Below are 56444 nucleotides of genomic sequence, written 5' to 3' on the forward strand. Positions count from 1 at the left end.
TTCCGCCCGCCGTCGAACCCGAGCAACCGCCGATGAACCCCAGATAGAAGAACAGCATCAGCGAAAAGTTGCCCCACAGGCTGTAATCGCCCAAGGCAAAGCCGGTGGTGGTCACGACCGAGGTGACGTTCAGCGCCACATGGCGGAAGGCGTCCCAGTACGGCATGTTAGTGGTCCACCACAGCCAGGTGCCGAGTACAAACCAGGTTACTACCAGCAGGCCGAGCAGCCCTTGTACCTGTTGATCCTTGATCAATGCCCGGCGATGGCCACGCAGTGTTGCGACATACAGGGTAAAGGGCAGGCTGCCCGATATCATCACCACGATGGCGACCCAGTGCACGGCGGGTTGTGACCACTTGGCCAACGACAGGTCCGAGGTCGAAAAGCCGCCGGTGGAGATCGCGGACATGGCGTGGTTGATCGCGTCGAACACGCTCATGCCGGCCCACCAGAACGCCAGACTGCCCATAATGGTGATGCCGACATACGTGGCCACAATCAGGCGAGCCACCATGTGCGAACGGGGCATGACTTTTTCGGAACGGTCAGACGATTCGGTCTGGAACAGACGCATGCCGCCGATTCGCAGCAGCGGCAAAATGGCCACGGCCATGCCGATAAAGCCGATGCCTCCCAGCCAGTGCAACATTGAGCGCCACATCAAAATGCCGGGGGACATGGTGTCCAGACCGCTGAGTACGGTGGAACCGGTGGCGGTGATGCCGGACATGCTTTCGAAAAATGAGTCGGTGTAGCTGATGTGCTGAGTCAACAAAAACGGCAGCGCGGCAAAAATGCCCACCACCACCCAGCTTGTCACCGTTAACAGGTACATGTCCCGCGGGCGCAGGTGAACCTGTTCAGGACGACCGGGGAGTACCAGGGCCAGACCGGCGAGAAAAGTAATCAGGCTGGCCCACAGAAAAGAGGGCAGGTCGCCCATGCGGTCGAAAATGACCAGCGTCAGCATTGGCACTGACATGCTGACGGCGAGCGTAATCAGGAAGATGCCGATGATAAAACCGATGATGCGTAAGGTCGGCAACGCCATGAATTCAGCTCGGGATTGAAGTGGGGCGCCATTCTACCTGTGAGGTGGGCTATGTAAACCGCCTGCCTGTGAGGAGTTACCGTTAGAATAGCTGCACATTTTCTTCAGGAGGTAGCCCATGGAGGCTCTCGACGCTTTGCTCAACCGTGTTTCTGCCCCGCGCCTGCTCGATCCAGCGCCCACCGCTGAGCAACGTGAAGTGCTGTTTGCGGCTGCCTTGCGCGCTCCGGACCATGGTCAATTGCGGCCTTACCGGTTTTTGACGGTAGAAGGCGATGCGCGTCATCAGTTAGGTGAAATCCTTGCGCAAGCGGTGCAGGCGCAAGCGGGGGAGGTGACTCAGGCCGCGCTGGACAAGGCCCGTGCCATGCCATTGCGTGCGCCGTTGGTGATCGTAGTGGTCGCGCGCTTGCAGGATCATTTCAAGGTGCCAAAGTCGGAGCAATTGATCACGGCGGGCTGTGCCGCCCATGCCATTGAACTGGCCGCATATGCTCAGGGCATTGGTGCGGTATGGCGTACGGGCGAGTTGTCGTATGCACCGTTGGTGGCTAAAGGTCTGGGCTTGACCGAAGGAGAGGAAGTGGTCGCGTTCTTGTACCTGGGCACACCGCAGAATGAACTGCGCACGGCGCCGAAGGTTGAAATCGCTGAGTTTGTGCAGGCGTGGTCGGTGTAAGCCTTGATTCCCTCACCCTAACCCTCTCCCAGAGGGAGAGGGGACTAAAGCAAAAGCAGATAGGTGTAACGGCACACAAATAAGCTCCCTCTCCCTCTGGGAGAGGGCTGGGGTGAGGGTTTTGACCTCAAACGCTACCGTTAGGCTCCAGCGGCAGTTCCAGCGTAGCCACAAAGCCGCCCTCTGGATGATTGCCCAGCACCAGTCGCCCGCCATGACGTTCGGCAGCCCGGCGTGCAATTGCCAGCCCCAGGCCATGTCCCGCAGCCGTCTGGCCGGGAGCACGGAAGAACGGCTCACCCAGTTGCGTCAGATACTCCTCAGCCACCCCCGGCCCATGATCGCGCACACGGATCTCAATGTGCTCGCCTTCACGCAATGCCGTTAACTCAATCGGCTCGCCTGGCGGGTTGAAGCGTTGCGCGTTGCGCAGCAGGTTATCGACCGCGCGTTCAATCATGGTCGGCCAGCCTGTGAGGCTTAAGCCGGGTTCGGCGTTTAGTTCAACACGTTGTTCAGGCGCAGCCAGCGAGGCGTCTTTTTGCACGGTATTGAGCAGCCCGTTGAGGTCAATAGCTTCAGCACTCGCTTGATCAGCATCGACCCGCGCCAGCGTCAAAATCTCACTGATCAATGACTCCAGGCGGTCGCACTCGCGGGTCAGTCGCGGCCACAGCTTTTCGCGCTCCTCAGGGCTGGCGCGCTCGGCCAGGGCCAGCGCGATGCGTAAACGGGCCAAAGGCGAGCGCAACTCATGGGACACGTCACGCAGTAGCTGGCGCTGGCTGCCGATAAGACTTTGCAGGCGTGCGCCCATGCGGTTGAAGTCGGTGGCCAGTACGCCAAACTCATCGCGCCGCGACGCCAATTGCGCCAGGCTGTTTTGTTGGTAGGTGGTTTGCCCCAGATCATGCACGGCTACCCGCAGGCGGCTCAGCGGACGGGTGATCGACAGTGTGACCAACAAGCTGAACAGCGTCAGCACCACCAACGCAATACCCAGCGCACTCAGTGGCCAGATCAGGCTTTGCCGATGCCAGGCGTCCAGTTCGGGGTTTGGGATACGGTAAATCAGCAAATAGGTTTCTGACGTTTTCGGGCTGGTGTATTCAACGGTCAGACGGCGCCAGGGTAATTGCTGCTCGCCCGGCTGCTGGCGGGCTTCCCATGCGGCCGCACGGCGCGGGAAGGTGCCACGCACCACCGGATCGCCACTTTCGTTCAGTACTTGTACGTCGATGTGGTAGTGATGCTTGCGCCGCTCGAGAAATGCTTGCGCCGCATCGGCGCCTTGGGTTTCGTAGCGTTCAGTCCATTGTTGCGCCAGATTGGCGATGCCAGGGTGGCGGCTGAGAATCCAGGTGTCCTGGTTCAGCATGTGCCCCAACAGGATCGAAAGCCCTGCGACCAAGGCTATTGCCAGCCAAAAGCTGGCCAGAATGCGCCAGAACAGTGATCGCACGGTAATTCCTCTCAGGTCATGGGCGTAAACGAGTAAAGCCCAACGACCGGAGGCCGTTGGGCTTTGTCAGCGCAGGGGTTATTGCGCTTTAGGGGCTTTTGATGCTTTCCAGTCTTTAAACTCTTTCCACTCGGCTTGACGCTCAGCGCGGTGCTTTTGCATCTCGTCGAACTGTTTTTGCTGTTCAGGCTTGAGCAAGGCACGGATCTCGCTCTGAGTTTTGTCGTGCTTGGCCTTCATTTCATCTTTCAGGGCTTTCTGGTCTGCCGCTGGCAGTTTTTCCAGGTACTTCTCGACCAGTTGTTTACGGTCGTGCATTTGTTCGCCCATCAGCTTGCGAATTTCCTGACGCTGTTCGCTGGTCAGGTCAAGCTGGCTGTAAGGGGCGTCACCGCGACCGTGGTGGTCACCGCCGTGACGTGGACCCATTGGGCAATCACCACCTGGTGCGGCCATTGCGACGGTTGGCAGTGCTGCAGCAAACATCAGAGCAATTAGAGTCTTACGCATGGTGTGTCTCCTTTCGTACGGTTCCGGTGAATCCAGATGTGCTCAGTGTAGAGCGCGCAAGGTCAACCGCTGTCAATCATGCGTAAAGGTTGTGTAAAGAGGATTTTTTCTGAATTTACAATGCGTTGCGCTGGCGTCTCAGACCCTTTGTTACCACCCCGGGCTTTACACCGGTTACGCACTGTAGAAATAGCCACGGCCACGCAGCGCCACAATGCGCGGGCTGCCATCGGCGTGGGGGCCGATCTTTTTGCGCAAGTTGCTGACATGCATGTCCAGACTGCGGTCATACAGGGTCAGTTTGCGGCCCAAGGCGATTTGTGCCAGCTCCTGTTTATCGAGTGGCTCGCCGGGTTGACGCAGCAACGCCTCAAGCAAGCGGCTTTCGGAAACCGTCAGGGTAATGTCGTGATTGTTGATCGTGACCACGCCACGCATCGGGCTGAAACACAGGTCGCCCAACTCCAGTTGGCTGGACACGGCGGGCGGGTGACTGCGGCGCAGTACGGCGCGCAGGCGGGCGGTCAACTCGCGGGGGTCACAGGGCTTGGCCAGATAGTCATCGGCCCCCAGTTCCAGCCCCAGAATACGGTCCAGCGGTTCGCCACGGGCTGACAACATCAGCACGGGCAAGTCGGGGTGATCACTGCGCAGCTGTTTGAGCAGCTCAAGACCGCTGCCGTCCGGCAGCATCACATCCAATACCACTGCGTCCGGGCTGGTTTCAGCCAACGCCTTGCGTGCACTCTGGCCATCGTAGCAAGCACGGACCTGGAAGCCTTCCTGGCTCAACCAGCTGCTCAGAAGCTCACACAGCTCCTGGTCATCATCTATCAGTAACAGGTCGCTCATGGCGTACTCAATTCAGCCGGCGCCGCGTTCATTACGCAGACGCCGTCAGGGAGGCCGCGGACTACGGCAGGACTTGCTTGAAAGGCTTGACGCTGACAGAAGCGTAAACGCCCGCGGCAACGTAAGGATCAGCATCTGCCCACGCTTGGGCTGCATTCAGGGACTCGAATTCGGCCACAATCAGGCTGCCGCTGAAACCGGCTGCACCTGGATCATTGCTGTCGATGGCTGGGTTCGGGCCCGCCAGCACGATGCGGCCTTCAGCTTTAAGCTGTTGCAAACGCTCAAGGTGGGCCGGGCGCGCAGCCATACGGGCTTCGAGCGAGTTGGCGACGTCAGTGGCAACGATTGCGTAGAGCATGTCAATCCTCGGATTTTGAGTTGGTCGGTGCAGAGTCGGCGTCATGCAGGTGACGAGACAAGTAGATACCCTGAGCGACCAGGAATAGCACGGTCATGCCCAGACTGCCGAATACCTTGAAGTCGACCCAGATGCTCTGATAAGTGAAGGCCACAAACAGGTTGGCCGCGCCACAGAACAGAAAAAAACCGATCCAGGCAAGGTTCAGGCGAGTCCAGATGGCATCGGGCAGGGTCAATGCATGGCCCATGATGCGTTTGATCAGCAATTTGTCGCCGATAAAGTGGCTACCGGCAAACGCCAGTGCAAACAGCCAGTTCACCACCGGAGCTTTCCACTTGAGGAAGGTTTCGCTGTGGAAAGCCAGCGTCAGGCTGCCGAACACGAGGCAGGCAATCAGCGTCAACCATTGGCTTTTTTCCAGCTTGCGCTGTTTGAAAAACAAAAAGCCGTAAACCACCACGGAACTGATGATCAGCATGGCCGTGGCACTGTAAATGCCCCCGATTGACAGGTTGTGGCCTGCAATATCGACGATGCGTGGTTCGATTTTGTAAACGATGAAAAACAGTAGCAGCGGGATGAAGTCGATGAATTGTTTCACAGTGGCAGCCAGAAGCAGGATGTGGCGGCATAATAACAAACATCAATGACAACGAAAGTGTCAGCTAGAGGTTATTAAATTCCCGTGGAAATTGACTTGCATTGCCATAGCACAGCGTCTGATGGCGCGTTGGCGCCCGCCGTACTGGTTGCGCGTGCGTTCGAGAAAGGTGTGCGAGTCCTGGCCCTGACCGATCACGACACACTTGAAGGTCTGGACGAGGCCCGCGAAGCCGCTCTGGCGTTGAACATGACATTGGTCAATGGCGTTGAATTGTCCTGCACCTGGGGCGGTGCAACGATTCATGTGCTCGGTTACGGCTTTGACGTGAATGCGCCGGCGCTGGTCGAGGCTATTGCCAAGCTTCATGACGGCCGTTGGCTGCGGGCTGAAGAAATCAGCCGCAAGCTGGCGCTCAAAGGCATGCCCGGCGCACTGGAAGGCGCGCGCGCCATCCAGCAAACCTTGGGTGACAGCGGCAATGCGCCGGCCCGCCCGCACTTCGCGGACTTTCTGGTCGAGGCTGGTTACGTCAAGGACCGCGCCGAAGCGTTTCGCAAGTGGCTGGGCGCGGGCAAGCTGGGCGACGTCAAATTACACTGGCCGACTCTTGAAGACACCGTTGCCACCTTGCGTGCGGCGGGCGCGTGGATCAGCCTGGCGCACCCGTCGCACTACGATTTCACCCGCAGCAAGCGTCGTCGCCTGATTGGCGACTATATTCAAGCTGGGGGTCACGCGATTGAAGTGGTCAACGGGCACCAGCCGGCAGAACAAGTCGGTGGTCTGGCGATCCTGGCGCGTGAGTTCGGTCTGCTGGTCAGTGCCGGCAGTGACTTTCATGGCCCGGGTGGATGGTCCGAGATCGGCGAGTACCGCCCCATTCCGGAAGATTTGCCGCCCTTGTGGCGTCGATTCAAATTAGAACCGCCCGTGGCCAACGTCTGAACAGGGAAACACTGTGAGCCAATTTTTCCAGATTCATCCGGAAAATCCGCAACCGCGGTTGATCAAACAAGCCGTTGATATTATCAAAAAGGGTGGGGTAGTGGTTTATCCCACCGATTCGTCTTATGCCGTGGGCTGCCAGATCGGTGACAAGCACGCCATCGACCGCATCAAACGCCTGCGTAATCTGGACGACAAGCATAACTTCACCCTGATGTGCTGCGACCTGTCGCAACTGGGGTTGTTTGCCAAGGTCGAAACCGGCGTGTTCCGCTTGCTCAAAGCCCATACGCCAGGGCCTTACACTTTTATCCTCAACGCTACCCGCGAAGTACCCCGCTTGCTGCTGCATCCCAAGCGCCGCACCATCGGTATGCGGGTGCCGCATCACCCGATTGCCTTGGCGTTGCTGGAGGAGCTGGGCGAGCCGCTGATGAGTGTCACGCTGATTCTGCCGGGCGAAACGGAGCCCCTGGAAGACCCGGATCTGATTCGTGAAAAGCTGGACAAGCAGGTCGACCTGATCATTGATGGTGGCTTTGGTGGTCATAAGGCCTCCACGGTCATCAACCTGGTGGATGCGGATGATCCCTATGTCGTGCGTGTCGGGTGCGGTGATCCAACGCCGTTTATGGTTGAGGCCTGATGTCTGACGTAGAAACCGTTGAGCAAGATCAAGCGGGCGCCCAGCAAGAACTGCCGTTTGCAATGGTGTACGGCCAGGCCGTTATCGAGATGCCGCTGGACCTGTACATCCCGCCGGATGCGCTGGAGGTGTTTCTCGATGCGTTCGAAGGCCCGCTTGATTTGCTGCTGTACCTGATTCGCAAGCAGAACATCAACATCCTCGATATTCCGGTGGCAGAAATTACCCGTCAGTACATGGGTTATGTCGAGCTGATGAAAACCGTGCGTCTGGAACTGGCGGCCGAATATCTGGTGATGGCCGCCATGCTGGCGGAAATCAAGTCGCGCATGCTGTTGCCGCGTTCAGCCGAAGTCGAAGAAGACGAAGGCGACCCGCGTGCTGAATTGATCCGGCGTTTGCAGCAGTACGAGCGATTCAAGGCCGCGGCAGAAGGTCTGGACGGGTTAAGCCGGGTAGGGCGCGATGTTATTGTGCCCAAACTGGATGCGCCCGAAGCGCGAGCGCGCAAGCTGGTACCGGATGTGGCGCTCGAAGAGTTGCTGATGTCCATGGCTGACGTGTTGCGCCGCAGTGACATGTTTGAGAGCCACCAGGTCAGCCGAGAGGCATTGTCGACCCGTGAGCGGATGAGTGATGTGCTGGAACGCCTCAAAGGCGGCGGTTTTGTGCCGTTTGTTGAGCTGTTCACGGCCGAAGAAGGCAAGCTGGGCGTCGTTGTGACCTTTATGGCCATTCTGGAACTGGTCAAAGAGCAACTGATTGAACTGGTGCAGAACGAGCCCTATGCGGCGATCCATGTGCGGGCGAAAGCCGAATAAAGAGCTGAAACCATGAATTTGACTGAATCCCGCGAGCTGGCCCCCTTGCTTGAGGCCTTTTTGTTGGCCTCGGGAAAGCCGCAAAGCCTTGAGCGCCTGTTTGAGTTGTTTGAAGAGGGCGAGCGCCCTGAGCCGCCCGTGTTCAGGAAAGCCCTCGAATTACTGCGTAAATCCTGTGAGGGGCGTGCGTTTGAGCTTAAAGAAGTTGCGTCGGGCTATCGCCTGCAAATCCGCGAAAAGTATTCGCCGTGGGTAGGCCGTCTGTGGGAAGAGCGCCCGCAGCGTTACTCGCGCGCGATGCTCGAAACCATGGCCCTGATTGCTTACCGTCAGCCCATCACCCGTGGCGAGATTGAAGATGTGCGAGGCGTGGCGGTTAACAGTCACATCGTCAAAACCCTGCTGGAGCGAGAATGGATTCGTGTGGTGGGTTACCGCGAAGTTCCGGGGCGACCGGCGATGTTTGCCACCACCAAGGGCTTTCTGGATCACTTCAACCTGAAAAACCTCGACGACTTGCCGCCTCTGGCAGAGCTGCGCGAATTGGAACCGGACCCCATTCTCGACTTCGACGATGCCCCGGTACCGGCCCATTTGCAGGCGTTGGCCGACGAAAGTGCGGAGCCGGAAGAGCCGAAAGACGAGACCAGTTTCCGTACGTTGCTGACGGAACTGGACTCCATGGAAGAAGGTCTTAAAACCGACTTTGATGACCTGCTGCGCGATCCAGTTGCCAGTGATGAGCCGCAAGTGGCAAGTGATGAGCCAATGCCTGTGCCAGAGGCTCAATCACTACCAGAGGCACAGCCACAACCGCAGCAACCGTCTGCGGCCGAGCTGGCCCGCGAGCGGTTGCGCGCAGCCGTGGATGCCCTTGAGCAGCGAGCCGCTTTGAGTGACGAAGAGCTTGAAGCGCAAGCATTGGCCGACGCCATTGAGCAGGAGCGCCGCGAGCTGGAAGATTGACCGCCGTAGTTCGTAGCAGCTGCCGAAGGCTGCGTCCGGCGGCGCAGCCGTCGTAAATTCAAGCGCTGGCGTATGACAGGTCATTTTGGGGGGGCGAAGTTACGATCGCTTCGCAATCGGACGCAGCCTGCGGCAGCTGCTACGAAGTTTGCGATCCTGGCATCTGGGAGGTTAACCATGAGTTCAATCAAAGACCCCTGTATCGGCGTCTGCAAATTCGCCGACGATATTTGTCTGGGGTGCGGGCGGACCAAGCGTGAAGTCAAAGCCTGGAAGTCGCTCGACAAGGATGAGAAGCGAACTGTAGTGGCGGAATCGGCCTTGCGCTTGCTCGCGCTGCAAGCCACCGGCCGGCGGAAAAAGAAGTAAGCGTTGATGCGCAAAGCGCTACATCAGCGTATGATTCGCGACCCTTCGGCGCTCGTTCGAGCGCCAGGACCCTTTTTAAGACCTCAGGCTTATGCCTGAATCGACACACCGGGAGGTGCCCAGATGAAAGATCTAGACCCTAAAGACAGCCAGGAAATTGGCCCAGCAGGCGAAAAACTGCAAAAAGTTCTCGCCCGTATTGGCGTGGGTTCGCGTCGCGACGTTGAGAGTTGGATCAGCCAGGGCCGCATCAAGGTCAATGGCAAAGATGCAACTCTGGGTCTGCGTGTTGACCTGCATGACGCCATTTCCATCGATGGCAAAGTGATCAAGCGTGAAGAGGCCGCCGAGTCGGTTCGCCGCGTGATCATGTACAACAAGCCTGACGGCGAAATCTGCACCCGTGACGACCCTGAAGGCCGTCCGACCGTATTTGACAAGCTGCCGCGTCCAAAAGAAGGCCGCTGGATCAACATCGGTCGTCTGGACATCAACACCACTGGCTTGCTGATGTTCACCACTGACGGTGAGCTGGCTAACCGCCTGATGCACCCTTCCTACGAAATGGACCGTGAATACGCGGTGCGTGTGCGTGGCGAAGTGGATGACGAGATGATCGAGCGCCTCAAGGCGGGCGTAGTGCTGGAAGACGGCCCTGCGCGCTTCACCGACATCAAACAAGCACCGGGCGGCGAAGGTTTCAACCACTGGTACCACTGCGTGGTGATGGAAGGCCGTAACCGTGAAGTGCGTCGTTTGTGGGAATCCCAGGGGCTGGTGGTTAGCCGCCTGAAGCGCGTGCGTTTCGGCCCGGTATTCCTTAACTCCGACCTGCCGATGGGTCGCTGGCGCGAAATGAGCCAGTACGAAGTCGACATTCTCAGTGCTGAAGTTGGCTTGACGCCAGTTGCCATGCCGGAGATGAATGCCAAGAGCAAAGACAAGCTTGAGCGTATGCAGCGCAAGTCGTCGCGTCCGGTGGCTCGCGTTGATCGCGTTGCACGCACCCTGCGTCCGGCCGAAGGTGCTCCGTTGGCTCCGCGTCCAGCGCGTCAGCCACACATCGAAGGCGAGCGCCCTGGTCGTCCGGCCCGTGATGAAGCTGCACGTCCTGCGCGCAAACCGTCGGGTCGTACCGACCGTGTGCCTGCGGGTCGCGGTGCACCTGTGGCCGAGCGTCCGAGCGAAATCAACAAGCGTCCAACCAAGCCGAGCCGTTCAGGCCCCAAGCTGGTTGACGATGCACCGTCGGGCAAGCGTCGTGGCGCACCGACCGGTTCCGGCCAGCGTCCGGGCTTCGGTCGTCGCAAGCCATAACAGGCTTTAGCGTCACCCAAAAAACGCCAACCCCCAGGGGTTGGCGTTTTTTTTTGCCTGCGGTGTAGCCGCGGCCGAAGGCTGCGTTCGGTTGCGAAGCAATCGTGAAATCATTTATCGCGGTGAATCAGAAAGACCTCGCACTGAGGATTTGCGCTTGCTGCGCAACCGGGCGCAGCCTGCGGCGCGGCTACAAGTTAGCGCTTAAATAAGCGGAAAGTTTTCTTTACGGTTCGTAAATAATTTTATACAAATTCAAGCACTTATCGGCTAAATACGATCTATATCTGTCATCTGTAATGAAATACTTCCGCTTATTCGGCTTTTTGGACGCGTCCTACGGATTTCTTGGCTTGTTTCGTCTTGCCAGCAGCGGTGTGATGGGATCTTGCTTGCGTGCGGGTGTACAATGCGCCGCGTTTTAACTGTGACTCATTGGCGTACCCGCGCCTTCTGCGCCGCTCATGCTGCGTTGATCGGCCAGAACTCGAAGGCATATCCGCCTTGCCAATTCCGTGATGCCACAAGCATTGCGGGTTCGATTCCGTCACAGATAAAAACAAACAGGTGACGCATGACTCGTGAAACAACCTTGGATTCCTGGCGTCTGCGCTGGGGTTTGATTTGTGTTGTAGACCCTTCGATCACTGCCTCTGGTGCTCAAGCTACATCGCACTGAACGCCATCAAACCTTGTGTGGGACCTTTTTCAATGAGTGCAAATTCCTCGCATTCGGGCGAGCTTAAACGCGGCCTGAAAAATCGTCATATTCAACTGATCGCCCTGGGTGGCGCGATTGGTACTGGCTTGTTCCTCGGCTCGGCCGGGGTGCTTAAGTCCGCTGGCCCGTCGATGATTCTGGGCTATGCCATTTGCGGCTTTATCGCGTTCATGATCATGCGCCAGCTTGGCGAAATGATCGTCGAAGAGCCTGTGGCTGGCTCTTTCAGCCATTTTGCGCACAAGTATTGGGGCGGTTTCGCCGGGTTCATGTCGGGCTGGAACTGCTGGGTGCTGTACATTCTGGTGGGCATGTCAGAGCTGACGGCCGTCGGTAAATACGTGCACTACTGGTGGCCCGAGATCCCGACCTGGGCATCGGCCGCCGCCTTCTTCGTCTTGATCAACGTGATCAATCTGACCAATGTCAAAGTGTTCGGCGAGGCTGAGTTCTGGTTCGCTATCATCAAGGTCGTTGCCATTGTTGGCATGATCGCACTGGGCAGCTATTTGCTGGTCAGCGGCAGCGGCGGCCCTCAGGCTTCAGTCAGTAACCTGTGGGAGCACGGCGGTTTCTTCCCTCACGGCATCACCGGGCTGGTGATGGCGATGGCCTTTATCATGTTTTCCTTTGGTGGTCTGGAAATGCTCGGCTTCACAGCTGCCGAGGCGGACCAGCCGCGCACCGTGATCCCCAAGGCGATCAACCAGGTGATCTACCGGATCCTGATTTTCTACATCGGCGCACTGGTGGTGCTGTTGTCTCTGACCCCGTGGGATGCGCTGCTTGAAACCCTTAATGCCGGTGGCGACAGCTACAGCAGCAGCCCGTTTGTTCAAGTGTTCTCGATGCTGGGCAGCAATACCGCGGCACACATCCTCAACTTTGTGGTGTTGACTGCCGCGTTGTCGGTGTACAACAGCGGCACTTACTGCAACAGCCGCATGCTGCTGGGCATGGCTCAACAGGGCGATGCGCCGAAAGTGTTGGCCAAAATCGACAAGCGTGGCGTGCCGGTCAACTCGATTCTGGCGTCGGCTGCGGTGACGGTGATTGCCGTGTTGCTCAACTACCTGATGCCCCACGATGCCCTGGAGCTGTTGATGTCGCTGGTTGTGGCGACTCTGGTTATCAATTGGGCGATGATCAGCTTTTCACACTTCAAGTTCCGCCAGCACATGGATAAAACCGGGCAAACCTCGCTGTTCAAGGCGCTGTGGTATCCGTACGGCAACTACATTTGCCTGGCGTTCGTGGTGTTTATCCTGATCATCATGCTGATGATTCCGGGTATTCGTGTGTCGGTGTACGCGATTCCGGTTTGGGTGGTGTTTATGTGGGTGTGTTATCTGATCAAAAACAAGCGCGCCGGGCAGGCTTCGGTAGCGAGCTATAGTTCAGCGACCAAGTAAGCGCAGCGAAAGACCCACAAACCCGGCCATTGCGCCGGGTTTGTTGTTTGTGGGGTATCCTGCACGCCTTGAAGAGGACTGATTTTCAATGCTGGTGATTTCCAATAACGTGCACATTCCCGATGCCGAGATCGAGCTGACAGCGATTCGGGCGCAAGGTGCGGGCGGGCAGAACGTTAACAAGGTCTCGAGTGCCATGCACTTGCGCTTCGACATTCCTAATTCGTCGTTGCCGCCTTTTTATAAGGAGCGCTTGCTGGCGCTGCGTGACAGTCGCATCACCAGTGAGGGGGTGCTGATCATCAAAGCCCAGCAGTACCGTACACAGGAGCAGAATCGGGCCGATGCGCTGGAGCGGCTGACCGAGTTGATTGTCAGCGCCACCAAGGTTGAAAAGAAGCGCCGTGCGACGAAACCGACGCTGGGCTCAAAAAAACGTCGACTGGAATCCAAGACCAAGCGCGGCAGTATTAAGGCCGGGCGTGGGAAAGTGGATTTTTAATTGTCAAAGCACCCTCACCCTAACCCTCTCCCAGAGGGAGAGGGGACTTGATCGAGTTGGCCAGACGCTATTCAGTGCCCTCTCCCTCGGAGTGAGGGCTGAGCCTTGCGTGGTTGGCTTGCCGATACAGATACACGCTCAACAGCAGCCCGCTAAACGCAGCCAGAGCCGCGAACAGAAAGATCGAGGCAAAGCCAAAGCCCGCTGCAACCGCGCCCACTAAAGGCCCGGTAATCCCCAGGGACAGGTCGATAAACAGCGAATACGCGCCAACGGCCGCCCCCCGGCTTGAGGCGGGCACCAGATTGACGGCTTCCACGCCCAATGCCGGAAATACCAGTGAGAAACCAAAGCCGCTCAGTGCCGCACCGGCCAGTGCCAATTGCGGGTTGGGTGCCAACCAGAGCAGCAGCAGGCCGAGGGTTTCGACACTCAAGCAAGCAATGGCGACCCGAAAGCCGCCAATGCGGTTGATCAAGTTACCAAACAGTAAGCGCGCGCTGATAAAGCTGGCACCAAACACGCTCAGGCACAGGGCGGCGTTTTCCCATTGGTTGGTCGCGTAGTAAAGCGTGATAAAGGTCGCGATGGTGCCAAAGCCAATTGAGCCCAGCGCCAGCCCTGTGCCGTGGGGCAGGACGCGGCCCAGTACGTGCAGAAACGGTAAGCGTACGCCGCTGACGATCGGTGCCGCCAGCTTGGGCCATGCCAGCAATAAACCCAGTGTTGCAAGGGCGATGATGCTTACGCCCAAGCTCCACATGCCCAGATGGGCGACCATCACCACGCCCAGTGGCGCGCCAACGGCAATTGCCCCGTAACTGGCGATACCGTTCCAGGAAATGACCTTGGCGGTGTTGGCGGCGCCCACCCGACCAATGCCCCAGCCGATGGAGCCCGAGCCCACCAGGCTTTCCGCGCTGCCCAATACCAGGCGACCGATCAACAGGCTGGCAAGACTCAGTGCAGGGACGGCGGTCAGCCAGCTGGAGGCAAGCATGAACACGCCGCTCAAGCCGCAGCCGGCCAGTCCGATCATTACGGCCCGCTTGCTGCCTTGGGTGTCAATGATGCGACTGGCGTAAGGACGACTCAGCAATGTCGCGAGGTACTGGACGCTGATCACCAGACCTGCGATGACCGTGCCGTAACCCAGATGGTTATGTACATAACCGGGCAGTACAGCCAGCGGGATGCCGATATTCAGATAGCCGATAAAGGTAAACAGAACGATGGACACCACTTGCAGTGTGACCGCCAGTGGACGTTGTGTTTCAGGCATGGGGCGAAGGTCCTGCGGGTGCGAGGTTAAAGCGGGGCAACCAGGCGGGTTGCGATCAAGGCCGCCAGAGCATTCTCTTGGGTGCCAAAACGTTTTAGCAGAGTAGCCTGTTTCTCGGGGGTTAGACGCTCCCAGAGCTCGATCATTTGTTCGGCTGTGCCAATCAGAACGCTGGCCTGGGTTTCACTGAAAGTATCGGTCACGCTTAAATCCTGGAGGGAACGGGCAGCAATTGTGTCAGACGGTGTGAAAAACCGGTGGCTTTTCGCACCGCCTGATAGGCAAGCGTTCAGTCTTCGCTGTCGGCTTTGAGGCTGTCTTGAGCCTCATCCAGTGCGGGGTTTTCGCCACTGGTGTGTTGCGGGGTTGGCTGCTCGGGTTCGTGCAGGCTTGGGAAGGGGAGGTTTGGGATTTCGTGCATCGTCGCGCTCCTCGCTGGTTGTGCATTAAGTAGCTGGCTAAGGATACAGGAGGGAGTGTGACAATTTGTCTTTTTCTTGCGTCTGGCAGGAATTATGTCGAACTTTTCATTTTTATGTTGTCCGCCTGAATGTCATCGCTGTTGCAGGCAGCGATGACGGGTTATGCCTTTAGCGGGTACACACCTGCGCAATCGCCTTGGCCAGTTGATTCAGGCGCGTGCCGTCCACGCCGGCCATATTGGCTCGACCAGAGCCGACCATGTACACGCTGTGTTTCTCACGCAGTAGTTTGACCTGATCGGCGGTAAGGCCGGTGTAAGAAAACATTCCGCGCTGCTCATTGATATGGGCAAAGTGCTCGGCCAGCCCGAATGAGGCGAGGGCTTCTACCAAACCGCTGCGCAGTTGCGCAATACGAGTGCGCATGGCCTCGACTTCTTGCGTCCACTGATATTTCAATTCGGCGTCGCCCAGGATGGTGGCGACGACAGCAGCGCCGTGGTCGGGCGGGTTGGACCACAGATTGCGAGCCAGAAAGGCCAATTGGCTGCGCACGTCCGTCAGTTTTTCGGCGTCGCCCGCGCACACAATCAATGCACCCACGCGTTCACGGTACAGGCCAAAGTTTTTCGAGCAGGAACTGGTGATCAACACTTCTGGCAGTTCGCGTACGAACAGGCGTGTGGACCATGCATCTTCTTGCAGGCCGTCACCGAAACCCTGATAGGCAAAGTCGATCAACGGCAGCAATTGACGCCGACGTACCACTTCCAGCACCTGTAGCCAGTCAGCCTGAGCCAAGTCAAAACCGGTCGGGTTGTGGCAGCAGGCATGCAGCAGCACCACGTCGCCTTCGGGGGCTGCTTCCAGCGCTTGCAGCATGCCCGCGACATTGAGCTTGTTGTCATTGCCGACATACGGGTAGTGACTGACTTTAAGGCCGGCCTCGGCAAAAATGGTTTCATGAATCGGCCAGGTCGGATCGCTCAACCAGATACCGCGCCCCGGCAAGCAGTGGCCGATAAAGTCCGCGGCCAGACGCAGCGCACCGGTGCCGCCGGGTGTTTGGGTGGCGCCTGCGCGTTTGCTGGCCAGCAGAGGCGAGTGGCTGCCGAGCACCAGCTCACTGATCAGTTGACCGAAATGGCTGTCGCCATGGCCGCCGATGTAGGTTTTGGTTTGTTGGTGATCGACCAGGCGTTGCTCGGCTCGCTTGACTGACGGCAGAATCGGCGTCTGACCTTTCGCGTCCTTGTACACGCCCACACCCAAATCGAACTTGTCCGGATTCGGGTCCTGATTGTAAGCGTCGATCAACCCCAGAATCGGATCGCCCGGTACACGGCCAATCGCTGCAAAGTGCATTACTTGCGGCCTTCGGCTGTTTTGGCGACTTCATCGGTGCGTGCGGCCATGATGAAGTCGTTGCGGTGCAGGCCTTTGATTGAATGGCTCCACCAGGTCACGGTGACTTTGCCCCATTCGGTCAACAGGCCCGGGTGATGGCCTTCAGCCTCGGCGATCTCGCCCACCGCATTGGTAAAGGCCAGTGCGAACTTGAAGTTTTTGAATGCAAATACCTTTTCCAATTGCATCACACCGTCGCGAACTTCGATGTTCCAGTCTGGTATTTGCTTGAGCAGGACAGGCAGCTCTTCATCGCTGACCTGTGGAGCATCAGCGCGGCAGGCTTCGCAGTGGGCTTGGTTCAGTGCGTTCATGATGTATTCCTGAAATCGTTTTTTATTGATGAGTTGAAAGCGTTTCAAGCGGCTTTGGGTTTAGGGGGGAACTTGGGGGCGTGCAGCCCCAGGGTCATCCCTTTCTCGACCATGCCCATGATGTCTTCGTGAGCCAGATCAAACAGCCGCTTCAAGTCAGGGAGGACAAAATACAGCGGCTGCAAAATATCGATGCGGTAAGGCGTGCGCATGGCCTCGAGCGGGTCGAAGGCTTGATGTTCGGGTTCATCGGACAAGCTGTAAATGGTTTCTTTGGGCGACGAAAGAATACCGCCACCGTAGATGCGTTTGCCTGCGGGGGTGTCGACCAGACCAAACTCAATGGTCATCCAGTATAGGCGGGCGAGGTACACGCGCTGCTCCTTGCTCGCTTGCAGGCCCAACTTGCCATAGGTGTGGGTGAACTCGGCAAACCATGGGTTGGTCAGCAATGGGCAGTGGCCGAAAATCTCGTGAAAAATATCGGGCTCTTGCAGGTAATCCAGTTCTTCGGGGGTACGAATAAAGGTTGCCACCGGAAATTGCTTATTGGCCAGCAATTCAAAAAAGGTCTGGAAAGGGATCAGCGCGGGCACACGGGCCACTTGCCAGCCAGTGGTAGCGGCCAGCACCTCATTGATTTCGCTGAGCTGGGGAATGCGATCGTGGGGCAGGGCGAGTTTTTCGATGCCTTCCAGGTATTCCGGACAAGCGCGACCGTTCAGCAGCTTCAACTGGCGAGTGATCAAGGTATTCCACACCGCGTGTTCAGCGGCGGGGTAGTCGATAAAGCCATTGGCATCCGGCTCGCGAGCGACGTATTTCGTTTGCTTCATGGGGCTCTCCGCAAGGCATTCGTTCTTATTATTCGGTGGTGTGCGATGCTTTATTGATACCTCAGGTCTTGGTGACGTGCAGCTGGCCTAAAGCCACGAATGCTGGGATGATGCGGTTATCGCGTAAAGTTTTCGTTACGAATGCGCCGTTATGTTGGTGTGCTTGCGAATTCAGCCACACTTACTGTCAAAAAATCGTGCCGCTTAAAAACAATGTGCAACAGATTCACGCTGTAATTAATGCCCGACCCTTTATCTATTCACCCGAGCCATGCCCCATGCGTATCAAAGTCCACTGCCAAAACCGGATTGGCATTCTTCGCGACATTCTTAACTTGTTGGTTGCCTATGGCATCAACGTCAAGCGCGGGGAGGTGGGCGGTGATCAAGGCAATGCGATTTACCTGTTCTGCCCTAACCTGATCAATCTGCAATTTCAGGCATTGCGTCCCAAATTCGAAACCATTGCCGGTGTGTTTGGGGTCAAGCGGGTCGGTTTGATGCCCAGCGAACGCAGGCATATGGAGCTTAATGCGCTGCTTGGTGCGCTGGAGTTTCCGGTGTTGTCCATCGATATGGGCGGCTCCATCGTCGCGGCCAATCGGGCAGCTGCGCAGTTGCTCGGGGTGCGCGTGGATGAAGTGCCGGGCATTGCCCTGTCGCGCTATGCCGAAGACTTTGATTTGCCCGAGCTGGTGCGCGCCAATAAATCGCGGATTAACGGCTTGCGCGTCAAAATCAAAGGGCAGGTATTTCTGGCCGACATTGCCCCCTTGCAGCTGGAGCACGACGAAAGCGAGGCGATGGCGGGTGCGGTGTTGACGTTGCACCGCGCTGACCGCGTCGGTGAGCAGATCTATAACGTGCGCAAGCAGGAATTGCGCGGGTTCGACAGTATTTTCCAAAGCTCGAAAGTCATGGCGGCGGTGGTGCGTGAAGCCCGGCGCATGGCACCCCTGGATGCGCCGCTGTTAATAGAAGGCGAAACCGGCACCGGCAAAGAGCTGTTGGCCCGGGCCTGTCATTTGGCCAGCCCGCGCGGGCAATCGCCGCTGATGGCGCTTAATTGCGCAGGGTTGCCGGAGTCGATGGCCGAAACCGAGCTGTTCGGCTACGGGCCGGGCGCCTTTGAAGGTGCGCGGGCAGAAGGCAAGTTGGGGCTGCTGGAATTGACAGCGGGCGGTACGCTGTTTCTGGATGGTGTGGGGGAAATGAGCCCGCGGTTGCAGGTCAAACTCTTGCGGTTCTTGCAGGATGGTTGCTTTCGCCGGGTCGGCAGCGACGAAGAGGTTTACCTCGATGTGCGGGTGATGTGCGCCACGCAGGTTGATTTGTCGGAGCTGTGTGCGCGCGGTGAATTTCGTCAGGATCTTTACCATCGGCTTAATGTGTTGTCGCTGCACATTCCGCCGTTGCGTGATTGCCTGGACGGGCTGGAGCCTTTGGTCGAGCACTTTCTGGATCAGGCCAGTCGCCAGATTGGTTGCCCGTTGCCGCGTCTGGCGCCTGCCGCGATGGAACGCCTGAGTCATTACCATTGGCCGGGCAATGTCCGCCAACTGGAAAACGTGCTGTTTCAGGCGGTGTCATTGTGCGACGGCGGGGTGGTCAAGGCTGAGCATATACGCCTGCCTGATTACGGTGTGCAGCAGCCGTTGGGTGAGTTTTCGCTGCACGGCGGGTTGGACCAGATAGTCGGGCGATTTGAAAAAGCGGTACTTGAGCAGTTGTATCTCGAGCACCCGAGCAGTCGCCTGCTGGGCAAGCGGCTGGGGGTGTCGCATACGACCATCGCCAATAAATTGCGCGAGCACGAGATTATCAAGCCGGGCAGGGAGTGATGACCCGAGACCCTCACCCCAGCCCTCTCCCAGAGGGAGAGGGGGCTTGATCGAGGCGAGTCGCTAATCGTGACCACACCACAATTCAGTCCCCTCTCCCTCTGGGAGAGGGTTAGGGTGAGGGTTTAGCGGTCTCCACCAGGACATCCCTTGCCGCAACCGGCATAACCCCGCCGTTTTTCTGTCTTTGACCTGCCTTCCGTGCCTCGCACAATCCGCCATAACCCCGCCACACAAGCCTTTACTACCGTCAAAAAAAAGTTGGTGCGCAAATTGCTAGACGCTCTGTAGTACAGCGGTGGGCGGCAAGCGTCCGTCAGACAGAGGAAAGACTGTGGACAAGTACCTTTATGTGGCAATGACCGGCGCCAGTCAGAACGCACTGGCGCAAAAGGCGCATGCCAACAATCTGGCGAACATCTCGACCAACGGTTTTCAACGCGACCTTGAGCAAGCGCGCTCCATGCCGGTGTTTGGCGACAGCTTCCCGGCACGTGCCTTCGCCTTGAGCGAACGGCCGGCCACCGATTTCAGCCCCGGTGCAATGGTCGAAACCGGTCGTGATCTGGATGTGGCGGTCTCTGGCGACGGTTGGCTGGCGGTACAGGCGCCCGATGGCAGTGAAGCCTATGTGCGAACGGCCAGCATGAATGTCGATGCATTGGGCATTCTGCGTGCGGGCAATGGCATGCCGGTCATGGGCAATGGCGGGCCTATTGCCGTGCCGCCCCAGCAGCAAATCGAAGTCGGCGAAGACGGCACCATTTCGATCCGTGCCCAGGGTGAAGGCCCGCAGGTCATGGCTCAGGTCGACCGTATCAAGCTGGTTCAACCCGACCTCAAGACCATGAGCAAAGGCCTTGATGGTCTGATCCATACCAACAACGGTCAACCGGCGGTGGCCGATGCCAATGTGAAGGTGGTGTCGGGCTTTCTGGAGGCCAGCAACGTCAATGCCGTCGATGAGATGACCTCGGTGCTGGCCTTGTCCAAGCAGTTTGAACTGCACATCAAAATGATGAACACCGCCAAAGAAGACGATCAAGCCATGACCCGCGTCCTGGCAATGAGCTAATAACTTAAACGCTGCGCCGAAAAACTGGCGCGCGAGGAGAGCACGATGCTTCCAGCACTGTGGGTTGCAAAAACCGGTTTGGCTGCACAAGACACCAACCTGACGACAATTTCCAACAACCTGGCCAACGTATCGACCACGGGTTTCAAACGTGATCGCGCCGAGTTTCAGGACTTGTTGTATCAGATCAAACGCCAGCCGGGTGCTCAGTCCACCCAGGACAGCGAACTGCCGTCCGGCCTGCAAGTGGGCACCGGGGTGCGGATTGTCGGTACCCAGAAGAACTTCTCGACGGGCAGCCTGCAAACCACCGACCAGCCCCTGGACATGGCGATCAATGGCCGGGGCTTTTTCCAGATCATGCAGCCTGACGGTACAACCTCTTACACGCGCGACGGCACCTTCCATCTGGACTCCAATGGCCAGATCGTGACTGCCAACGGTTTTGCCCTTGAGCCGGCGATTGTGGTGCCGGCAGATGCCCAGACCTTTACGGTCGGTCAGGACGGCACGGTATCCGTCACCATTGCCGGCAACCCGGCAGCACAGGTGATTGGCAACTTGCAGACCGCCGACTTTATCAACCCGGCCGGTTTGCAGGCTCAGGGCGGCAATCTGTTCCTTGAAACCGCGTCCAGCGGCGCGCCGCAAATCGGCACGCCAGGCCTCAACGGTTTTGGCTTGACCATGCAGAGCACCCTTGAGACCTCGAACGTCAGCACCGTGGAAGAGATGGTCAACATGATCACCACGCAGCGTGCTTACGAGATGAACTCCAAAGTGATTTCCACCGCCGATCAAATGTTGTCGTTTGTTACGCAAAATCTGTAATTACGTAAAAGCGGGAGAGGTCATGAAGCGCTTGTATTCTGTTCTGGCACTGGGTGCGGTCACATTTCTGGCAGGCTGTGTCAGCCCGCCGCCACGCCCTAACGATCCGTACTATGCCCCTGTACTGCCGCGCACGCCGCTGCCGGCAGCGGCTAACAACGGCTCGATTTACCAGGCAGGCTTTGAACAGAACCTGTACAGCGACCGCAAGGCGTTTCGCATCGGTGACATCATCACCATTACCCTGAACGAGAAAACTCAGGCGAGCAAAAACGCCAACTCGGCCATTGGTAAAAACAGCAACACCAGCATCGGCCTGACGTCTTTGTTTGGTGGCGGTCTGACCACTAACAACCCGCTGGGCGGAGGTGACTTGAGCCTGGATGCCGGTTACAGCGGCAGCCGTGCGACCAAGGGCGACAGCAAGGCCGGGCAGGGCAATAGCCTGACGGGCTCAATCACCGTGACCGTGGCCGATGTGTTGCCTAACGGCATCATCGCGGTACGGGGTGAGAAGTGGATGACCCTCAACACCGGTGACGAGCTGGTGCGTATTGCCGGGCTGGTGCGCGCCGATGACATCGCCACCGACAACACGGTGTCTTCGACCCGGGTGGCCGATGCACGCATTACCTATTCGGGCACCGGTTCATTTGCCGATGCGAGCCAGCCGGGCTGGTTCGACCGTTTCTTCCTTAGCCCACTGTTCCCGTTCTAGGTGATGGCCTCCATGTCCAACCTCAAGCATTTGCTGGCAGCGCTCTTGCTGTTATCGACCTCACTGGGTGTTCACGCCGAGCGGTTGAAAGACATTGCCAGCATTTCCGGCGTGCGTTCCAACCAATTGATTGGTTATGGCCTGGTGGTCGGACTTAACGGTACAGGCGACCAGACCACGCAAACCCCGTTCACCTTGCAGACGTTCAACAACATGCTGTCGCAGTTCGGCATCAAGGTGCCCGCAGGCACCGGTACTGTGCAGTTGAAAAACGTCGCGGCGGTGTCCATCAGCGCCGACTTGCCCGCTTTCGCCAAGCCGGGTCAGGTGATCGACATCACCGTGTCCTCCATCGGCAACTCCAAAAGCCTGCGCGGCGGCACGCTGTTGCTGACGCCGCTCAAGGGCATTGACGGCAATGTTTACGCCGTGGCGCAAGGCAATCTGGTGGTGGGCGGGTTTGATGCCGAAGGTCGCGACGGCTCGAAAATCACCGTTAACGTGCCGTCAGCCGGGCGTATTCCGGGCGGTGCATCGGTTGAGCGGGCCGTGCCCAGTGGTTTCAATCAGGGCAATAGCCTGACGTTGAACCTTAACCGCTCCGACTTCACCACGGCCAAGCGCGTTGTCGACAAGATCAACGACTTGCTCGGCCCCGGTGTGGCGCAGGCGATTGATGGAGGCTCGGTGCGCGTGACCGCACCGCTGGACCCAAGCCAGCGGGTCGACTACCTGTCGATTCTGGAAAATCTTGAGGTCGATCCGGGGCAGGCGGTGGCCAAGGTCATCATCAACTCACGCACCGGCACTATCGTGATTGGCCAGAACGTCAAAGTGTCGCCGGCCGCCGTGACGCACGGCAGCCTGACCGTCACCATTACCGAAGATCCGATTGTCAGCCAGCCCGGCCCGCTGTCCAACGGCGAGACGGCGGTGGTGCCGCGTTCACGCATCAACGCTCAGCAAGAAGCCAAGCCGATGTTCAAGTTCGGCCCGGGCACCACCCTGGATGAAATTGTCCGGGCGGTAAATCAGGTGGGTGCGGCGCCAGGAGATTTGATGGCGATTCTCGAAGCGCTTAAACAGGCCGGTGCGTTGCAAGCCGACCTGATCGTGATTTGAGGCTGACGTTATGGACTTGAGCAAGCGCGGCGTCAGTAGCAGCGATTCGGGGGCGTTTACCGACCTGAACCGGCTCAACAGCCTGAAAGTGGGTGATCGCGAAAGCGACAGCAATATGCGCAAGGTGGCGCAGGAGTTCGAGTCCCTGTTCCTCAATGAAATGCTCAAGTCCATGCGCTCGGCCAACGAGGTGCTGGGCAAGGACAACCCGCTCAATACCCCGGCCGCCAAGCAGTATCAAGAGATGTACGACCAGCAATTGTCGGTGACGTTATCCCGGCAGGGCGGCGGCATTGGTCTGGCCGACGTCTTGATGCGCCAGATGTCGAAGAACAAGCCCACTGCGCCGGGCGATGCCGTGGTGACCACGGCGCTGACAAACGAAGCCAAAACACCTGCGCCAACGACGGTGGCGGCGACCACCACCACCAGCCCGTTCGTTCGCGCCTCGGGGCAGCGTGCCTTGTGGAGTGCGCGGGTAGCCGCGCCTGCTGCGGCCGAAGGGGGTCATCAAAATGACATGGCCAAGATCAATCAGCGCCGCCTGGCCTTGCCGAGCAAGCTGACCGATCGTCTGCTGGCGGGCATCGTGCCTTCTGCCGACCCGGCGCGCTCGACCCTCAATACCGGCACGGTGCCGGGGCGTACCTCGCCGGGTCTGGACGCCGTGCTCAAAGGCAGTCGCCAGCCCATGCTGAGTGCCAACGGCGTGCAAGGGCGTATGCAGATTTATGGGCGTGCCGTGGCGCAGCCCCCGCTGGCGCCGGCCAAGCAAGCGTTCGAGTCGCCGGATGCCTTTGTCGCCACGATGCTGCCGATGGCGCAACAGGCGGCCGACCGTATCGGCGTGGACCCGCTGTACCTGGTGGCCCAGGCCGCGCTCGAAACCGGGTGGGGCAAATCGGTGATGCGCCAGCAAAACGGCAGCAGCAGCCACAACCTGTTCGGCATCAAAGCCACGGGCAACTGGCAAGGCGCACAGGCGCGAGCCATCACCAGCGAATTCAAGGGTGGGCAGATGGTCAAGGAAACGGCGGACTTCCGTTCCTACGACTCGTATCAAGACAGCTTCCACGATCTGGTCACGCTGTTACAAAGCAACAATCGTTATAAAGAAGTGCTGAACGCGGCCGATAAACCAGAGCAGTTTGTTCGAGAGTTGCAAAAGGCCGGTTACGCGACCGACCCCGAGTATGCGAGCAAGATTTCGCAGATAGCCAAGCAAATGAAGACCTACCAGAGCTACGTCTCGACGGGTTCTTTAACGAATTTATAAGGTTTGAACCATGGCGAGTTTGATCAACATCGGGATGTCGGGGCTCAATGCCAGCCAGGGGGCTTTGGCGACGGTGGGCAACAACATTGCCAACGCGAATACCTCGGGCTACTCGCGTCAGCAGATCGTGCAGGGCACGGCGGCCTCTCAGCAAGTGGGCGGGGTGTTTATCGGCACCGGTACCACCCTGGCCGATGTGCGCCGTGTGTACAACGCCTACCTCGACGCCCAGTTGCAAACCACCACCTCGCTCAACGGCGACGCTCAGGCCTATCTCGATCAGATTGGCTCGGTCGACAAGTTGCTGTCTGACTCCAGCACCGGCGTATCGGCCGCGTTGAGCAGCTTTTTTACCGCCCTGCAAACCTCGGCCGCGGCGCCCGGCAATACCTCGTCACGCCAGTTGCTGCTAACCAGTGCGCAGACGTTGAGCAACCGCTTCAACTCGATTTCGTCCCAGCTCAACCAGCAGAACGAGGGCATCAACAGCCAGCTCGATACGTTGAGCTCTCTGGTTAACCAGCACACGGCGACCCTTGCCTCGTTGAACAAGCAGATTGCTCAGTCGACCACCGCCGGCAATACACCGAACGACCTGCTGGATGCGCGCAACGAAACCGTTCGCAGCCTCAATGAGCTGGTCGGGGTGACAGTTCAGGAGCACGACAACGTTTACGACGTGACGCTGGGGACGGGCCAGTCGCTGGTGCAGGGCAGCACCTCCAACACGATTTCGGCGGTACCGGGCAAAGTCGACAAGAGCCAGTTCACCATTCAGATCAACTACCCGCAGTCCACCTCCGATGTGACCTCGGTGATCAGTGGCGGCAAGATCGGCGGTCTGTTGCGCTATCGCGAAGACGTGCTGGCGCCGGCCATGAATGATCTGGGGCGCACCGCGATGGTGGTGGCCGACGCGATCAACACGCAGTTGGGTCAGGGGCTGGATGCCAATGGCGAGTTTGGCTCGTCATTGTTCAATAAAATCAACAGCGCGCAGGCCATCAGCCAGCGCAGCCTGGCTTCGTCCAGCAACAATGTGAACTCTGGCAACCTGGACGTGAGCATTACCGACAGCGGTGCGCTGACCACCTACGATTATCAAGTCACGTTCAGCAGCGACAACGACTACACCGTCAAGCGCTCGGACGGCACCAGCATGGGCTCGTTCAAGCTGGATCAAAAACCGGCCGCCGTGATCGACGGTTTTACGATGACCCTCAATGGCGGGGATTTGAGCAAGGGCGATACGTTCAAAGTCAGCCCCACCCGTAATGGCGCCAGCGCCATCGGCGTGCAAATGACCGATTCGAGTCAGTTGGCCTTTGCTGCGCCATTGGTGGCCAGTGTAGGCAGCTCGAACACCGGCACCGGCGCTGTGAGCACGCCGAGCCTGTCTGCGGCGCTGGATATCTACGGCGGGGCAGCTTTGGGGCTGAAGCAGTCGCAGATTGAAAGCGCAATGCCGGTTCGCATTGCCTTTGACGAAGCGGTCAATGGCACGCAGGGCTACCGCGTACTGAATGAAAAAGGCGATGAGATCGGCACGGGCACCATCGTGCCGGGCCAGGGCAACAAGGTAACGATCAATGTGCCCGTCACCAACGCTGACGGCACTACGACCCAGATCGCCTTTGACACCACCTTCAGCGGCTCGCCGGGCAAGGGCGACAGCTTTGACATCAAGTTCAACAAAGACGCCAAGGCCGACAACACCAACGCCAATTTGCTGCTGGACCTGCAAACCAAAGCCACCGTTGGGGTGACTGCCGGGGGCGGCGGGGTGAGCATGACGGGGGCTTACACCCAACTGGTTTCATCGGTGGGCGGCAAGGCCAGCCAGGCGAAAGTGGATGCCACGGCCAACACGGCGGCGCTGTCCTATGCCAAGGAAGTGCGCAACTCGGTGTCTCAGGTCAACCTGGATGAAGAAGCGTCCAATCTGGTCAAGTTTCAGCAGTACTACACCGCCTCGTCGCAGATCATTAAAGCGGCGCAAGAAACCTTCACCACGCTGATCAACAGCCTTTAAGGGAGCCTTCGACGATGCGCATTTCCACATCCCAGTTTTATGAGTCGACCAGCGCGACCTATCAGAACAATTTTTCGTCGGTGGTGAAAACCCAGACCCAGATTGACTCGGGTGTGCGCATCCAGTCCGCAGGTGATGACCCGGCCGGTGCTGCGCAGTTGTTATTGTTGCAGCAGCAAAAAGACATGCTGGGGCAGTACAGCACCAACATGAATACCATCAAGGCTTCCCTGAACAATCAGGAAAGCATTCTGGACAGCATCAATACGGCGCTGCAAAAGGCTAAAAACCTGACCATTCAGGCGGGTGGCATTATCAGTGATGCCGACCGTTCTTCTATAGCCAATGAAATTGGCGGCATCGAAGAACAAGTCTTCAGCTTGCTTAACAGCAAGGATGCCGACGGCAACTACATGTTTTCGGGTTCCAAAACCTCAACGCCGCCGTATGCGCGCAACAATGACGGCACCTATACCTACCAGGGCGATGACATTCAGCTGAACCTGAAAGTCTCGGACACCATCACGATGGCCGGCAGTGACACTGCCCGCAGTTTTCTGGAAGGCTCCCCGAATACCGGGCGCACTCAAGCAACGCTGCTGCCTCCGGCGGTCAATGATGGCAAGGTGTCTATTACCGCGGGCACGGTGACATCAACGGCGGTGTATGACCAAGGGTTTACGGCTGGTCAGCCCTACACCTTGACGTTCACCAGCAGCACTCAGTTCACCTTGACTGATGGCGCGGGTAAGGACATTACCTCTGAAATAGCCGGTAACGGGACGTTCGATTCAACCAAAGAAGGCGCTCACAGCGTCAACTTGCGCGGCGTTCAGTTTGATATCGGCATGGATTTCAGCGGCGCTGAGGACACTGTGGCTCAGGATGCACTGGCCAAGAACAAGGCCTTTACGCTTGAAGCCAAGCCCGACAGCTTCAATGTGTCACGCACCCCGAGCAATACCTCTACGGCGCAATTGACCAGTGCGAGTATCGCTGACACGAAAAAGTACAGTGACAGCTTCCCCAGCAGCGGGGCGGTGATCAAATTCACTAGCGACACCGAATATCAAGTGTTTGCGCAGCCATTGAGCGCCAACAGCAAGCCGCTGGCCGAAGGCACCATGACCGGTACTTCGGTGACGGCGGCCGGGGTTAAATTTGATTTCTCAGATGCGCCCAAGGCGGGCGACCAATTTGTGGTGAGTGCTGATAACCACAAAAACCAGAGTGCTCTGGACACACTCAGCGAGATTCGCAAGGCGCTATTGGTACCCACCGATAATGATCCGGTGGCCAAGCTCAAGCAGCGCGATGTGCTCAGCGCTACCATCGGTAATTTGAGCAATGCCAGCGAGCACGTGGACATAGCGCGTGGTTCCATTGGCTCGCGCCTTAACGCCATTGATATTCAGGCGGACGCCAACACCAGCATGGGCCTGGCCAATGACACCACCATGTCGGCCATTGGCAATACCGATATGGCCAGTGCGTCGGTTGATCTGGCGTTCCAGAAAGCCATGTTGGAAGCCTCGCAACTGGCGTTCGTCAAAATCGCCCAGTTGAGCCTGTTTAACCAGCTCTGACGCACTCAAATACGTAGCAGCTGCCGCAGGCTGCGTCCGGCGGCGAAGCCGTCGTAAATTCAGCGATTTGAAGGGGGCGTCGCACACATCTGGCAGGTTTTGCGATCGCTTCGCAATCGGACGCAGCCTGCGGCAGCTGCTACGAATCGCCAGGTATCGCGCGAAATGTTTTGAAAAACCATACAAAATAGCGTGACCTGTGAGTCACAACGCGCATCTCACTGTATCGTGTGCAGCATACGGGCGGGTGCCGAGCCATTTACGGGCTTTTTTTTGTATTTTCAGGCGCCCATTCAAGCCCTTTTATTGTTAACGCCCCTCGATTGTTCGAGCGGTGATCTCCAGCTATTCAGTATTGGGAAGCCACAATGATTGGCATTAAAAGCATCGCCAGTTACGTGCCTGCAGACGGCGTAGACAACTACGCCCAAGGCGCGAAATTCTCCAAGGACGAAGAATTCATTCTGGGCAAGATTGGCTCGGCCTTCCTGCCGCGCAAAGGTGCTGACCAGGAAACCTCGGATCTGTGTGTCGAAGCTGTCAATGCGCTGTTCGCCAACAATCCGCAGCTCAAGCGCGAATCCATCGACGCGCTGATCGTCGTAACCCAAAACGGTGATGCAGAAGGCTTGCCACACACCGCTGCCATCGTTCAAGACAAGCTGGGTCTGCCGACCCACGTCGCCGCCTTTGATATTTCCCTGGGGTGCTCGGGGTATGTCTACGGCATTTACGCGATGAAAGGCTTCATGGAAGCCACAGGCCTGAAAAACGGCCTGCTGATCACTGCCGACCCGTATTCGAAAATCGTCGACCCTGAAGACCGCAACACCACCATGCTGTTTGGCGACGCTGCCACGGCTACCTGGATGGGTGAAGACGCTCCCTGGCAGCTGGGCAAGGCCAAGTTCGGCACCGACGGCTCCGGGGCGCCGCACTTGAAGGTCAGCGATGGCGTGTTCTTTATGAACGGTCGTCAGGTGTTCAACTTTGCGCTGCTTAAAGTGCCTGCGCACTTGCATGAGCTGATGGAAGAGTCGAACTTGACCTCTCAAGACATCGACGCGTTCTGCATCCATCAGGGCAGTGCGGCGATTGTCGATGCGGTCGCCCGTCGTTTTGAGGGTGAGCCTGAGAAGTTCATCAAGGATATGGTCGAGACCGGCAATACCGTGTCTTCGAGCATTCCGCTGCTGCTGGAAAAACACGTGATGGACGCCACCTGGAAGCGCGTTGCGCTCAGCGGCTTCGGTGTGGGCTTGTCGTGGGGCTCGGCGATTATCTATCGGCCGTAGAGAACAGGCTGCACGCTTCAAGCGGTACGATCAAAACGCCCATGGCCTGATACGCCATGGGCGTTTTGCGTTGGGGTCACCCGCTGCGCAAAACCTGTGTGAGGCCAGCGTGGTTGCTGATAGATCAAAAGCCAGATCAAGATCAACAGAGCGCGCTAGATCCCGAAATCCGTAGCAGTTGACGAGCTCCGCGAGGCTACGTCTCCTGCCTGGCGGATCTCTCGGCAAACACAAGAAACCGTACTGTATGCCTTGAGCACGAGAGTGAAGGTGCCATCAATCATTCTGTGAGCGAGAACTCGGTCAGGCAGAAGGTGGGCACGCCCATTTCTTGCAAGCGCTTGGAGCCGCCCAGTTCTGGCAAATCAATAATGGCGGCGGCTTCAAACACCTGCGCCCCCATGCGTCGTACCAGGTTGGCGGCGGCGATCAGTGTGCCGCCCGTAGCGATCAGGTCATCGACGATCAGCAGCGAGTCGCCTTCGCACAAGCTGTCAGCGTGCACTTCAAGAAAGGCTTCGCCATATTCTGTCTGATAGCCCTCGGCCAATACGTCAGCAGGCAACTTCCCTTGCTTGCGAAATAGAACTAACGGTTTGTTGAGCTGATGCGCGAGCACCGAACCGATTAGAAAGCCGCGCGCGTCCATTGCGCCGATGTGGCTGAAATCAGCCTCGACGTAACGGTGGATAAAGGTATCGGCGATGACACGCATGGCACGTGGTGATTGGTACAGCGGCGTGATATCGCGGAAAATGACGCCCTTTTTAGGGAAGTCAACTACAGGGCGAATCAAGGGTTTGAGGCAAAAATCGTCGGCGACCATGGTCGGGCTATCCTGGTGTGCGTTAAGCGCGTCAGTATAACCCGGACCGTGACGAATTCAGACTTCCAGTGAGCCACCGGCCAAGGCGCATAGCTTGATCGGGTCAAGAATATGGACTTCCTTGCCCTCTGCCTGGATCAACTCGTTTTCTTGCAGGCGGGTAAACACGCGAGAAACAGTTTCAACGGCCAGGCCCAGGTAGTTACCGATTTCATTGCGCGACATGCTCAGACGATACTGGTTTGCAGAGAAGCCGCGAGCCCGGAAGCGCGCCGACAGATTCACCAAAAAGGTGGCAATCCGCTCATCGGCGGTCTTTTTCGAGAGCAACAACATCATTTGCTGATCGTCACGAATTTCGCGGCTCATGATGCGCATCAGCTGGCGGCGCAGTTGCGGCAGTTGTACGGACAGTTCGTCCAGACGCTCAAAGGGTATTTCGCATACCGGTGTGGTCTCCAGTGCCTGTGCGGAGACGGGGTACGCCTCTGTGCCCATGCCGGATAAACCCACCAACTCGCTGGGCAGATGAAAGCCAGTGATTTGCTCTTCGCCCGAGTCGCTCAGGCTGAATGTCTTCAGTGCCCCGGAGCGTACCGCGTAGACCGAGCCAAAAGGATCGCCCTGGCGAAACAGAAACTCGCCTTTTTTCAAGGGACGACCGCGCTTGACGATTTCCTCCAACGCATCCATGTCTTCCAGATTCAACGAAAGTGGCAAACAAAGAGGGGCCAGGCTGCAATCCTTGCAGTTGGCCTGACTATGAGCGCGCAGTTTTACTGGCTCGGACATTTCTTCAATCCTTGTGGGAAAACACACATAAGTTGCAAGGGTAACTCAGCCACGAGGTCGAGGCCAGTGCACCATAGCGGTGCCGCGACCTAAGTCTCATGGCGGCATCACGCAGGATTAACAGGTTGATGAACGTTAAAAGCACTTAGATCACTCGCGAAAATCGTTCTCGATTGGCCTTTTCCAGGTACGCATCGAAGACCATGCACACAGAACGCACCAGTAATCGGCCTGCGGGCAGCACGGTCAATTGTTCAGCGTCCAGGGCGATCAAGCCATCGGCTGCCATTCGCTGCAAGGCGGGCCACTGCGGGGCAAAGTAACCCCGAAAGTCGATGTTGAAGGCTTGTTCTACAGGGGCGAACGGCAGGTGCAGGTTGCAGATGATGTGTTGAATGACCTCGCGGCGAATTCGATCATCCTGATTGCACACCAGCCCGCGGCTGGTGGCGAGCTGACCGCTGCTCAGGGCGTGCTGGTACTGCGTCAGGTCGCTGTTGTTCTGACAGTACAGGTCGCCGATCTGGCTAATGGCCGATACGCCAAGCCCGATCAGGTCGCAATGGCCGTGGGTGGTATAACCCTGAAAATTGCGTTGCAGTGTTGATTCTTCCTGAGCGATGGCCAGTTCGTCGTCCGGCAGGGCGAAATGATCCATGCCGATGTAGCGGTAACCGGCGCGGGTCAATTGCTCAATGGTGTGCTCAAGCATCTGTAGCTTTTCAGCGGGTGAGGGCAGCTCCAGAGGGTTGATCCGCCGCTGTGGCATGAAGCGCTCGGGCAAGTGCGCGTAATTGAATACGGACAAACGATCCGGCTGCAGGCTGATCACTTCTTCGATGGTATGCGCGAAGGCTTGCGGGGTTTGTTTGGGCAACCCATAGATCAGGTCAATATTGATCGAGCGAAACTGCAAGGTGCGGGCAGCGTCGATCACCGCGCGGGTTTCTTCCATGCTTTGCAGGCGATTCACGGCGCGCTGCACTTGCGGGTCGAGGTCTTGCAGGCCAATGCTGACGCGGTTGAAACCCAGCTCGCGCAACAGGCCCATGGTTGACCAGTCAGCTTCTCGCGGATCGATTTCGATGCCGTAATCGCCCGAGTCGTCATCCAGCAAGTTGAAATGTTTGCGCAATGTCAGCATCAGCTGGCGCAGCTCATCGTGGCTGAGAAACGTCGGTGTGCCCCCGCCAAAGTGCAATTGTTCAACTTTTTGTCTGGGGTCAAGGTGGCAGGCGACTTTATGGATTTCTTGTTCCAGTCGTTGCAGGTAAGGCTGCGCTCGACCACGGTCTTTGGTGATGACCTTGTTGCAGGCGCAGTAGTAGCAAATATTGGCGCAAAAGGGCACGTGCACATACAGCGACAGCGGGCGCAGCGCCTTGCGGCTTTCGCGCAGAGCATGCAACAGGTCGAAGGGGCTGACCTGATTATTGAACTGCACCGCCGTCGGGTATGAGGTGTAGCGGGGCCCGGCAATATCGTAGCGGCGAATTAAAGTTGAGTCCCAACGAATGGCGTCGAGCATGCGGGCATTCCCCTGGGATGGCTGTCAATGCTCTGGATTCTAGGGGCTGGAAATGGGTCAGGCCTTGATATGCATCAACGGCTGATGTGTATCAGTGGCCCATCAACCAATGCTGGTGTGGGCCGGGCAGGGTCCAGATACCGAAGGCAATGACCAGCAAACCCCCGGCCATGCGTACGCTGCGCTTGCGCAACAGCGCCGTGACCCGCTCGGCAGCAAGCCCGGTGGCGAGCAATACAGGCCATGTGCCAAGGCCGAACGCCAGCATGAGCAAGGCGCTATCCATCGCGTTGCCTTGGCTGGCTGACCAGATCAGGGTGCTGTACACCAACCCGCACGGCAGCCAGCCCCACAGTGCACCCAGCAGCAAGGCGCGGGGCAGGCTCGATACCGGCAGCAGCCGGTTGGCCACGGGTTGAATATGTCGCCACAGGCCGCGTCCCATACGTTCGATGCGGGTCAGTCCGCTCCACCAACCGGCCAGGTACAGGCCCATGCAGATCAGCAGTAACCCGGCCAGCAGGCGCATGAACAGGGCTGCGGGGCTGTTGGCGACCGCCCACCCGGCCAGCCCCAGCAGCAAACCTGCGCACCCATAGCTGAGAATTCGGCCCAGGTTGTACGCCAACAACAGCCTGAAGCGTCGGCTGCGTTGCTCTTTGGGAATGGCCATTGTCAAAGCGCCCATCAAGCCACCACACATGCCCAGGCAATGGCCGCCGCCCAGCAGCCCCAGTATCACTGCCGATACCAGTAGGGGGGCGAGCTCAAGCATGGGGTGGCGCCGAGGTGTCGTTGTCCTGAGCGGGCGCAGGATGCTGGCGCCTGGCTTCTTCGACAGCCGCCGTGTGCTGGGGGTCCTGTTCATCAAACAGGATGCTGTGCGCCGGGCTGTCCAGGTCGTCGTACTGGCCGCTGTCCACCGCCCAGAAGAAGATGTAGATCGCGATGGCGACAATCAACAAGGCCGCCGGAATCATGATGTAAAGCGCTGGCATAGAGGCTCCAAGCTACGGGTTCAGGCCGCTTGCGGGCGGGCCTCTGCGGTGGGGCGGGTGGGCGCCTGATCCGGCAGGCGGGTCAGGCGCAAGGCATTGAGCACAACCGTCAACGAGCTGATCGACATGCCGATGGCGGCCCAGACGGGGGTGATCCAGCCGAGCGCTGCAAAGGGCAGCATAAGGCCATTGTACAGCCCGGCCCACAGCAGGTTTTCGATGATGACCCGGCGCGTGCGCCGAGCCAGACTGAACGCTTGCACCAACGCCTCCAGACGATTGGACAGCAACACTGCATCGGCGCTGGTTTTGGCCAGGTCAGTGGCTGAACCCATCGCTACGCTGATGTCGGCAGCCGCCAGCACGGGCACATCGTTCACCCCGTCACCCAGCATCAGAACTTTGCGGCCTTGGGCATGCAAGCGTTGCAGTACCTGTAATTTGTCATCGGGGCGCATCCCGCCCAGTGCTTCATCAATGCCCAGCGTGTTGGCCACACTGGCGACCATAGGCGAGCTGTCCCCGGAGAGCAGTAGCGTATGCCAGCCGCGGGCCTTGCACGCCGCTACCAGGGCAGGTGCATCAGCCCGCAGGCGGTCATCGAGCACCAGCCAGGCCAGGGCCCCCTGGGTGTCGCCCAGCAGCAGCCATTGACCGGGCTCATCTGGCAGGGCCGGTACGACGTCGTGGCTCAGTTCGCAGACGAACGCCGGCTGGCCGATACGCAAGCGCTGTTCACCGACCCGGCCTTCGAGGCCCAGCCCGGGTGTGCTAAGCACGTCCTCGGCGGCTTGCGGGGCGCGGCCAAAAGCGCGGGCGATAGGGTGTTCGGAACGGTTTTCGAGGGCTGCGGCGAGACTCAGGCACTGCTCGCTGTCCAGCTCACGCAAGGGGTGGATGGCTCTTAAGGCCAGACGGCCTTCGGTGAGGGTGCCGGTTTTGTCGAAAATCACCGTATCAATCTGGTTCAAACCTTCGATCACGTGCCCGCGAGTCAGCAGCAACCCCAGTTTATGCAGGGTGCCAGTGGCAGCAGTGAGGGCAGTCGGAGTCGCCAAGGACAAGGCGCAAGGGCAGGTGGCTACCAGCATGGCCAGTACAATCCAGAAGGCTCGCGTGGGATCGAGCTGCCACCACAGGAGGCCAATCACAAGTGCCGCAATCAACGAAAACAGCAGGAACCATTGCGCAGCTTTGTCAGCAATTTCAGCGAGCTGTGGTTTTTCGGTCTGGGCGCGATCCAGCAAGCGCACAATGGCCGACAGGCGAGTGTCTTGACCCAGTGCCAACACTTCAACAGTCAGGGCCCCTTCGACATTCAACGTGCCTGCGGTCACGGCATCGCCTGCGCCACGGGGTTGCGGCAGGTATTCGCCGGTCAGTACGGATTCGTCAATGCGGGTCACGCCTTCGAGAATCTTGCCGTCGGCCGGCAGCGTCGCTCCGGGGTGAACCAATACGGTGTCGCCGACGTTCAGTTCGCTCAGCAGGATGCGTTCGCTCTGGCCGTCTTCGCTCACGCGTAAGCAAGAAGCGGGCAGCAAGTTAACCAGTTGTGCGGTGGCCGCCGCGGTGCGCTCGCGGGCGCGGCGTTCCAGATAGCGCCCGGCCAGCAAAAACAAGGCGAACATGCCGACTGCATCGAAATACAGCTCGCCGACCCCGGTGATCGCGGTCCAGATACCCGCGATATAGGCGCTGCCAATGGCTAGTGAAACCGAGATGTCCATGGTCAGGTGCCGGGTGCGCAGGTCGCGCATCGCGCCTTTGAAAAAGGGCGCGCAACTGTAGAACACGATAGGTGTGGTGAGAAACAGCGCCACCCAGCGCAGGATGGTGTGCATCTCGGGGCTGAGGTCGGTGTTGAATTCGGGCCAGGTGGCCATGGTTGCCATCATTGCCTGAAACCACAGTAGCCCGGCCACCCCCAGCTGGCGCAAGGCCCGCCGGTTCTCGCTGGCCAGTTGCTCGGTAGCTCGATCCGCCTGATAGGGGTGCGCGGCATAACCGATATGGCGCAGCTCGCGGAGTATTTCACTCAGTGGCAACTGGCGGTCATTCCAGCGCACATGCAGGCGGTGATTGGTCAGGTTAAGCCGCGCCTCGCTGACAGCGGGCAGACGCAGCAGGTCTTTTTCGATGAGCCAGCCGCAGGCGGCACAACTGATGCCCTCCATCAGCAAGGTCGTTTCGGCCTGTTCATCGGTGTGTCGCACAAAGGGCTGTTGCACCTCGGGGCGATCGTACAGCGCCAGTTCTTCGCTCAGTTGCAGGGGGAGCGCTTGAGGGTTGGCAGAGGCTTCACTGCGGTGCTGGTAATAGCTTTCGAGTCCGCCAGCCACGATGGCTTCGGCCACAGCCTGGCAGCCCGGGCAGCAAAATTCGCGAATGTGGCCCAATACGACAGCCGTAAACTGGCTGCCGGACGGAACGGGCAGGGCGCAGTGGTAGCAGGTAACAGGAGTGGTCATGGCGCTCTTTCGCGAAAGGGGGGCGCAAGCAGGCTCGCGATGGGGTGTTGTTAGTGATGAACTTCGGCGCCTTGAATCGGCTCATCACCCAGCATCAGGTCTTTGTCGTGATCGACCTCTTCTTCTTCGAACAGGCGCCAGGTCTTGCCGTTCTCGACACCCAGCAATTCAACGAAGCGGCGCCCTTCAACCTTGTCATCCAGTTGGCCGGTGTAGCGCCCCGGCTCCGAAGGGCTTTGTTTGAGGCTGATGCGGCGGTCTTTTTCCGGTTGTGTCGGTGAAATCAGGTTCAGCTCCAGCATGGCTGGGTGGCTGTTGCCTTCGAGCAGCAACACCACTTCTCCGGTCATTTCGTCCAGACGCAGCTTGGCTTGCAGTTGCAGCGTCTGGCCGAGCATCTCGCGATCCAGTGAGCGGTTGATGCCTTTACCGGCTTCGTAGTAGTTGTCGTTGACCAAGTGATCCGGGTTATTGACGGCGATCGTCACCATCGACAGGGTCAAGGTCACCGAGCAGGCAAGAATGGCAATGATGATCCACGGCCAAATGTGCTTGTACCAAGGGCTGGAGCCGTTTGCTGCGGGCATGACAGTTTCTCTTATCTGATGAGTGGGCCGATGAAGCGGCTCTTGGCTTTGACGTTGATGTCGGGGTTGTCGGCATCCTTGAGGATGAAAAACACCTCGTTGGTGCTGGACGGCAGCTGCTCGGGTGCAACCGACAGCTCGACCGGCAGGCTGACAATGTCGCCGGCTGCGACCTGGATTTCGCGTTTGCCTTGCAGTTTCAGATCAGGCAGGCCGGTGGCCTCCAGCACGTACGTATGGTCGTGCTGGTCTTTGTTCATGATTTTCAGGCTGTAGACGTTTTCGACCCGGCCTTGTGCGTTTTCGCGGTAGAGCACCCGGTCTTTACTGACATCAAACCCGACCAGCGAGCGGGTGAAAAATGCTGCGGCCAGCAGGCCCATCATGGCCAGTAACACCACGGCATAGCCGATCAGGCGTGGGCGAAGTGTGTGGGTTTTCTGCCCCGAAAGATTGTGTTCAGTGGTGTAGCTGATGAGCCCGCGTGGGTAGTTCATCTTGTCCATGATGCTGTCACAGGCGTCGATGCAGGCCGCGCAGCCTATGCATTCAATTTGCAGGCCGTCGCGAATGTCGATACCGGTAGGGCAGACTTGCACGCACAAGGTGCAGTCGACACAGTCGCCCAGACCCTGGGCCTTGTAGTCGCTGTCTTTTTTGCGCGGGCCGCGCTGCTCGCCACGCCGTGGGTCATACGAGACGATCAGTGTGTCCTTGTCGAACATGACGCTCTGGAAACGCGCATAAGGGCACATGTAAATGCACACCTGTTCGCGCAGCCAGCCGGCATTGCCGTAAGTGGCCAGAGTGAAAAAGCCGACCCAGAAATACGCCCAGCCATCGGCCTGGCCGGTGAAGAATTCGATGACCAGTTCGCGAATGGGCGAGAAGTAGCCGACAAAGGTCATGCCGGTGACAAAGCCGATCAGTAGCCACAGGCTGTGTTTGCCGAGTTTGCGAAGGAACTTGTTGGCGCTCATGGGCGCCTTGTCGAGCTTGATACGCTGGTTGCGGTCGCCTTCTGTGACCTTTTCGCACCACATGAAGACCCATGTCCACACGCTTTGCGGGCAGGTATAGCCGCACCACACACGCCCGGCGTACACCGTAATAAAAAACAGGCCAAAGGCGGCGACGATCAGCAGGCCCGATAGCAGGATGAAATCCTGTGGCCAGAACGTTGCACCAAAAATAAAGAATTTACGCTCGGGAAGGTTCCACCACACCGCCTGGTGACCGCCCCAGTTCAGCCAGACCGTGCCGAAATACAGCAAGAACAGAAATGCGCCACCGACCATGCGCAGATTGCGGAAGAAACCGGTGAAGGCTCGGGTATAAATCTTCTCTCGGGGCGCGTAAAGGTCGACGGTCTGCGGTGTTTTTTCAGCAGATGCAGTGACATCGTTGGCAGGAATCTGGTTGCTCATTGGGTCGTCCCACGGCAGTGGAAAATGCCTCGGTCAGTACATGCCAACCGCGGTCAGAAGGTGGTGCAGTGGCGTAATGATACCTGCGTGAATCCAGCGCAGGGGTGCGACCTTTGGTCGCGTTCACGGGGGTGCAAGTTTGGTGTAGCGATTGCTCAAAATGATGACGTGGATCAATTGACTTCGTGCACTGACCGAGGGTCGAAAGGCTTGATTCAAAGCTCCCAGGGGTTGATCACGCGAACGCCCTCGAAGCAGAAATCCTTGGCGTTGCGAGTGACCAGGGTCATGCCATGAACCAGTGCTGTGGCGCCGATCAGGGCATCGCACTCGTTGCCGCGGTCCGGGACATGCAGGCGGGCGCAACGGCGCGCAACATGACTGTCAATCGACAGCACACGGCCTGCGAAGGCGGGAATCACATGACCTTCAAGCCAGGTACGCAAGATGGCTGCCTGCGCTGTGTCGCGCCGTTCCAAGCGCAATATGCCTGTTTCGATTTCAAGCAAGGTGATGGCGGATATATACAGTTTGTACGCCTCAACGCCATGCGCCCAGGCAACCACTGCCGGGTCAGCCTGGGGTTTACGAAGCTCCGAGATCACATTGGTGTCGAGTAAGAACATTAAAAATCCAGGGAGCGCGGCGTGATGGCTGCGCGTTCGGGTTCAAATTCAACCGGCGCCGAATCAGGCATGACAAGCAGGTCGACGATGCTGGTATTCAGGCCGGTCAGTCGTTGGTACTCCTCCATGCATAGCAGTACATGAGCAGGGCGGCCACGATCGGTGATGTAAACAGGCCCTTGCTGGGCGGCTTTTTTGGCACCGCTTGTGTCTTGATTGAATTCGCGACTTGAAATGGTGGTGATAGCCATGAGGAAAACCTCCCTAACCTGATAATGTAGAAACGTTACTACTCTTGGCGTTTGTGGTGCAACTGAAAAAGCAGCCTGTAACAAAACGGCTCCGCAACGGGGAGCCGTTTTCAGTGCGATAACTGACTTTCTACTCCTGCGCTTTGGCGCTTTCGCCATGAGACAGGCTGTAGACATAGGCCGCCAGCAGGTGAACCCTGTCATTGCCTTGTAACTGCGCTTGAGCAGGCATCTGACCCTGACGGCCGTAACGAATGGTCTGCTGCAATTGAGCGAAGCTTGATCCGTAGATAAAAGCGCCCGGATGCGTCAGATCTGGCGCGCCCATCAGTGGGTTGCCTTTACCTTCGGGGCCGTGGCAAACCGCGCAGTTGGTGGCGAACAGAGCTTGCCCCTTGGCCGGGTCAGCCTTCACCCCTTCAGGCAGTTTGCGGTCATCGAGCTGGGTCAATACATACGCGGCAACATCGCTGACACCTTGTTCACCAATGACCTCTGACCAGCCAGGCATTACTGCATGGCGCCCGGCCATGATGCTTTCCTTGATTTTGTCGGGGGTAGCGCCCCAGCGCCAGTCAGCGTCGGTCAGGTTGGGGAAGCCATAGGCACCTTTTGCATCGGAGCCGTGACACACCGAGCAGTTGGAGGCAAACAGCCGACCGCCCATTTTCAGGGCTTGCGGGTCTTTGGCGACCTCTTCTATGGGCATGGCGGCGAATTTGGCGAAGATCGGCCCGTATTTAGCGTCCGCTTTGGCCATTTCCTTTTCCCACTCATGCACGCCCGTCCAGCCGGTCTGGCCATTGGCAAAAGCCGTGTCATTTTTGGTGTCCAGCGCTTCATAGCCGGGCAGGATGCCTTTCCAGTTACCCAAGCCGGGGTAGAGCACCAGATACCCCAAGGCGAATACGATGGTGCCCACAAACAGCCAGAACCACCAATTGGGCAGCGGGTTGTCGAACTCTTCGATACCGTCGTAGGCATGCCCGACTTTCTCATCGGTCTGCTCGCTGCGTTGTCCCTTGCGGGTGTCCAGCAACAACCAGGTCAACGCGAAAATGGTGCCCAGCGTGAGGACGGTGATGTACCAGCTCCAAAAGCTAGTCATTCTTTGTTACTCCTGGACGCTTGTTCTTGTTCGATGTGCTTGATGGCTTCAGGATCGTCCTTGAACGGCAACAGGGTTGCGTCATCGAATTCCGATTTGCGCTTGGGGCTGAATACCCACAAGGCCAAACCGATAAAAGCCACCATCACGACCACAGTGCCCAGGCCACGAATCATCCCGATATCCATTCAGATCACCGTTTGCTTTTGATCAGAGTGCCCAGGCCCTGAAGGTAGGCCACCAGCGCATCCATTTCGGTTTTCCCTTTGACGGCATCCTTGGCTCCGGCGATGTCTTCGTCGGTGTAAGGCACGCCCAGGGTGCGCAAGACTTCCATTTTTTTGGCCGTGTCTTTGCCGTCCAGGGTGCGTTCCACCAGAAACGGGTAAGCCGGCATGATCGATTCCGGCACCACGTTGCGCGGGTTGTATAAGTGGGCTCGCTGCCAGTCATCGGAGTAACGCCCACCGACACGGGCCAGGTCTGGGCCGGTGCGCTTGGAGCCCCACAGGAAGGGATGATCCCAGACACTTTCACCGGCCACGGAATAGTGGCCATAGCGTTCTGTTTCGGCTCGGAACGGCCGTATCATTTGCGAGTGACAGCCCACACAACCGTTGGCGATGTAGACATCGCGGCCTTCCAGTTCCAGCGCGGTACGCGGCTTCATGCCTTCGACCGGGTTATTGGTGACGTCCTGGAAAAACAGCGGAACAATCTGGGTCAGGCCCCCGATGCTGACGGCAATGACCATCAACAACGCCATGAGGCCGATATTTTTCTCGACTGCTTCGTGCTTCATCAGTGGACTCCCACGACAGCGATCTGGCTCGCTGCTTCTGCTTCTACCGGGTTCGATGCCCGGACGGTGCGCCAGACGTTATACGCCATGAACAGCATGCCGCTGGCGAAAATGGCCCCACCCAGTGCGCGAACGATAAAGCCCGGATGGCTGGCTTGCAGGGCTTCGACGAATGAGTAGGTCAACGTGCCGTCTTCGTTGATCGCACGCCACATTAACCCCTGAGTGATGCCGTTGACCCACATCGAGGCGATATACAGCACGGTACCAATGGTCGCCAGCCAGAAGTGCACGTTGATCAGGCCGACGCTGTACATCTGCTTCTGGCCGTAGATTTTCGGGATCATGTGGTACATGGAGCCGATCGTAATCATTGCGACCCAGCCCAATGCCCCCGCGTGTACGTGGCCAATGGTCCAGTCGGTGTAGTGGGAGAGGGCGTTGACGGTCTTGATGGCCATCATCGGGCCTTCGAAGGTCGACATGCCGTAGAAGGCCAGTGACACCACCAGAAAGCGCAGGATCGGGTCGGTGCGCAACTTATGCCAGGCCCCCGACAGGGTCATCATGCCGTTGATCATGCCGCCCCAGCTGGGTGCCAGCAGGATGATCGACATGGCCATGCCCAGCGATTGAGCCCAGTCCGGCAGCGCGGTGTAGTGCAGGTGGTGCGGGCCGGCCCAGATATACAGGGTGATCAGCGCCCAGAAGTGCACGATGGACAAGCGATATGAGTAGATCGGACGTTCAGCTTGTTTGGGCACGAAGTAATACATCATGCCCAGAAAGCCTGTTGTCAGGAAAAACCCTACTGCGTTGTGGCCATACCACCACTGAATCATGGCGTCGGTCGCACCGGCGTATGCGGAGTAGGACTTGAAAAAACTGACTGGCAACGACGCGTGGTTAACGATGTGCAACATCGCCGTGACCACAATAAAGGCCCCGTAGAACCAGTTGCCGACGTAGATATGTTTGGTTTTGCGCTTGGTGATGGTGCCAAAGAACACCATGCCGTAAGCCACCCAAACGATGGCCAGCAAAATCGCCAAAGGCCATTCCAGCTCTGCGTATTCTTTAGTGGTGGTGTAACCCAGGGGCAAGGTGATGATCGCGCCGACAATGACCGCCTGCCACCCCCAAAAGGTGAACGAGGCCAGCGAATCAGAGATCAGGCGGGTCTGGCAGGTGCGCTGTACGACGTAATAAGACGTACCAAAAAGAGCACAGCCACCAAAGGCAAAAATCACAAGGTTGGTGTGCAGCGGACGTAGGCGGCCGAAAGTCGTCCACTCCAGGCCAAAGTTCAATTCAGGCCACACGAGCTGTGACGCGATAAAGACCCCGAGCCCCATGCCAAGGATTCCCCAGACCACCGTCATGATGGCGAACTGGCGGACTACCTTATAGTTATAAGCAGTCGGACTGATTGCTGTGCTCATTCTAAGGTTCCACGGTTTTATATTTTTTAGGGGTAAAAAAGCGGCGCAAGTATGGGTAAAGCATAGGGGTATTGCAACGCAACGTAGCATCGTCGACTGAGCGCCAACGCAGGTTCTGCGGCCTTTTCATGCGGTGAGTAAGGTCAAGACGACCTATAAGACACGTCGCATTCAGGGCAATGGCGATGGCTATTGGCGGGGCGATACTGGGGAGGAAAGTAAAAGAGGCGGGGACAAATGTCCAGAGATTGTTCACAGGGTTGTATACAACTCTACAGAAGCACCCCATGGATGCTTCTGTAGCGAGTCAGGCATTATTCGGCGTTTATTTCCTCTTTATTACCGTGTGACAAGCTGAACACATACGCGGCCAGTAACTGCACCTTGTCGTTGCCCAGCAGCTCGTTTTGCGCCGGCATATGGCCTTGACGGCCGTGGCGGATGGTCTGCTGCAATTGCCCCAGGCTGGTGCCGTAGATATAGGCTTCGGGCACTGTCAAATCCGGGGCGCCCATCGCCTGCATGCCTTTGCCGTTGGCGCCGTGGCATGCCACGCAGGTGGTCTCGAAGGCTTGCTTGCCTACATTCAGATCGACCGAGGTGCCTTGGGGCAATGGCAAACCGGCCAGATCGTGACGCACGTAAGCGGCGACGTTTTTGACCCCGTCTTCACCCAATACCGGCCCCCAGGCGGGCATCACGGCAATGCGCCCGCCCAGTATGGAAGCCTTGATGGTGTCGGCGTCGCCGCCCCAACGCCAGGTGCTGTCAGTCAGGTTAGGGAAGCCATAGGCACCCTTGGCATCTGAGCCGTGGCACACCGAGCAATTTGAGGCAAACAGGCGACCGCCCATTTTCAGCGCTTGTGGGTCTTGTGCCACCTCTTCCACGGGCATGGCGGCATATTTGGCGAAAATCGGACCGAAGCGGGCATCCGCCTTGTCCATTTCCTTTTGCCACTCGTGAACCCCCGTCCAGCCATTCTCGTAACCCGGCAGCAGACCTTTCCAGTTGCCAAGGCCGGGATAGAGGATCAAATAGCCGACGCCGAAGACCAGCGTGCCGACGAACAACATAAACCACCACTGGGGCAGCGGATTGTCGTATTCCTCAATACCATCAAAGCTATGGCCCATGGTCTCGACGGTGTCGCCTTTGTTTTCGCCTTTGCGTGTCCCCACCAGCAGCCACGTCAGGCCTATCAGCGTGCCGATGGTCAGCACGCAGATATAGATACTCCAGAAAGTCGTCATGCTTTGTCACTCCTCGACGCTTGCTCTTGCTCGACGTGTTTCAGGGCTTGCGGGTCGTCCTTGAAGGGCAGCAATGTGGCGTCTTCAAACTCGGATTTGCGGCGCGGGCTGAACACCCAGAGTGCCAGGCCGATAAACGCCACGGCCACCAGCAACGTGCCCAGGCCGCGAATCATTCCACTACTCATCTCCAGAACCATCCTTCACCTCTTGCTCTTGATGGCAGTGCCGAGCACTTGCAGATAGGCCACGAGTGCGTCCATCTCGGTTTTGCCCTGAACGGACTGTTTGGCGTTGGCGATGTCTTCATCGGTGTAAGGCACGCCGAGGGTGCGCATCACCTTGAGCTTGGTTTCGGTGTGGGAGCTGTCGACCGGGGATTCGACCAGCCAGGGGTAGGCGGGCATTTTGGACTCCGGCACCACGTTGCGCGGGTTGTACAAATGTGCGCGGTGCCAGTCATCCGAGTAGCGCGCACCCACCCGTGCCAAATCCGGGCCGGTGCGTTTTGAACCCCACAGGAAGGGGTGATCCCACACGCTTTCACCGGCCACAGAATAGTGGCCATAGCGCTCGGTTTCAGCGCGGAACGGGCGAATCATCTGCGAGTGACACTGCACGCAGCCTTCACGGATGTAGATGTCGCGACCTTCCAGTTGCAACGCGGTGTAGGGCTTCATGCCTTCAACCGGGGTGTTGGTCACGTCTTCAAAGAACAGCGGGACGATCTGCGTCAGGCCGCCGATGCTCACGCACAGAATCATCAGCAACAGCATCAGGCCGATATTTTTTTCAATCACTTCATGTTTCATGGCGAACTCCTCAGGCCATCTGCGCGGCGGCAACGACTTCAGCGGGCTCGGCGTTACGCACCGTGCGCCACGTGTTGTAAGCCATCAGCAGCATGCCGCTGAAGAAGATCGCGCCCCCGATCAGGCGCACGACATAGCCCGGGTGGCTGGCCACCAGGGTTTCGACGAAGGAGTAGGTCAGCGTGCCGTCCTCGTTCACTGCGCGCCACATCAGGCCTTGAGCGATGCCGTTGACCCACATCGAGGCGATGTAAAGCACGGTGCCGATGGTGGCCACCCAGAAGTGCGCGTTGATCAGGCCAATGCTGTACATCTGCGGGCGTCCGAAGATTTTCGGGATCATGTGGTAGAGCGCACCAATCGAAATCATCGCCACCCACCCCAGAGCACCGGCGTGAACGTGGCCGATGGTCCAGTCGGTGTAGTGGGAGAGGGCGTTGACGGTCTTGATGGCCATCATCGGGCCCTCGAAAGTCGACATGCCGTAGAAGGCCAACGACACCACCAGAAAGCGCAGGATCGGGTCGCTGCGCAACTTATGCCAGGCGCCCGAGAGCGTCATCATGCCGTTGATCATGCCGCCCCAACTGGGGGCCAGCAGAATCAGCGACATCACCATGCCCAGTGACTGCGCCCAGTCCGGCAGCGCGGTGTAGTGCAAGTGGTGCGGGCCGGCCCAGATATACAGGGTGATCAGCGCCCAGAAGTGCACGATGGACAGGCGATACGAGTAGATCGGGCGCTCGGCCTGTTTGGGCACGAAGTAGTACATCATCCCCAAAAAGCCCGCTGTCAGAAAAAACCCTACCGCGTTATGGCCATACCACCACTGCACCATCGCGTCCGTTGCCCCACCGTAGAGCGAGTAGGACTTGGTGAGGCTGACCGGGATTTCGAGGTTATTGACGATGTGCAAAATCGCCACCGTCACGATAAACGCGCCGAAGAACCAATTGCCCACGTAGATGTGTTTGGTCTTGCGCTTCATGATCGTGCCGAAAAACACGATGGCGTAAGCGACCCAGACGATGGTGATCAAAATGTCGATCGGCCATTCCAGCTCGGCATATTCCTTGGAGCTGGTGAAGCCCAGGGGCAGGCTGATGGCGGCGAGCAAAATGACCAACTGCCAGCCCCAAAAGGTAAAGGCCGCAATCCTGGGCGCAAACAGCGTGGCCTGACACGTGCGTTGCACCGTGTAGAAGGAGGACGCGAACAATGCGCAACCGCCAAAGGCGAAAATCACTGCGTTGGTGTGCAGCGGGCGCAGACGGCCGAAGCTGGTCCAGGGCAAATTCAAATTGAGTTCGGGCCAGACCAACTGCGCGGCGATAAAAACCCCGAGCCCCATACCGACGATGCCCCAAACCACCGTCATAATGGCAAATTGGCGGACCACCTTATAGTTGTAGGCGGTACTGATTGAAGTGTTCATGGTTCCCCATCCACGGTTCAGGCGAGTACATGTGCACGCCTGGAGTTATTGGCAGACTAAAAGCGAGGCAAGCATGGGCGTAGCAAGGGGCGGCGGTATTGACGGGGATCAATGGGTGCAGTACGTGCAGGATCGGGGCTGGTTATGGAATGCAGCGGCTGACGTGCACAAAACGGCCGAACCGACCACGCTGATAATGGCTCACGGTGCGGGTGCACCGATGGACAGCGACTGGATGACCGGCATGGCTGAACGCCTTGCCGCGCGCGGGCTCAACGTGCTGCGCTTTGAGTTTCCTTACATGGCGCAGCGTCGACTCGAGGGTGGCAAAAGGCCGCCTAACCAACAGGCCAAGTTGCTCGAGTGCTGGCGTGAGGTGTACGCCGAGGTGCGACGGCATGTCGCTGGGCGCGTGGCCATTGGCGGTAAATCCATGGGTGGGCGAATGGCCAGTCTGGTGGCGGACGAACTGGCCGTGGATGCACTGGTGTGTTTGGGCTATCCGTTTTACGCATCGGGCAAACCGGAAAAACCGCGTGTGGCGCATTTGGCTGAACTGCACACACCGACGCTTATTATTCAGGGCGAACGCGATGCATTGGGCAGCCGCCAAGCGGTTGAGGCCTACACGCTGGCGCCGAGCATTGAACTGTTTTGGTTAGTGGCGGGCGATCATGATTTGAAGCCGCTAAAAGCTTCGGGCTTTACCCATGTACAGCATCTGGATGCGGCGGCCGATCACATTGCGCGGTTTGTGTAGCGTGCTGTTTTCGCACTATCGGCGGCGTCAGGAGTCGTGTCGCCGCTGCCGAAGGCTGCGTTCGGCGGTGAAGCCGTCGTAAACCCATTCAGCCTGGGTGTTTCAGGTCCACGGTGTTCATCACGTTTGCGACGATTGCATCGTCGAACGCAGCCTCGCACGACTCGTCAGCTCCTACGGGGACTGACGTTCTCCCCGCGTGCACTGGAATAGCGCTCGCGCCTTAGCGACTTTTGTCAGAGACGAGTTTCAACAAAACAGCATGCTTCTGTCGTCTCAGACGGAACAGTCCGACATACAAGAGTTTTGTATTCTCATCTAATTCCTCCCTGTCAGCCATGACGGGGGATTCGAGTACCGCATTCCCTCACAGCCATTACATTGAGGGAAATGGATGCCCACCTTCTGCCTGCTTTCTTGCCGTCACTCCTCTTTTTTTAGGCGCCCGATCAAAGCTGCTTACGGGCATTCGTCATGATATCCGCAGGCCACTGGATACTGGCGGCCAGCCTGTTGCTGCAAGGCTGTGTCGAGTCGCGGCCGACGATGTTGGGGGCTTCGATTTCTGGGGTTAACCACACTTCAGCCGCCATCAATCATTTCAGCGTAAACGGCGGCGGAGGCCCGAACCTAGGCCCCTATGGCGGTGGCCCGCGTAGCCAGATGTGCTGTGCGATGTTGCCGGTGCAATGGCGCGAAGGGCTGACGGTGGTGGTGGAGTGGGAGAAGGATCCGTCGCCTTACGATTACGCCTCTTTGTCAGAACCTCTGTTTTCAGATGCTTGGACCGCGCGAATGAAGGAACTGAGTGAGAAAGACACCCGTCACCGCGCCGTTGTTGAAGTAGCGCCTTACAAGCAACTGGGGCTGGTCACCGTGCATTTCTTGCCATGCGATCAGGTCAAGGTTTCTGCCAGCCCGACCTATGAAGGTCTCAGTGGGCACCCCTATAACTTTCCCCGCCGAATGGAAGTGCCCAGCACATGCCCGACACCATGATTTGCCGCGTATATCTGCTGCTGGCGGCCAGCCTGTTGCTGCAAGGCTGTGTCGAGTCGCAGCCGACGATGTTGGGGGCTTCGATTTCTGGGGTTAACCACACTTCGGCCGCCATCAATCATTTCAGCGTAAACGGCGGTGGCGGACCGAATATCGGCCCCTTCGGCGGTGGCCCGCGTAGCCAGATGTGCTGTGCGATGTTGCCAGTGCAATGGCGCGAAGGGCTGACGGTGGTGGTGGAGTGGGAGAAGGATCCGTCGCCTTACGATTACGCCTCTTTGTCAGAGCCCTTATTTACTGATGCTTGGCGTGTACGAATGAAGGAAATGAGGAAGAAAAACACTCGCCATCGAGCCGTTGTTGAAGTAGCGCCTTACAAACAACTGGGGCTGGTCACCGTGCATTTCTTGCCATGCGATCAGGTCAAGGTTTCTGCCAGCCCGACCTATGAAGGTCTCAGGGATCACCCCTATAACTTTCCCCGCCGAATGGAAGTGCCCAGCACATGTCCGACTCCTTAAACACGCTCCATAAACGCCCGCCAGCGGAACCTCTGGCGATGACCCCGGAATTCCCCTTAAAGGGGTTGTTACCTTCGCATCCTCAGCAGGTGGCCGATAACGGCATCGCGCAGCGCAAAGTGGAACGTCAGATCGCGATTGAAACCGAGCGGGCTGCGCGGGCTGCACGCCGGTTTTATGTTGGTCCGCCGTGTATGGATGTGCTGAACATTACGCTGTGCTTTGACGGCACCAATAACCATGAGCCGTCAGATAAATTGAGTAAGCCACCCACGACCAGCAATGTGGCGCGTTTATTTCACGCCAGCCTGGGTGATATGGAAGGTCAGCCCCCAACCCCTGTCAGCGATGAGGCTTTCTTTCGCTATTACATCCCCGGGGTCGGGACTGAGTTCAAGGAAATTCATGAGTTCGGGCCGAGTGATTCGGGGCTGAGCATGGCCACCGGAGGCGAAAATCGTATTAACTGGGGGCTGACCCGGCTGCTGGATGTATTGAAGGTCGCTTGTAATGAAGGACCTCTTCTCCCCAAAGCTGCCTACGCACTTATCCAGAAAATGGGCACGTCTGTGGGCATGGATGCCTTGGGGGCTTCACTTGTCAGCGACGGTTATGCTCGCCGCAAGGCAGTTCTTGAAGCGCCGATTCGCGAGTTGCAACAAAAGGTCGAATTGCAGAACCGCCTGAAAACCGCCCCGCTGATCAAGGCCATGCGCCTGTACGTGTACGGCTTTTCTCGTGGTGCTGCCGAAGCGCGGGCGTTTGCCAATTGGCTGGAGGCGTTGACCAAGGTCGAGGTCGAGGGTGAAACCTGCTACCTGTTTGCCGGGTTGCCCATCAGCATTGCCTTTATGGGGCTGTTCGATACGGTGGCGTCAGTGGGGGTGGCGTATCTGGCGCCGTTTGCCAGCGGGCATATGGGCTGGGCTGACGACTCGCTGCGGCTGTCGGATTCGGAAGTGTTTCTGGAGCGCTGCGTGCATCTGGTTTCGGCCCATGAGCAGCGCGCCTGTTTCCCACTGGATTCGATACGGCGCAAAGCGCGACCTGACGATCCGCTGTGCCCCTCGACCTACCGCAATGGCACCATTGAATACCTGTACCCAGGCATGCACTCGGATGTGGGCGGCGGCTATCCGCCGGGGGATCAGGGCAAATCACGGGAGGGCAGTCAGGACGTTTTGTCGCAAATCGCCTTGCACCATATGTTCAGTGAAGCCTACAAAGTAGGTGCGCCGTTGCAGGCCCCCAGAGAGGCGCTTCACGCTGACCAACGGGAGCGCAGCCCTTGGTTGATCATGGAGGATGAAACCCTGGAGTCCTACGACGTTTCCGAAACCCTCATCCAACATTTCAACACCTGGCGCAACACCTTGATTCCCGGCCCGCTGGAAACCGCCATGGAACATCAGGCCGGGCTGATCACCGGTTGGCGCATCCACCGTTACGCCAGTTACTGGTTCGAGGATTCAGCCGCTTTCTCTCACGTCTCCGGTAAGTACCCTGGGGAAAGCCCCGACATGACCGCTAAAGAGCGCGAGGCATTCGAGGCGTTGCACGGGATGCAGCTGGCAGAAGATCAGGCCGCTCGCTCCGGCCAGCCGTTACCCGAATGGTCGGACAGCGAGCGCGAAGAGCGTGTGGAGCATGAGAAGACCAAGCTGGCCTTCGAACAGCGCATCGGTGCGTCTACCCCCACGGCCATCAACACCGCCAAAGTTTTTGAGCCCTCGCTGGACCATACCCAGCTGAGGGCCGCCATGAACGAATTCCGCATTGATTACCTGGCCGAATGGCAGTTGCCGGAAAAATCCGAGATGTTCAGTTTGGGCCGGTTCGTCAATATGGCCGCCGGCGGGCTGGTGTATCTGACCAACGAAGAGGACGAAGCCCAGCAGTACAATGACCTGCGCAGGGCGGGTTATTGGTCCTACTTCCGGCTGTTCACCGAGGACCATCAGCCGCTCAATGATGAGGCCAGGCAAGTGCTGACGCTGTTCGATGACTATGTGCACGATTCCCGCGCCTGGTTTATGCATTCGTCGCTGGGCGAGCGTGAACCGTTCAGCGACTATTTTCGTTACCGCACGATTTTCTTCGACGACGAGAGCAACAAGGCGCTGTCGTTGCTGGCCCGGGCCGGGCAGGTGGTGGGGGTTGCCGTCGCTATCGCCAGTGTGGGTTTGAGCATCAAGCGGCGTGACCCGCGTTATCTGGTCGGGCTGTTGATGCCTTCATTGGGGCTGCCGGTGTTTCGCGGCAAAGTCGGGGCGCCTGAATTCAGCGCCATCGACACCCTGACCGGCATAGCCTTGCCGATGCTGGAAGACACCCAGAGCGTTCGCGCCTTTACTCAGGAGACGGGCAGCAAGCTGAAACTGCTGGATTCACTGCCTTTACCGCCAGCCCTCGACGAAACCACCGCGACCACCCCAGCCCTGCAAGAAGTGTTAGCCGCCGCGCTTGCTGCGGCGGCCGTGCGAAAAGCCGAAGAAGAGGCGGCGTACCAGGCCAGTCTTACACCGGAAGATAAACGCCGCTTGCTGGAAGCCGAGGAGCTTGAGGAGCGAAAACGCCTGTGGATCGAGCAGGCCAAAGCGGCGACAGCCGCCGCTCGCCTTAGCGGTTAAACCGCTCCACCAGCGAATACTGAGTGTTCACGGTTTGGGTCAGTTCTTCGCTCAGTTTCGCTGAATGCTGAGCTTGCTCAGAGGTTTGGTCAGCCAGGTCGGCGATGGTACTGATGTTGCGGCTGATTTCTTCAGCCACGGCACTTTGTTCCTCGGTGGCCGCGGCAATCTGGGTCGTCATGTCGGTGATGTTCGCCACCGCTTCACTGATGCCCACCAGCGCTTGATCCGCTTCCATCACCCGCGCCACGCCTTCCTGTGCCTGACGATGGCCGGCGTCCATGGTTTGCACGGCGGTTGAGGCGGTTTGTTGCAGCTTGGCAATCAGGCTGTGAATCTGTCCGGTCGAGGTGCTGGTGCGTTGCGCCAGTTGGCGGACTTCATCGGCGACCACGGCAAAACCGCGACCCATTTCGCCAGCCCGGGCCGCCTCAATGGCCGCGTTCAAGGCCAGCAGGTTGGTCTGGTCAGCAATGCCTTTGATCACATCAACTACGCCGCCTATTTCGTCACTGTCCTTGGCCAGTTGCGTCACCGTGGCTCCGGTTTCACCGACAACGACAGACAGGCGTTCAATGGCTTCGCGGGTTTCACCGGCAATGTCACGGCCCCGGCTGGTCAGACGATTGGCCTCTTGGGTCGCGTCAGCCGTGCGCTGTACATGGCTGGCAACTTCCTGAGTGGTCGCGGCCATTTGGTTGACCGCCGTGGCCACTTGCTCTGTTTCAACACGCTGGCGCTCCAGCCCCAGTGAGCTTTTGTGCGCCAGAGAATCCGATAGCCGGGCTTGCTCACTCAAGTGCTCGGCGGTGTCTTGCAGGCGGGTGAGGCAGGTTTTGAGACGAGCTTCCTGGCTCAGGATGGACATTTCCAGGCGCGCTTGCGGGCCACGACTGTCGGTGTACATCTGGGCAATCAGCGGGTCGGAGGTCGTTTGCTCGGCCAGTCGCAGCAAACGCTTGATGCCGCGTTGTTGCCAGCTTAGGCCCAGCAACCCCAGTGGAATCGAGAGGAGGGCGGCCAAGGCAAACCCCCAGCTGGAATTAAGCAGAACACCAATCATGAAGCTCAACTGGCTAACCAGAATAAACGGCAGCCAGTCCTGCAACACCGGTAACCACTGGTCACGGCGCGGTACGGCCGGTTTGCCGCGGTTCAACCTGGAGTAAAGGCCTTCTGCGCGCAGAATTTGTTCGGCCGTCGGCTTGATGCGCACCGACTCATAGCCCACCACACGCTCGTTCTCAAACACCGGCGTCACGTACGCATTGACCCAGTAATGGTCGCCATTGCGGCAGCGGTTCTTGACGATACCCATCCACGGCTGCCCCTTTTTCAGGGTGCTCCACATGTGTTCGAACACCGCAGAAGGCACATCGGGATGGCGCACCAGGTTGTGCGGTGCCCCGATCAGCTCGTCACGAGAAAACCCGCTGATCTCCATGAAGGCGTCGTTACAGTAATTGATAACGCCTCTGGCATCAGTCGTGGAAATCAACCGTTGTTGCGCGGGGAACGTCCGTTCGCGCTGGGTGATGGGCTGGTTGTTACGCATGTCATGTCAATCCGCAAGGCTTTGACAGGGTGTCGGCGGACCTGAGGATTTGTTTAATTTAAATCCTGACGTCTACCCATCTTTAATGAGCAACGGATATAAACCCATAAAAACCGAGCGGGATGGTGTGCGGCGCTTCATCGCAGTGGCGCACCCAACCGATCGCTGCCCTCGTTCCTCGTCGGCGGCAAGAGCCGCAGGAGACCTAAGCCAGCATGGGGTAGGTGAAAAACACGAAGTGCAGCAGGTTCAGGCCAAAGTGCGTGGCAATCGCTGCACCTAGCCCACCGAATCGATAGGCCAGGCCATAACCCAGCCCGGCAATACCCGCCAGTAACACCCACTGCCAGCCTGCAGCCATATGGGCAAGACCGAACAGCACCGAGGCTATCACCAGTGCCAACGTCCGACCATAAGGCAAGCCCTTGAACCAGCGGCTCAGGCCGCCCTGTATGTAGCCTCGAAACAGTGCTTCTTCGACTACGGTGACCAGCAACAGGTTATTGAGCATCCATATCCAGCCGGATGCTGGCCATTTTGGCGCCCAGGCAATCATGCCCAGCATCATTGCCCCGCCCAGTGCGGCAAGGGCCACAAGCGCCAGCGCCATCAGCGTGGCTCTCAACGTCACCCGCCAGGCAAAGCGCGGGGCGATCCAGGGGCATACCAGCAGCAGCCAAAAACCTATCAAAGGCTTGTCGAGATTGAGGTACATCGAAAAAGGCACGGCATCGGCGGTGATGCGTTCCGGAGCGATGGCGCGACCATTATTGAAACCGGGCAACCCGTGCAGGGCTAAGGCAACGGCCAGCAAAATAAACACGGCATGGGCGGTGTAGCGCAACCATTGAGGGCGCGACGGGTAGGCCGCCATACCGGTCAGGACCAGCGCCAGCAGTGGGGCAATGGCTTGAACGCCCAGTTGACCATAGCTCAGGGCCAGGCAGTAGCCGAGGGTTAGAAGGGCCAGATAGGGCCAGGGCAAAACGGGCATGTCATTCCTTGTTGGCGGCATAAAAAAGCCCCGAAACAGGTTCGGGGCTGGCCAGTATAACGATCTATCGACAAAGAAATGACTGGCAGAATGTGTAGGACGACGCCTCTTAAGAGGCAATCAGCTGGCGCAACACGTAATGCAAAATCCCACCTGCCTTGAAGTATTCAATCTCATTGAGGGTGTCGATCCGACAGAGTACCTCGACTTTTTCCTGTTGACCGTTCTCCCGGGTGATAACCAGCGTCAGGTTCATGCGAGGCTGCAACGAGGTGTTGGTCAAACCGAGAATATCCAGTGTTTCCTTGCCGGTAAGGTTCAGGCTTTTGCGGTTCTGATCGAGCTTGAACTGCAAGGGAAGCACGCCCATGCCCACTAGATTGGAGCGGTGAATACGCTCAAAACTTTCGGCAATGACGGCTTTTACTCCCAACAGGTTGGTGCCTTTAGCGGCCCAGTCGCGGCTGGAACCCGTGCCGTATTCCTGTCCGGCAATCACCACCAGAGGCGTGCCCGCCGCCTGATAGCGCATGGCCGCATCGTAAATCGACATTTTTTCGCCAGTGGGGATGTAAATCGTGTTGCCGCCTTCTTCACCGCCGAGCATTTCGTTACGAATACGGATATTGGCAAAGGTGCCGCGCATCATCACTTCGTGATTACCACGCCGCGAGCCATAGGAGTTGAAGTCCCGGGGTTCCACGCCTTTTTCGCGCAGATAGCGACCCGCCGGGCTGTCCGCCTTGATATTGCCCGCAGGGGAGATGTGGTCGGTGGTCACGGAATCCCCCAGCAACGCCAACACCCGGGCACCTTTGACGTCGCTGATCACCGGTAATGGCCCGCTGATGTCATCAAAGAACGGTGGGTGCTGGATATAGGTGGAATCCGCTTGCCACACATAGGTCGCGGCTTTTGGCACTTCAATGGCCTGCCACTGTTCATCACCGGCAAACACCTCGGCGTATTCCTTGTGGAACATGTCGGTAGTCACTTGTGAGACGGCGTCGGCGATTTCTTTTTGGCTGGGCCAGATGTCCCGCAGGTACACCGGCTTACCGTCTGAACCCACACCCAGCGGTTCCCGGCTGATATCAATGCGCACGGTCCCCGCGAGGGCGTAGGCGACTACCAAGGGCGGCGAGGCCAGCCAGTTGGTTTTCACCAAGGGGTGAACACGGCCTTCAAAGTTGCGGTTGCCCGACAGCACTGAGGCCACAGTCAGGTCGGACTGGGTGATGGCTTTTTCAATCGGTTCTGGCAACGGCCCGGAGTTACCGATGCAGGTGGTGCAGCCGTAGCCGACCAAGGCAAAGCCCAACTGGTCAAGGTACTGAGTGAGGCCCGCTGCTTTGTAGTAGTCGGTCACCACTTTGGAGCCCGGCGCCAGCGAGGTTTTCACCCAAGGCTGACTTTTTAGGCCTTTTTCGACTGCTTTTTTCGCCACCAACCCGGCAGCCATCATCACGCTGGGGTTGGAGGTGTTGGTGCATGAGGTGATGGCAGCGATGACCACGGCGCCGTTTTTCAGGCGGTAAGTCTGACCGTTGTAGCTGTACTCCGCTTCGCCGATCAGGTCGGCATTGCCCACGGCGACGCCACCACCGCCCTCGCTTTCAAGCCGGCCTTCTTCTTTACTGACGGGTTTGAATTGCAGGCCCACGAAGTCATCAAACGCTTTCGCGACGTCGGGCAATGCCACGCGGTCTTGCGGGCGTTTGGGGCCTGCGAGGCTGGCTTCCACGGTGCCCATGTCGAGCGCCAGTGTGTCCGTAAAGACGGGTTCCTGACCCGGTTCGCGCCACAGACCCTGAGCCTTGCAATACGCTTCGACCAGTTTGACAGTGGCGTGCGGGCGCCCGGACAGCCGCAGGTAATCCAGCGTGATGTCATCCACCGGGAAGAAACCACAGGTGGCGCCGTATTCGGGGGCCATATTGGCCAGTGTCGCGCGGTCGGCCAGCGGCAGCTCAGCCAGCCCGTCACCATAAAACTCGACAAACTTGCCGACAACGCCCTTGCTGCGCAGCATTTGGGTGACGGTGAGCACCAGGTCGGTGGCCGTAATGCCTTCCTTGAGTTTGCCGCTGAGCTTGAAGCCGATGACTTCCGGGATCAACATCGACACCGGTTGGCCGAGCATCGCTGCCTCGGCTTCAATCCCGCCGACGCCCCAGCCCAGCACACCGAGGCCATTGATCATGGTGGTGTGGGAGTCGGTGCCGACCAGGGTGTCGGGGAACGCGTAGGTGCGACCGTCTTCTTCTTTGGTCCAGACGGTGCGGCCCAGGTACTCCAGATTCACCTGGTGGCAAATACCGGTGCCGGGTGGTACGACGCTGAAATTATCGAACGCATCCTGACCCCAGCGTAAAAACGCGTACCGTTCGCCGTTACGTTGCATTTCAATGTCAACGTTTTGCTCAAAGGCGTTGGCGCTGGCGAAGGTGTCGACCATGACCGAATGATCGATCACCAGGTCGACCGGAGACAGCGGGTTGATGCGTTGCGGGTCGCCGCCAGCCTTGGCCATCGCTGCGCGCATGGCCGCCAAGTCGACGACCGCGGGCACGCCGGTAAAATCCTGCATCAATACGCGTGCCGGGCGGTACTGGATTTCCCGATCGCTGCGCCGCTCTTTGAGCCAGGCGGCCAGCGCCTTGAGGTCAGGTTCGGTAACGGTCTTGCCGTCCTCCCAGCGCAGCAGGTTTTCCAGCAATACTTTGAGTGACATCGGCAGCTTGCTCAAATCCCCCAGAGTCTTGGCGGCATGGGGCAGGCTGAAATAGTGATAAGTCTTGTCGTCGACTTTTAAGGTGCAAAGGGTGTTCAGGCTATCAAGGGAGGACATGAAATGACTCCTGTAGTACACGGGTAGAGCTTCTAACCTAGCCCTGAAAAGGTGCTCTGGCTAATAACTGGACTGTCTATAGGGGTTCGAGGTTCCGAAGTCGGCTATCATGCCGGCCTTTTCGTGACAGTCCTTGCGCCAAATCAAGGATGCGCAGCTGGCCAATCCCTGCCAGTTGCCCAGGAGTAATTCAATGAACACCGTTTTTATGCACTGCCGGCCGGGTTTTGAAGGTGAAGTTTGTTCGGAGATTGCCGAACATGCCGCCCGTCTCAATGTGGCCGGTTATGCCAAGGCCAAACCAAGCACTGCCTGTGCCGAGTTTGTGTGTACCGAAGAGGGCGGCGCCCAGCGCTTGATGCGTGGCCTGCGTTTTGCCGACCTGATCTTTCCGCGTCAATGGGCGCGGGGTGGTTTTATCGAGCTGCCGGAAACTGACCGTATTAGCGTCATTCTTGAACACATGGCCGACTTCCCGGTATGCGGCAGTCTGTGGCTGGAAATGGTCGACACCA

56 protein-coding genes (2 of these 56 only partly in view) are annotated in these 56444 nt (G+C 58.2%); 23 read left to right on the top strand and 33 right to left on the bottom strand.

Annotated features, from left to right (window positions below; translation table 11 throughout):
• Positions 1-1054, bottom strand: the 5' portion of a protein-coding gene (locus EQV93_RS20315) for a TrkH family potassium uptake protein (RefSeq protein WP_122783848.1). Its footprint begins 401 nt before the window's first position; only the first 1054 of its 1455 coding nucleotides appear in the window; it begins with the start codon at positions 1052-1054; its stop codon lies beyond the left edge, outside the window.
• 118 nt (positions 1055-1172) lie between these two features.
• On the opposite strand from EQV93_RS20315, the gene EQV93_RS20320 reads away from it, so the two are divergent.
• The gene (locus tag EQV93_RS20320; protein ID WP_146386414.1) at positions 1173-1733 is read left to right on the top strand and encodes an NAD(P)H nitroreductase; all 561 of its coding nucleotides are present in this window, start codon (positions 1173-1175) and stop codon (positions 1731-1733) included.
• A gap of 127 nt (positions 1734-1860) precedes the next feature.
• Here EQV93_RS20320 and EQV93_RS20325 read toward each other — a convergent pair whose 3' ends face one another.
• From EQV93_RS20325 to EQV93_RS20345, 5 genes are all read right to left on the bottom strand, one after another.
• Complete coding sequence (locus EQV93_RS20325; RefSeq protein ID WP_122783846.1) at positions 1861-3195, bottom strand: sensor histidine kinase; 1335 nt, start codon at positions 3193-3195, stop codon at positions 1861-1863.
• A 78-nt stretch (positions 3196-3273) separates the two neighbouring features.
• Positions 3274-3705 (bottom strand): Spy/CpxP family protein refolding chaperone, encoded by a 432-nt coding sequence (locus EQV93_RS20330; RefSeq protein ID WP_122783845.1) that lies wholly within the window; start codon positions 3703-3705, stop codon positions 3274-3276.
• A 174-nt stretch (positions 3706-3879) separates the two neighbouring features.
• Positions 3880-4557 (bottom strand): response regulator transcription factor, encoded by a 678-nt coding sequence (locus EQV93_RS20335; protein WP_122783844.1) that lies wholly within the window; start codon positions 4555-4557, stop codon positions 3880-3882.
• Between the two features lie 61 nt (positions 4558-4618).
• Positions 4619-4918 (bottom strand): YciI family protein, encoded by a 300-nt coding sequence (locus EQV93_RS20340; RefSeq protein ID WP_122783843.1) that lies wholly within the window; start codon positions 4916-4918, stop codon positions 4619-4621.
• Between the two features lies 1 nt (position 4919).
• Positions 4920-5522 carry a septation protein A gene (locus tag EQV93_RS20345; protein WP_122783842.1) on the bottom strand — a complete coding sequence of 201 codons (603 nt, stop codon included), beginning with the start codon at positions 5520-5522 and terminating at the stop codon, positions 4920-4922.
• 84 nt (positions 5523-5606) lie between these two features.
• On the opposite strand from EQV93_RS20345, the gene EQV93_RS20350 reads away from it, so the two are divergent.
• The 8 genes from EQV93_RS20350 (at position 5607) to arfB (ending at position 13224) form a co-directional block, all read left to right on the top strand.
• Positions 5607-6470, top strand: a complete 864-nt coding sequence (locus EQV93_RS20350) for a PHP domain-containing protein (protein ID WP_122783841.1) — start codon at positions 5607-5609, stop codon at positions 6468-6470.
• Between the two features lie 13 nt (positions 6471-6483).
• Positions 6484-7116, top strand: a complete 633-nt coding sequence (locus tag EQV93_RS20355; RefSeq protein WP_240892328.1) for an L-threonylcarbamoyladenylate synthase — start codon at positions 6484-6486, stop codon at positions 7114-7116.
• Positions 7117-7238: 122 nt separating this feature from the next.
• The gene (locus EQV93_RS20360; protein WP_199750859.1) at positions 7239-7937 is read left to right on the top strand and encodes a segregation and condensation protein A; all 699 of its coding nucleotides are present in this window, start codon (positions 7239-7241) and stop codon (positions 7935-7937) included.
• Positions 7938-7949: 12 nt separating this feature from the next.
• Positions 7950-8903, top strand: a complete 954-nt coding sequence (scpB, locus tag EQV93_RS20365; protein ID WP_240892329.1) for an SMC-Scp complex subunit ScpB — start codon at positions 7950-7952, stop codon at positions 8901-8903.
• A 177-nt stretch (positions 8904-9080) separates the two neighbouring features.
• A complete protein-coding gene (locus tag EQV93_RS20370) occupies positions 9081-9272 on the top strand; it encodes a DUF1289 domain-containing protein (protein WP_146386427.1) in 192 nt (63 codons plus the stop codon).
• 123 nt (positions 9273-9395) lie between these two features.
• Positions 9396-10589: a 23S rRNA pseudouridine(2605) synthase RluB gene (gene rluB / locus EQV93_RS20375; RefSeq protein WP_122783836.1), complete on the top strand. Its 1194-nt coding sequence runs from the start codon at positions 9396-9398 to the stop codon at positions 10587-10589.
• 711 nt (positions 10590-11300) lie between these two features.
• The gene (locus tag EQV93_RS20380) at positions 11301-12722 is read left to right on the top strand and encodes an amino acid permease (RefSeq protein ID WP_122783835.1); all 1422 of its coding nucleotides are present in this window, start codon (positions 11301-11303) and stop codon (positions 12720-12722) included.
• 88 nt (positions 12723-12810) lie between these two features.
• Positions 12811-13224 (top strand): alternative ribosome rescue aminoacyl-tRNA hydrolase ArfB, encoded by a 414-nt coding sequence (gene arfB / locus EQV93_RS20385; protein WP_122783834.1) that lies wholly within the window; start codon positions 12811-12813, stop codon positions 13222-13224.
• A gap of 67 nt (positions 13225-13291) precedes the next feature.
• Here the strand turns inward: arfB and EQV93_RS20390 are convergent, their stop codons facing one another.
• From EQV93_RS20390 to phhA, 6 genes are all read right to left on the bottom strand, one after another.
• Positions 13292-14506, bottom strand: coding sequence for an MFS transporter (locus EQV93_RS20390; protein ID WP_240892330.1), 1215 nt, complete (start codon positions 14504-14506; stop codon positions 13292-13294).
• A gap of 26 nt (positions 14507-14532) precedes the next feature.
• Positions 14533-14709, bottom strand: a complete 177-nt coding sequence (locus tag EQV93_RS20395; protein ID WP_167654281.1) for a hypothetical protein — start codon at positions 14707-14709, stop codon at positions 14533-14535.
• 86 nt (positions 14710-14795) lie between these two features.
• Complete coding sequence (locus EQV93_RS22435) at positions 14796-14927, bottom strand: hypothetical protein (protein ID WP_267903982.1); 132 nt, start codon at positions 14925-14927, stop codon at positions 14796-14798.
• 169 nt (positions 14928-15096) lie between these two features.
• On the bottom strand, positions 15097-16293 hold the full coding sequence (locus EQV93_RS20400; protein WP_122783832.1) for an amino acid aminotransferase: 1197 nt from the start codon (positions 16291-16293) through the stop codon (positions 15097-15099).
• Positions 16293-16649, bottom strand: coding sequence for a 4a-hydroxytetrahydrobiopterin dehydratase (locus EQV93_RS20405; RefSeq protein WP_122783831.1), 357 nt, complete (start codon positions 16647-16649; stop codon positions 16293-16295). Before EQV93_RS20405 ends, EQV93_RS20400 begins: the two co-directional genes overlap by 1 nt.
• A gap of 44 nt (positions 16650-16693) precedes the next feature.
• Positions 16694-17485 carry a phenylalanine 4-monooxygenase gene (gene phhA, locus EQV93_RS20410; protein WP_240892331.1) on the bottom strand — a complete coding sequence of 264 codons (792 nt, stop codon included), beginning with the start codon at positions 17483-17485 and terminating at the stop codon, positions 16694-16696.
• A 278-nt stretch (positions 17486-17763) separates the two neighbouring features.
• Between phhA and EQV93_RS20415 the strand changes: the two genes are divergently transcribed.
• The 9 genes from EQV93_RS20415 to EQV93_RS20455 all read left to right on the top strand — a co-directional run bounded on the left by EQV93_RS20415 (position 17764) and on the right by EQV93_RS20455 (position 29261).
• Positions 17764-19326 carry a sigma-54-dependent transcriptional regulator gene (locus EQV93_RS20415; protein WP_122783829.1) on the top strand — a complete coding sequence of 521 codons (1563 nt, stop codon included), beginning with the start codon at positions 17764-17766 and terminating at the stop codon, positions 19324-19326.
• A gap of 334 nt (positions 19327-19660) precedes the next feature.
• Positions 19661-20401: a flagellar basal body rod protein FlgF gene (locus EQV93_RS20420; protein ID WP_122782159.1), complete on the top strand. Its 741-nt coding sequence runs from the start codon at positions 19661-19663 to the stop codon at positions 20399-20401.
• Positions 20402-20446: 45 nt separating this feature from the next.
• Complete coding sequence (gene flgG / locus EQV93_RS20425; protein WP_122782160.1) at positions 20447-21232, top strand: flagellar basal-body rod protein FlgG; 786 nt, start codon at positions 20447-20449, stop codon at positions 21230-21232.
• Between the two features lie 22 nt (positions 21233-21254).
• A complete protein-coding gene (gene flgH, locus EQV93_RS20430; RefSeq protein WP_122782161.1) occupies positions 21255-21950 on the top strand; it encodes a flagellar basal body L-ring protein FlgH in 696 nt (231 codons plus the stop codon).
• Positions 21951-21962: 12 nt separating this feature from the next.
• Positions 21963-23072, top strand: coding sequence for a flagellar basal body P-ring protein FlgI (locus EQV93_RS20435; protein ID WP_122782162.1), 1110 nt, complete (start codon positions 21963-21965; stop codon positions 23070-23072).
• 10 nt (positions 23073-23082) lie between these two features.
• The gene (flgJ, locus tag EQV93_RS20440; protein ID WP_240892332.1) at positions 23083-24348 is read left to right on the top strand and encodes a flagellar assembly peptidoglycan hydrolase FlgJ; all 1266 of its coding nucleotides are present in this window, start codon (positions 23083-23085) and stop codon (positions 24346-24348) included.
• A gap of 10 nt (positions 24349-24358) precedes the next feature.
• On the top strand, positions 24359-26380 hold the full coding sequence (flgK, locus tag EQV93_RS20445) for a flagellar hook-associated protein FlgK (RefSeq protein WP_240892333.1): 2022 nt from the start codon (positions 24359-24361) through the stop codon (positions 26378-26380).
• A 14-nt stretch (positions 26381-26394) separates the two neighbouring features.
• A complete protein-coding gene (locus EQV93_RS20450) occupies positions 26395-27966 on the top strand; it encodes a flagellar hook-associated protein 3 (RefSeq protein ID WP_122782165.1) in 1572 nt (523 codons plus the stop codon).
• Between the two features lie 368 nt (positions 27967-28334).
• On the top strand, positions 28335-29261 hold the full coding sequence (locus tag EQV93_RS20455) for a ketoacyl-ACP synthase III (protein ID WP_122782166.1): 927 nt from the start codon (positions 28335-28337) through the stop codon (positions 29259-29261).
• A 280-nt stretch (positions 29262-29541) separates the two neighbouring features.
• On the opposite strand, the gene EQV93_RS20460 is transcribed toward EQV93_RS20455, so the two are convergent.
• From EQV93_RS20460 to ccoN (EQV93_RS20545), 18 genes are all read right to left on the bottom strand, one after another.
• Entirely contained in the window at positions 29542-30087 is a 546-nt protein-coding gene (locus tag EQV93_RS20460) for an adenine phosphoribosyltransferase (protein WP_146386446.1), read from the bottom strand.
• Positions 30088-30144: 57 nt separating this feature from the next.
• Entirely contained in the window at positions 30145-30879 is a 735-nt protein-coding gene (fnr, locus tag EQV93_RS20465; protein ID WP_122782168.1) for a fumarate/nitrate reduction transcriptional regulator Fnr, read from the bottom strand.
• A gap of 145 nt (positions 30880-31024) precedes the next feature.
• On the bottom strand, positions 31025-32407 hold the full coding sequence (gene hemN / locus EQV93_RS20470) for an oxygen-independent coproporphyrinogen III oxidase (RefSeq protein ID WP_240892334.1): 1383 nt from the start codon (positions 32405-32407) through the stop codon (positions 31025-31027).
• Positions 32408-32498: 91 nt separating this feature from the next.
• Entirely contained in the window at positions 32499-33182 is a 684-nt protein-coding gene (locus tag EQV93_RS20475) for a sulfite exporter TauE/SafE family protein (protein WP_146424559.1), read from the bottom strand.
• Entirely contained in the window at positions 33175-33405 is a 231-nt protein-coding gene (ccoS, locus tag EQV93_RS20480) for a cbb3-type cytochrome oxidase assembly protein CcoS (RefSeq protein ID WP_122782171.1), read from the bottom strand. Before ccoS ends, EQV93_RS20475 begins: the two co-directional genes overlap by 8 nt.
• Positions 33406-33425: 20 nt before the next feature.
• On the bottom strand, positions 33426-35876 hold the full coding sequence (locus tag EQV93_RS20485) for a heavy metal translocating P-type ATPase (protein ID WP_240892335.1): 2451 nt from the start codon (positions 35874-35876) through the stop codon (positions 33426-33428).
• A gap of 50 nt (positions 35877-35926) precedes the next feature.
• Complete coding sequence (locus tag EQV93_RS20490; protein ID WP_122782173.1) at positions 35927-36463, bottom strand: FixH family protein; 537 nt, start codon at positions 36461-36463, stop codon at positions 35927-35929.
• An 11-nt stretch (positions 36464-36474) separates the two neighbouring features.
• Positions 36475-37890, bottom strand: coding sequence for a cytochrome c oxidase accessory protein CcoG (ccoG, locus tag EQV93_RS20495; RefSeq protein WP_146424553.1), 1416 nt, complete (start codon positions 37888-37890; stop codon positions 36475-36477).
• Between the two features lie 215 nt (positions 37891-38105).
• Positions 38106-38516 (bottom strand): type II toxin-antitoxin system VapC family toxin, encoded by a 411-nt coding sequence (locus EQV93_RS20500; RefSeq protein ID WP_122782175.1) that lies wholly within the window; start codon positions 38514-38516, stop codon positions 38106-38108.
• Positions 38516-38767 (bottom strand): type II toxin-antitoxin system Phd/YefM family antitoxin, encoded by a 252-nt coding sequence (locus EQV93_RS20505; RefSeq protein WP_122782176.1) that lies wholly within the window; start codon positions 38765-38767, stop codon positions 38516-38518. The genes EQV93_RS20500 and EQV93_RS20505 overlap by 1 nt, the downstream gene beginning before the upstream one ends.
• A 130-nt stretch (positions 38768-38897) precedes the next feature.
• Positions 38898-39875 carry a cytochrome-c oxidase, cbb3-type subunit III gene (ccoP, locus tag EQV93_RS20510; protein WP_240892336.1) on the bottom strand — a complete coding sequence of 326 codons (978 nt, stop codon included), beginning with the start codon at positions 39873-39875 and terminating at the stop codon, positions 38898-38900.
• The gene (locus EQV93_RS20515; RefSeq protein WP_122782178.1) at positions 39872-40063 is read right to left on the bottom strand and encodes a cbb3-type cytochrome oxidase subunit 3; all 192 of its coding nucleotides are present in this window, start codon (positions 40061-40063) and stop codon (positions 39872-39874) included. The genes ccoP (EQV93_RS20510) and EQV93_RS20515 overlap by 4 nt, the downstream gene beginning before the upstream one ends.
• A 5-nt stretch (positions 40064-40068) precedes the next feature.
• Positions 40069-40677 carry a cytochrome-c oxidase, cbb3-type subunit II gene (gene ccoO / locus EQV93_RS20520; RefSeq protein ID WP_122782179.1) on the bottom strand — a complete coding sequence of 203 codons (609 nt, stop codon included), beginning with the start codon at positions 40675-40677 and terminating at the stop codon, positions 40069-40071.
• Positions 40677-42119 carry a cytochrome-c oxidase, cbb3-type subunit I gene (ccoN, locus tag EQV93_RS20525; protein ID WP_240892337.1) on the bottom strand — a complete coding sequence of 481 codons (1443 nt, stop codon included), beginning with the start codon at positions 42117-42119 and terminating at the stop codon, positions 40677-40679. The genes ccoO (EQV93_RS20520) and ccoN (EQV93_RS20525) overlap by 1 nt, the downstream gene beginning before the upstream one ends.
• Before the next feature lie 314 nt (positions 42120-42433).
• Entirely contained in the window at positions 42434-43372 is a 939-nt protein-coding gene (gene ccoP, locus EQV93_RS20530; protein ID WP_240892338.1) for a cytochrome-c oxidase, cbb3-type subunit III, read from the bottom strand.
• Entirely contained in the window at positions 43369-43560 is a 192-nt protein-coding gene (locus tag EQV93_RS20535; RefSeq protein ID WP_122782186.1) for a cbb3-type cytochrome oxidase subunit 3, read from the bottom strand. The genes ccoP (EQV93_RS20530) and EQV93_RS20535 overlap by 4 nt, the downstream gene beginning before the upstream one ends.
• 15 nt (positions 43561-43575) lie before the next feature.
• The gene (gene ccoO, locus EQV93_RS20540) at positions 43576-44184 is read right to left on the bottom strand and encodes a cytochrome-c oxidase, cbb3-type subunit II (protein ID WP_122782182.1); all 609 of its coding nucleotides are present in this window, start codon (positions 44182-44184) and stop codon (positions 43576-43578) included.
• A gap of 10 nt (positions 44185-44194) precedes the next feature.
• Complete coding sequence (ccoN, locus tag EQV93_RS20545; protein ID WP_122782183.1) at positions 44195-45619, bottom strand: cytochrome-c oxidase, cbb3-type subunit I; 1425 nt, start codon at positions 45617-45619, stop codon at positions 44195-44197.
• A 73-nt stretch (positions 45620-45692) separates the two neighbouring features.
• Here ccoN (EQV93_RS20545) and EQV93_RS20550 point away from each other — a divergent pair, with 73 nt between their 5' ends.
• The 4 genes from EQV93_RS20550 (at position 45693) to EQV93_RS20565 (ending at position 50529) form a co-directional block, all read left to right on the top strand.
• The gene (locus EQV93_RS20550; RefSeq protein WP_240892339.1) at positions 45693-46379 is read left to right on the top strand and encodes an alpha/beta family hydrolase; all 687 of its coding nucleotides are present in this window, start codon (positions 45693-45695) and stop codon (positions 46377-46379) included.
• Positions 46380-46853: 474 nt separating this feature from the next.
• The gene (locus EQV93_RS20555) at positions 46854-47378 is read left to right on the top strand and encodes a DUF3304 domain-containing protein (RefSeq protein WP_240892340.1); all 525 of its coding nucleotides are present in this window, start codon (positions 46854-46856) and stop codon (positions 47376-47378) included.
• The gene (locus EQV93_RS20560) at positions 47363-47899 is read left to right on the top strand and encodes a DUF3304 domain-containing protein (protein WP_240892341.1); all 537 of its coding nucleotides are present in this window, start codon (positions 47363-47365) and stop codon (positions 47897-47899) included. The genes EQV93_RS20555 and EQV93_RS20560 overlap by 16 nt, the downstream gene beginning before the upstream one ends.
• A complete protein-coding gene (locus tag EQV93_RS20565; protein ID WP_240892342.1) occupies positions 47884-50529 on the top strand; it encodes a T6SS phospholipase effector Tle1-like catalytic domain-containing protein in 2646 nt (881 codons plus the stop codon). Before EQV93_RS20560 ends, EQV93_RS20565 begins: the two co-directional genes overlap by 16 nt.
• Here EQV93_RS20565 and EQV93_RS20570 read toward each other — a convergent pair.
• The 3 genes from EQV93_RS20570 to acnA all read right to left on the bottom strand — a co-directional run bounded on the left by EQV93_RS20570 (position 50519) and on the right by acnA (position 55929).
• Positions 50519-52084, bottom strand: a complete 1566-nt coding sequence (locus EQV93_RS20570; protein ID WP_146386465.1) for a methyl-accepting chemotaxis protein — start codon at positions 52082-52084, stop codon at positions 50519-50521. The two genes, EQV93_RS20565 and EQV93_RS20570, sit on opposite strands and share 11 nt — an antisense overlap.
• A 205-nt stretch (positions 52085-52289) precedes the next feature.
• Positions 52290-53078, bottom strand: coding sequence for a CPBP family intramembrane glutamic endopeptidase (locus EQV93_RS20575; RefSeq protein WP_240892343.1), 789 nt, complete (start codon positions 53076-53078; stop codon positions 52290-52292).
• Positions 53079-53187: 109 nt separating this feature from the next.
• Positions 53188-55929 (bottom strand): aconitate hydratase AcnA, encoded by a 2742-nt coding sequence (acnA, locus tag EQV93_RS20580; protein WP_146386469.1) that lies wholly within the window; start codon positions 55927-55929, stop codon positions 53188-53190.
• Between the two features lie 193 nt (positions 55930-56122).
• Here acnA and rlmM point away from each other — a divergent pair, with 193 nt between their 5' ends.
• A protein-coding gene (rlmM, locus tag EQV93_RS20585) for a 23S rRNA (cytidine(2498)-2'-O)-methyltransferase RlmM (RefSeq protein WP_122784072.1) crosses the window boundary here: on the top strand, positions 56123-56444 show its start. The gene runs 755 nt beyond the window's last position; only the first 322 of its 1077 coding nucleotides appear in the window; the start codon lies at positions 56123-56125; its stop codon lies beyond the right edge, outside the window.

The organism is Pseudomonas sp. TMW22091, from assembly GCF_022496705.1.
Taxonomy (GTDB): Bacteria; Pseudomonadota; Gammaproteobacteria; order Pseudomonadales; family Pseudomonadaceae; genus Aquipseudomonas; species Aquipseudomonas saxonica.

Bases quoted from the DNA above. Each gene is read 5' to 3' on its own strand.
- EQV93_RS20330 (WP_122783845.1), bottom strand. From the start codon at position 3,705: ATGCGTAAGACTCTAATTGCTCTGATGTTTGCTGCAGCACTGCCAACC.
- ccoS (WP_122782171.1), bottom strand. From the start codon at position 33,405: ATGCCAGCGCTTTACATCATGATTCCGGCGGCCTTGTTGATTGTCGCC.
- EQV93_RS20575 (WP_240892343.1), bottom strand. From the start codon at position 53,078: ATGCCCGTTTTGCCCTGGCCCTATCTGGCCCTTCTAACCCTCGGCTAC.
- ccoP (WP_240892338.1), bottom strand. From the start codon at position 43,372: ATGACGACTTTCTGGAGTATCTATATCTGCGTGCTGACCATCGGCACG.
- EQV93_RS20320 (WP_146386414.1), top strand. From the start codon at position 1,173: ATGGAGGCTCTCGACGCTTTGCTCAACCGTGTTTCTGCCCCGCGCCTG.
- ccoO (WP_122782179.1), bottom strand. From the start codon at position 40,677: ATGAAGCACGAAGCAGTCGAGAAAAATATCGGCCTCATGGCGTTGTTG.
- EQV93_RS20400 (WP_122783832.1), bottom strand. From the start codon at position 16,293: ATGCACTTTGCAGCGATTGGCCGTGTACCGGGCGATCCGATTCTGGGG.
- flgJ (WP_240892332.1), top strand. From the start codon at position 23,083: ATGGACTTGAGCAAGCGCGGCGTCAGTAGCAGCGATTCGGGGGCGTTT.
- EQV93_RS20455 (WP_122782166.1), top strand. From the start codon at position 28,335: ATGATTGGCATTAAAAGCATCGCCAGTTACGTGCCTGCAGACGGCGTA.
- EQV93_RS20380 (WP_122783835.1), top strand. From the start codon at position 11,301: ATGAGTGCAAATTCCTCGCATTCGGGCGAGCTTAAACGCGGCCTGAAA.
- EQV93_RS20485 (WP_240892335.1), bottom strand. From the start codon at position 35,876: ATGACCACTCCTGTTACCTGCTACCACTGCGCCCTGCCCGTTCCGTCC.
- EQV93_RS20370 (WP_146386427.1), top strand. From the start codon at position 9,081: ATGAGTTCAATCAAAGACCCCTGTATCGGCGTCTGCAAATTCGCCGAC.
- fnr (WP_122782168.1), bottom strand. From the start codon at position 30,879: ATGTCCGAGCCAGTAAAACTGCGCGCTCATAGTCAGGCCAACTGCAAG.
- flgK (WP_240892333.1), top strand. From the start codon at position 24,359: ATGGCGAGTTTGATCAACATCGGGATGTCGGGGCTCAATGCCAGCCAG.
- EQV93_RS20390 (WP_240892330.1), bottom strand. From the start codon at position 14,506: ATGCCTGAAACACAACGTCCACTGGCGGTCACACTGCAAGTGGTGTCC.
- EQV93_RS20405 (WP_122783831.1), bottom strand. From the start codon at position 16,649: ATGAACGCACTGAACCAAGCCCACTGCGAAGCCTGCCGCGCTGATGCT.
- EQV93_RS20415 (WP_122783829.1), top strand. From the start codon at position 17,764: ATGCGTATCAAAGTCCACTGCCAAAACCGGATTGGCATTCTTCGCGAC.
- ccoG (WP_146424553.1), bottom strand. From the start codon at position 37,890: ATGAGCAACCAGATTCCTGCCAACGATGTCACTGCATCTGCTGAAAAA.
- acnA (WP_146386469.1), bottom strand. From the start codon at position 55,929: ATGTCCTCCCTTGATAGCCTGAACACCCTTTGCACCTTAAAAGTCGAC.
- ccoN (WP_122782183.1), bottom strand. From the start codon at position 45,619: ATGAACACTTCAATCAGTACCGCCTACAACTATAAGGTGGTCCGCCAA.
- EQV93_RS20535 (WP_122782186.1), bottom strand. From the start codon at position 43,560: ATGAGTAGTGGAATGATTCGCGGCCTGGGCACGTTGCTGGTGGCCGTG.
- EQV93_RS20460 (WP_146386446.1), bottom strand. From the start codon at position 30,087: ATGGTCGCCGACGATTTTTGCCTCAAACCCTTGATTCGCCCTGTAGTT.
- EQV93_RS20340 (WP_122783843.1), bottom strand. From the start codon at position 4,918: ATGCTCTACGCAATCGTTGCCACTGACGTCGCCAACTCGCTCGAAGCC.
- EQV93_RS20550 (WP_240892339.1), top strand. From the start codon at position 45,693: ATGGGCGTAGCAAGGGGCGGCGGTATTGACGGGGATCAATGGGTGCAG.
- EQV93_RS20500 (WP_122782175.1), bottom strand. From the start codon at position 38,516: ATGTTCTTACTCGACACCAATGTGATCTCGGAGCTTCGTAAACCCCAG.
- EQV93_RS20435 (WP_122782162.1), top strand. From the start codon at position 21,963: ATGTCCAACCTCAAGCATTTGCTGGCAGCGCTCTTGCTGTTATCGACC.
- phhA (WP_240892331.1), bottom strand. From the start codon at position 17,485: ATGAAGCAAACGAAATACGTCGCTCGCGAGCCGGATGCCAATGGCTTT.
- EQV93_RS20560 (WP_240892341.1), top strand. From the start codon at position 47,363: ATGCCCGACACCATGATTTGCCGCGTATATCTGCTGCTGGCGGCCAGC.
- EQV93_RS20475 (WP_146424559.1), bottom strand. From the start codon at position 33,182: ATGCTTGAGCTCGCCCCCCTACTGGTATCGGCAGTGATACTGGGGCTG.
- EQV93_RS20515 (WP_122782178.1), bottom strand. From the start codon at position 40,063: ATGGATATCGGGATGATTCGTGGCCTGGGCACTGTGGTCGTGATGGTG.
- EQV93_RS20565 (WP_240892342.1), top strand. From the start codon at position 47,884: ATGTCCGACTCCTTAAACACGCTCCATAAACGCCCGCCAGCGGAACCT.
- EQV93_RS20450 (WP_122782165.1), top strand. From the start codon at position 26,395: ATGCGCATTTCCACATCCCAGTTTTATGAGTCGACCAGCGCGACCTAT.
- ccoP (WP_240892336.1), bottom strand. From the start codon at position 39,875: ATGACTAGCTTTTGGAGCTGGTACATCACCGTCCTCACGCTGGGCACC.
- EQV93_RS20555 (WP_240892340.1), top strand. From the start codon at position 46,854: ATGATATCCGCAGGCCACTGGATACTGGCGGCCAGCCTGTTGCTGCAA.
- ccoN (WP_240892337.1), bottom strand. From the start codon at position 42,119: ATGAGCACAGCAATCAGTCCGACTGCTTATAACTATAAGGTAGTCCGC.
- EQV93_RS22435 (WP_267903982.1), bottom strand. From the start codon at position 14,927: ATGCACGAAATCCCAAACCTCCCCTTCCCAAGCCTGCACGAACCCGAG.
- EQV93_RS20505 (WP_122782176.1), bottom strand. From the start codon at position 38,767: ATGGCTATCACCACCATTTCAAGTCGCGAATTCAATCAAGACACAAGC.
- EQV93_RS20490 (WP_122782173.1), bottom strand. From the start codon at position 36,463: ATGCCCGCAGCAAACGGCTCCAGCCCTTGGTACAAGCACATTTGGCCG.
- flgH (WP_122782161.1), top strand. From the start codon at position 21,255: ATGAAGCGCTTGTATTCTGTTCTGGCACTGGGTGCGGTCACATTTCTG.
- scpB (WP_240892329.1), top strand. From the start codon at position 7,950: ATGAATTTGACTGAATCCCGCGAGCTGGCCCCCTTGCTTGAGGCCTTT.
- EQV93_RS20570 (WP_146386465.1), bottom strand. From the start codon at position 52,084: ATGCGTAACAACCAGCCCATCACCCAGCGCGAACGGACGTTCCCCGCG.
- hemN (WP_240892334.1), bottom strand. From the start codon at position 32,407: ATGCTCGACGCCATTCGTTGGGACTCAACTTTAATTCGCCGCTACGAT.
- arfB (WP_122783834.1), top strand. From the start codon at position 12,811: ATGCTGGTGATTTCCAATAACGTGCACATTCCCGATGCCGAGATCGAG.
- ccoO (WP_122782182.1), bottom strand. From the start codon at position 44,184: ATGAAACATGAAGTGATTGAAAAAAATATCGGCCTGATGCTGTTGCTG.
- flgG (WP_122782160.1), top strand. From the start codon at position 20,447: ATGCTTCCAGCACTGTGGGTTGCAAAAACCGGTTTGGCTGCACAAGAC.
- EQV93_RS20335 (WP_122783844.1), bottom strand. From the start codon at position 4,557: ATGAGCGACCTGTTACTGATAGATGATGACCAGGAGCTGTGTGAGCTT.
- rluB (WP_122783836.1), top strand. From the start codon at position 9,396: ATGAAAGATCTAGACCCTAAAGACAGCCAGGAAATTGGCCCAGCAGGC.